This window comes from Caballeronia terrestris (assembly GCF_001544515.1).
GTDB classification, from domain to species: Bacteria; Pseudomonadota; Gammaproteobacteria; order Burkholderiales; family Burkholderiaceae; genus Caballeronia; species Caballeronia terrestris.
Genome location: NZ_FCOL02000013.1, coordinates 56,209 through 113,328 on the forward strand (window position 1 = coordinate 56,209; position 57,120 = coordinate 113,328).

Annotated in this window: 51 protein-coding genes, 2 pseudogenes and 1 riboswitch (2 of these 54 cut by a window edge); of the genes and pseudogenes, 27 read left to right on the forward strand and 26 right to left on the reverse strand. The window is 64.2% G+C overall.

The annotated features are described in order from the left end of the window. The 3 genes in view from ttcA to AWB67_RS13540 are tightly spaced (at most 50 nt apart) and all read right to left on the reverse strand, a layout consistent with a single transcriptional unit that may run on beyond the window. Positions 1–890 carry the 5' portion of a tRNA 2-thiocytidine(32) synthetase TtcA gene (ttcA, locus tag AWB67_RS13530; protein WP_087656762.1) on the reverse strand. Its footprint begins 79 nt before the window's first position, so only the first 890 of its 969 coding nucleotides appear in the window; it begins with the start codon at positions 888–890; its stop codon lies off the left edge, out of view. Next, positions 887–1,288, reverse strand: a complete 402-nt coding sequence (locus tag AWB67_RS13535) for a dihydroneopterin aldolase (RefSeq protein WP_087656763.1) — start codon at positions 1,286–1,288, stop codon at positions 887–889. The genes ttcA and AWB67_RS13535 overlap by 4 nt, the downstream gene beginning before the upstream one ends. A 50-nt stretch (positions 1,289–1,338) precedes the next feature. Continuing rightward, positions 1,339–2,154, reverse strand: coding sequence for an SDR family oxidoreductase (locus AWB67_RS13540; protein ID WP_087656764.1), 816 nt, complete (start codon positions 2,152–2,154; stop codon positions 1,339–1,341). Positions 2,155–2,167: 13 nt separating this feature from the next. Here AWB67_RS13540 and AWB67_RS13545 point away from each other — a divergent pair, with 13 nt between their 5' ends. Together AWB67_RS13545 and AWB67_RS13550 are read left to right on the forward strand one after the other, a co-directional pair. After that, positions 2,168–3,373, forward strand: coding sequence for a class I SAM-dependent methyltransferase (locus AWB67_RS13545; protein ID WP_087656765.1), 1,206 nt, complete (start codon positions 2,168–2,170; stop codon positions 3,371–3,373). A 25-nt stretch (positions 3,374–3,398) separates the two neighbouring features. Next, the gene (locus AWB67_RS13550) at positions 3,399–3,593 is read left to right on the forward strand and encodes a DUF2905 domain-containing protein (protein WP_087656766.1); all 195 of its coding nucleotides are present in this window, start codon (positions 3,399–3,401) and stop codon (positions 3,591–3,593) included. 21 nt (positions 3,594–3,614) lie between these two features. Here AWB67_RS13550 and AWB67_RS13555 read toward each other — a convergent pair whose 3' ends face one another. From AWB67_RS13555 to AWB67_RS13570, 4 genes are all read right to left on the reverse strand, one after another. Then, positions 3,615–4,862 (reverse strand): multifunctional CCA addition/repair protein, encoded by a 1,248-nt coding sequence (locus AWB67_RS13555; protein WP_087656767.1) that lies wholly within the window; start codon positions 4,860–4,862, stop codon positions 3,615–3,617. Continuing rightward, complete coding sequence (locus tag AWB67_RS13560; protein WP_087656768.1) at positions 4,859–5,476, reverse strand: glutathione S-transferase family protein; 618 nt, start codon at positions 5,474–5,476, stop codon at positions 4,859–4,861. The genes AWB67_RS13555 and AWB67_RS13560 overlap by 4 nt, the downstream gene beginning before the upstream one ends. Positions 5,477–5,496: 20 nt before the next feature. Then, positions 5,497–6,453, reverse strand: coding sequence for a complex I NDUFA9 subunit family protein (locus AWB67_RS13565; RefSeq protein ID WP_087656769.1), 957 nt, complete (start codon positions 6,451–6,453; stop codon positions 5,497–5,499). A 103-nt stretch (positions 6,454–6,556) separates the two neighbouring features. Next, complete coding sequence (locus AWB67_RS13570; RefSeq protein WP_087656770.1) at positions 6,557–8,524, reverse strand: lytic transglycosylase domain-containing protein; 1,968 nt, start codon at positions 8,522–8,524, stop codon at positions 6,557–6,559. A gap of 20 nt (positions 8,525–8,544) precedes the next feature. Between AWB67_RS13570 and AWB67_RS13575 the strand changes: the two genes are divergently transcribed. Beyond that, complete coding sequence (locus tag AWB67_RS13575) at positions 8,545–9,138, forward strand: 5-formyltetrahydrofolate cyclo-ligase (RefSeq protein ID WP_087656771.1); 594 nt, start codon at positions 8,545–8,547, stop codon at positions 9,136–9,138. A gap of 27 nt (positions 9,139–9,165) precedes the next feature. Here the strand turns inward: AWB67_RS13575 and AWB67_RS13580 are convergent, their stop codons facing one another. Continuing rightward, complete coding sequence (locus AWB67_RS13580) at positions 9,166–9,678, reverse strand: winged helix DNA-binding protein (RefSeq protein ID WP_087656772.1); 513 nt, start codon at positions 9,676–9,678, stop codon at positions 9,166–9,168. Positions 9,679–9,853: 175 nt separating this feature from the next. On the opposite strand from AWB67_RS13580, the gene pxpB reads away from it, so the two are divergent. The 5 genes from pxpB to AWB67_RS13605 all read left to right on the forward strand — a co-directional run bounded on the left by pxpB (position 9,854) and on the right by AWB67_RS13605 (position 14,121). Beyond that, positions 9,854–10,507, forward strand: coding sequence for a 5-oxoprolinase subunit PxpB (gene pxpB / locus AWB67_RS13585; protein ID WP_087656773.1), 654 nt, complete (start codon positions 9,854–9,856; stop codon positions 10,505–10,507). After that, positions 10,504–11,535, forward strand: coding sequence for a 5-oxoprolinase subunit C family protein (locus tag AWB67_RS13590; protein ID WP_087656774.1), 1,032 nt, complete (start codon positions 10,504–10,506; stop codon positions 11,533–11,535). Before pxpB ends, AWB67_RS13590 begins: the two co-directional genes overlap by 4 nt. 23 nt (positions 11,536–11,558) lie before the next feature. Then, the gene (gene pxpA, locus AWB67_RS13595) at positions 11,559–12,305 is read left to right on the forward strand and encodes a 5-oxoprolinase subunit PxpA (RefSeq protein WP_087656775.1); all 747 of its coding nucleotides are present in this window, start codon (positions 11,559–11,561) and stop codon (positions 12,303–12,305) included. 143 nt (positions 12,306–12,448) lie between these two features. Continuing rightward, positions 12,449–13,168 carry a DUF969 domain-containing protein gene (locus AWB67_RS13600; protein WP_087656776.1) on the forward strand — a complete coding sequence of 240 codons (720 nt, stop codon included), beginning with the start codon at positions 12,449–12,451 and terminating at the stop codon, positions 13,166–13,168. After that, positions 13,165–14,121 (forward strand): DUF979 domain-containing protein, encoded by a 957-nt coding sequence (locus AWB67_RS13605; RefSeq protein ID WP_087656777.1) that lies wholly within the window; start codon positions 13,165–13,167, stop codon positions 14,119–14,121. Before AWB67_RS13600 ends, AWB67_RS13605 begins: the two co-directional genes overlap by 4 nt. A 175-nt stretch (positions 14,122–14,296) precedes the next feature. Here the strand turns inward: AWB67_RS13605 and AWB67_RS13610 are convergent, their stop codons facing one another. From AWB67_RS13610 to AWB67_RS13660, 11 genes are all read right to left on the reverse strand, one after another. Next, positions 14,297–15,361 carry a TraB/GumN family protein gene (locus tag AWB67_RS13610; RefSeq protein WP_087656778.1) on the reverse strand — a complete coding sequence of 355 codons (1,065 nt, stop codon included), beginning with the start codon at positions 15,359–15,361 and terminating at the stop codon, positions 14,297–14,299. Continuing rightward, on the reverse strand, positions 15,354–16,358 hold the full coding sequence (locus AWB67_RS13615; protein WP_087656779.1) for a peptide ABC transporter ATP-binding protein: 1,005 nt from the start codon (positions 16,356–16,358) through the stop codon (positions 15,354–15,356). Before AWB67_RS13615 ends, AWB67_RS13610 begins: the two co-directional genes overlap by 8 nt. After that, entirely contained in the window at positions 16,355–17,350 is a 996-nt protein-coding gene (locus tag AWB67_RS13620; protein WP_087656780.1) for an ABC transporter ATP-binding protein, read from the reverse strand. The genes AWB67_RS13615 and AWB67_RS13620 overlap by 4 nt, the downstream gene beginning before the upstream one ends. 1 nt (position 17,351) lies before the next feature. Continuing rightward, positions 17,352–18,272: an ABC transporter permease subunit gene (locus tag AWB67_RS13625; RefSeq protein WP_087656781.1), complete on the reverse strand. Its 921-nt coding sequence runs from the start codon at positions 18,270–18,272 to the stop codon at positions 17,352–17,354. Between the two features lie 83 nt (positions 18,273–18,355). Next, positions 18,356–19,366 (reverse strand): ABC transporter permease subunit, encoded by a 1,011-nt coding sequence (locus AWB67_RS13630; protein ID WP_025527661.1) that lies wholly within the window; start codon positions 19,364–19,366, stop codon positions 18,356–18,358. 111 nt (positions 19,367–19,477) lie between these two features. Continuing rightward, positions 19,478–21,109, reverse strand: a complete 1,632-nt coding sequence (locus tag AWB67_RS13635) for an ABC transporter substrate-binding protein (protein WP_087656782.1) — start codon at positions 21,107–21,109, stop codon at positions 19,478–19,480. Between the two features lie 509 nt (positions 21,110–21,618). Beyond that, positions 21,619–22,458 (reverse strand): methylenetetrahydrofolate reductase [NAD(P)H], encoded by an 840-nt coding sequence (gene metF, locus AWB67_RS13640; RefSeq protein WP_087656848.1) that lies wholly within the window; start codon positions 22,456–22,458, stop codon positions 21,619–21,621. Positions 22,459–22,486: 28 nt separating this feature from the next. After that, positions 22,487–22,840, reverse strand: coding sequence for a phage holin family protein (locus AWB67_RS13645; protein WP_025527654.1), 354 nt, complete (start codon positions 22,838–22,840; stop codon positions 22,487–22,489). A gap of 102 nt (positions 22,841–22,942) precedes the next feature. Then, a complete protein-coding gene (gene ahcY / locus AWB67_RS13650; RefSeq protein ID WP_087656783.1) occupies positions 22,943–24,364 on the reverse strand; it encodes an adenosylhomocysteinase in 1,422 nt (473 codons plus the stop codon). A 28-nt stretch (positions 24,365–24,392) separates the two neighbouring features. Further along, positions 24,393–24,519: riboswitch (S-adenosyl-L-homocysteine riboswitch) on the reverse strand. Between the two features lie 73 nt (positions 24,520–24,592). Then, positions 24,593–25,315, reverse strand: a complete 723-nt coding sequence (locus tag AWB67_RS13655; protein WP_087656849.1) for an LrgB family protein — start codon at positions 25,313–25,315, stop codon at positions 24,593–24,595. Positions 25,316–25,340: 25 nt separating this feature from the next. After that, positions 25,341–25,799, reverse strand: a complete 459-nt coding sequence (locus AWB67_RS13660; protein ID WP_087656784.1) for a CidA/LrgA family protein — start codon at positions 25,797–25,799, stop codon at positions 25,341–25,343. Between the two features lie 136 nt (positions 25,800–25,935). Between AWB67_RS13660 and AWB67_RS13665 the strand changes: the two genes are divergently transcribed. Continuing rightward, positions 25,936–26,883 carry a LysR family transcriptional regulator gene (locus AWB67_RS13665; RefSeq protein WP_087656785.1) on the forward strand — a complete coding sequence of 316 codons (948 nt, stop codon included), beginning with the start codon at positions 25,936–25,938 and terminating at the stop codon, positions 26,881–26,883. A gap of 104 nt (positions 26,884–26,987) precedes the next feature. Here AWB67_RS13665 and AWB67_RS13670 read toward each other — a convergent pair whose 3' ends face one another. Next, entirely contained in the window at positions 26,988–28,634 is a 1,647-nt protein-coding gene (locus tag AWB67_RS13670; RefSeq protein WP_087656786.1) for an OmpA family protein, read from the reverse strand. Between the two features lie 328 nt (positions 28,635–28,962). Here AWB67_RS13670 and AWB67_RS13675 point away from each other — a divergent pair, with 328 nt between their 5' ends. Beyond that, complete coding sequence (locus AWB67_RS13675; protein ID WP_087656787.1) at positions 28,963–30,660, forward strand: isovaleryl-CoA dehydrogenase; 1,698 nt, start codon at positions 28,963–28,965, stop codon at positions 30,658–30,660. Positions 30,661–30,669: 9 nt separating this feature from the next. Here the strand turns inward: AWB67_RS13675 and AWB67_RS13680 are convergent, their stop codons facing one another. From AWB67_RS13680 to fliE, 5 genes are all read right to left on the reverse strand, one after another. Further along, positions 30,670–30,987: an EscU/YscU/HrcU family type III secretion system export apparatus switch protein gene (locus tag AWB67_RS13680; protein WP_087656788.1), complete on the reverse strand. Its 318-nt coding sequence runs from the start codon at positions 30,985–30,987 to the stop codon at positions 30,670–30,672. Next, positions 30,984–32,297 carry a flagellar hook-length control protein FliK gene (fliK, locus tag AWB67_RS13685; protein WP_087656789.1) on the reverse strand — a complete coding sequence of 438 codons (1,314 nt, stop codon included), beginning with the start codon at positions 32,295–32,297 and terminating at the stop codon, positions 30,984–30,986. The genes AWB67_RS13680 and fliK overlap by 4 nt, the downstream gene beginning before the upstream one ends. A 59-nt stretch (positions 32,298–32,356) precedes the next feature. Further along, positions 32,357–32,686: a flagellar protein FliT gene (locus tag AWB67_RS13690; RefSeq protein WP_087656790.1), complete on the reverse strand. Its 330-nt coding sequence runs from the start codon at positions 32,684–32,686 to the stop codon at positions 32,357–32,359. Between the two features lie 8 nt (positions 32,687–32,694). Then, complete coding sequence (fliS, locus tag AWB67_RS13695) at positions 32,695–33,171, reverse strand: flagellar export chaperone FliS (RefSeq protein WP_087656791.1); 477 nt, start codon at positions 33,169–33,171, stop codon at positions 32,695–32,697. A 272-nt stretch (positions 33,172–33,443) separates the two neighbouring features. Beyond that, positions 33,444–33,812: a flagellar hook-basal body complex protein FliE gene (gene fliE, locus AWB67_RS13700; RefSeq protein ID WP_087656792.1), complete on the reverse strand. Its 369-nt coding sequence runs from the start codon at positions 33,810–33,812 to the stop codon at positions 33,444–33,446. Between the two features lie 280 nt (positions 33,813–34,092). Between fliE and fliF the strand changes: the two genes are divergently transcribed. The 17 genes and pseudogenes from fliF to AWB67_RS13780 all read left to right on the forward strand — a co-directional run bounded on the left by fliF (position 34,093) and on the right by AWB67_RS13780 (position 56,704). Beyond that, a complete protein-coding gene (gene fliF / locus AWB67_RS13705) occupies positions 34,093–35,868 on the forward strand; it encodes a flagellar basal-body MS-ring/collar protein FliF (protein WP_087656793.1) in 1,776 nt (591 codons plus the stop codon). Beyond that, on the forward strand, positions 35,858–36,853 hold the full coding sequence (fliG, locus tag AWB67_RS13710) for a flagellar motor switch protein FliG (protein WP_087656794.1): 996 nt from the start codon (positions 35,858–35,860) through the stop codon (positions 36,851–36,853). Before fliF ends, fliG begins: the two co-directional genes overlap by 11 nt. Then, positions 36,846–37,517 carry a flagellar assembly protein FliH gene (gene fliH / locus AWB67_RS13715; protein WP_087656795.1) on the forward strand — a complete coding sequence of 224 codons (672 nt, stop codon included), beginning with the start codon at positions 36,846–36,848 and terminating at the stop codon, positions 37,515–37,517. The genes fliG and fliH overlap by 8 nt, the downstream gene beginning before the upstream one ends. Continuing rightward, positions 37,511–39,076, forward strand: a complete 1,566-nt coding sequence (fliI, locus tag AWB67_RS13720) for a flagellar protein export ATPase FliI (RefSeq protein WP_327365840.1) — start codon at positions 37,511–37,513, stop codon at positions 39,074–39,076. The genes fliH and fliI overlap by 7 nt, the downstream gene beginning before the upstream one ends. A 14-nt stretch (positions 39,077–39,090) precedes the next feature. Beyond that, a complete protein-coding gene (gene fliJ / locus AWB67_RS13725) occupies positions 39,091–39,540 on the forward strand; it encodes a flagellar export protein FliJ (RefSeq protein ID WP_087656796.1) in 450 nt (149 codons plus the stop codon). A gap of 50 nt (positions 39,541–39,590) precedes the next feature. Further along, positions 39,591–41,021 carry a flagellar hook-length control protein FliK gene (locus AWB67_RS13730; RefSeq protein ID WP_087656797.1) on the forward strand — a complete coding sequence of 477 codons (1,431 nt, stop codon included), beginning with the start codon at positions 39,591–39,593 and terminating at the stop codon, positions 41,019–41,021. Positions 41,022–41,264: 243 nt separating this feature from the next. Next, positions 41,265–41,759 carry a flagellar basal body-associated protein FliL gene (gene fliL, locus AWB67_RS13735; RefSeq protein WP_087656798.1) on the forward strand — a complete coding sequence of 165 codons (495 nt, stop codon included), beginning with the start codon at positions 41,265–41,267 and terminating at the stop codon, positions 41,757–41,759. A 30-nt stretch (positions 41,760–41,789) separates the two neighbouring features. Continuing rightward, entirely contained in the window at positions 41,790–42,788 is a 999-nt protein-coding gene (fliM, locus tag AWB67_RS13740; protein WP_087656799.1) for a flagellar motor switch protein FliM, read from the forward strand. 31 nt (positions 42,789–42,819) lie between these two features. Then, on the forward strand, positions 42,820–43,230 hold the full coding sequence (fliN, locus tag AWB67_RS13745) for a flagellar motor switch protein FliN (RefSeq protein ID WP_235025151.1): 411 nt from the start codon (positions 42,820–42,822) through the stop codon (positions 43,228–43,230). Continuing rightward, complete coding sequence (gene fliO, locus AWB67_RS13750) at positions 43,227–43,742, forward strand: flagellar biosynthetic protein FliO (protein WP_087656800.1); 516 nt, start codon at positions 43,227–43,229, stop codon at positions 43,740–43,742. The genes fliN and fliO overlap by 4 nt, the downstream gene beginning before the upstream one ends. Next, positions 43,743–44,510, forward strand: a complete 768-nt coding sequence (gene fliP / locus AWB67_RS13755) for a flagellar type III secretion system pore protein FliP (RefSeq protein WP_087656801.1) — start codon at positions 43,743–43,745, stop codon at positions 44,508–44,510. Between the two features lie 14 nt (positions 44,511–44,524). Continuing rightward, positions 44,525–44,794: a flagellar biosynthesis protein FliQ gene (fliQ, locus tag AWB67_RS13760; RefSeq protein ID WP_087656802.1), complete on the forward strand. Its 270-nt coding sequence runs from the start codon at positions 44,525–44,527 to the stop codon at positions 44,792–44,794. Between the two features lie 10 nt (positions 44,795–44,804). Further along, a complete protein-coding gene (fliR, locus tag AWB67_RS13765) occupies positions 44,805–45,602 on the forward strand; it encodes a flagellar biosynthetic protein FliR (RefSeq protein WP_087656803.1) in 798 nt (265 codons plus the stop codon). A 319-nt stretch (positions 45,603–45,921) separates the two neighbouring features. Beyond that, positions 45,922–48,297: a two-partner secretion domain-containing protein gene (locus AWB67_RS43750; protein WP_445344242.1), complete on the forward strand. Its 2,376-nt coding sequence runs from the start codon at positions 45,922–45,924 to the stop codon at positions 48,295–48,297. After that, positions 48,194–53,539: pseudogene (locus AWB67_RS43755) on the forward strand (hemagglutinin repeat-containing protein); the annotation flags it as partial. The gene AWB67_RS43750 and the pseudogene AWB67_RS43755, both read left to right, overlap by 104 nt. 1,061 nt (positions 53,540–54,600) lie before the next feature. Further along, complete coding sequence (locus AWB67_RS13775) at positions 54,601–54,861, forward strand: hypothetical protein (protein ID WP_087656804.1); 261 nt, start codon at positions 54,601–54,603, stop codon at positions 54,859–54,861. A gap of 91 nt (positions 54,862–54,952) precedes the next feature. Further along, positions 54,953–56,704: pseudogene (locus tag AWB67_RS13780) on the forward strand (ShlB/FhaC/HecB family hemolysin secretion/activation protein). Positions 56,705–56,717: 13 nt separating this feature from the next. Here AWB67_RS13780 and flgL read toward each other — a convergent pair. Then, a protein-coding gene (flgL, locus tag AWB67_RS13785; protein WP_087656805.1) for a flagellar hook-associated protein FlgL crosses the window boundary here: on the reverse strand, positions 56,718–57,120 show its final stretch. The gene runs 830 nt beyond the window's last position; 403 of the gene's 1,233 nt are visible here — the last part of the coding sequence; its start codon lies off the right edge, out of view — the gene reads right to left on this strand; its stop codon occupies positions 56,718–56,720.

Below are 57,120 nucleotides of genomic sequence, written 5' to 3' on the forward strand. Positions count from 1 at the left end.
GCAATATCGCCTTGGCTGTCGGCTTCGCCCGTCGCGCGTAGGCCAGCGAACGGAAAAAGCTGGTGATCCATCAAATGCGACGGCACGACGTTGCCAAGCGCGTTGAACATATTCTCCGCGCGGCCCGGAAAACGCTTGTCCCAGTCGCGGATCAGCGCCTTCATTTCCGCGCGCTTCAGATTCGGCTGACTGCCGCACAGGTTGCACGGAATGATCGGGAATTCGCGCAGCTCGGCGTACTTCTCCAGATCGGTTTCCTTCACGTATGCGAGCGGCCGGATCACGACGTTCTTGCCATCGTCGGACTGCAGTTTCGGCGGCATGCCCTTCAGCTTTCCGCCGTAGAACATGTTGAGCAGCAGCGTTTGCAGGATGTCGTCGCGATGATGGCCGAGCGCGATCTTCGTCGCGCCCAGTTCGCCCGCCACGCGATACAGAATCCCGCGACGCAGCCGCGAGCATAGCGAACAGGTGGTCTTGCCCTCGGGCACGAGCCGCTTGACGATGCTGTACGTGTCCTGATTTTCGATGTGAAACGGGATATCGAGCTTGGCCAGATAGTCGGGCAGAATGTGCTCCGGAAAACCCGGCTGTTTCTGGTCGAGATTGACCGCGACGATCTCGAAATCGATCGGCGCGCGTTCGCGCAGGCGCATCAGGATGTCGAGCATCGCGTAGCTGTCCTTGCCGCCGGACAGGCACACCATCACCTTGTCGCCGTGCTCGATCATGTTGAAGTCGCCGATCGCCTGGCCAACCTGGCGCGCAAGCCGCTTGAAGAGCTTGTTGTTCTCGTAGGCTTCCTTCTGCTCGCGGCGCGTGAGCGCGGCGCGCTCGGGCGCGGGTGTTTGAATGTCGGCCAGCGCTTCAGCCTGAGCGGGCGTGTTCATGCGCGTTCCTCTTTGATGCGAAAGACCTCGACGCCCACGGCATCGCAGTCGGGATAAACGTCCGGCTTTTCCGTCGATACGACGACCGCCCGCACCTGCGGATGCGCGAGCAGCGCGGCTGCGACGTCGTCGCAGAGCGTTTCCTGCAAATGGATGTGCCCGCGCTCGACGCGCTGCGCGATGGTCGAGCGCATGAAGTCATAATCGACCACTTCGCGCAGTTTGTCCTCGACAGGCGTCGACAACGCGAGCGGCACGAACAGCTCGACGTTGATCACGACGCGCTGCTCGCCCTGCTTCTCGAAATCATGCACGCCGATGTTGATGCGCACTTCGTAATTGCGCAGAAAGAGCCGCCGGCAGTCGGCGAGCCGGGGATGCGAAAGTGCGGCAAGCATGGTCTTTTCCAGTAGGTGTTGCGCGTTTTCGCTTGTTTCAGCGCTCGCGTTCAGCGCTTGTCGCGGATCATGAACATTACGTCGCGCGGGCTCGGCACCAGATGCTGGCCGCCATCGACGACGAGCGTCGTGCCCGTCACGCCGTGCGCGGTCGCCAGATAGCAGGCGGCCTCCGCGATGTCCTCGACACGCGATGCGCGGCCGAGCGGCGTCACGCGATGCGCCATCTCGAAATCCGCGGGCGTCTGGTTCGCGGACACCATCGTCAAGCCGGGCGCGAGGCCCACGACGCGCAGTTTCGGCGCAAGCGCCTGCGCGAGCGCGACGGTCGCGTTCTCGAGCGCCGCCTTCGTCAGCGTGTACGACAGGTAATCCGGATTCATGTTGTACAGCTTCTGGTCGAGCACGTTGATCACGACGCCGCGTTGCGTTTCATCGTCGATCGCGGCATCCGGCACCGTTTCGTGGAGCGCGCGAGCCAACGTCAGCGGCGCGGCCAGATTGATCGCGGTCATCTCCAATAATTTCGCATAGCGAAAATCCTGCGCGGTGTCCTCGTCGAAACGCGACGCGCAGTTCACCACGCAATTCAGGCCGCCGAACGCCTCGATGCACGCCGGCACGAGCCGCGCCACCTGCGTTTCGACGCCCAAATCCGCCCGCAGCGCCACGGCGCGGCACCCGAGCGCGGCGATCTCAGCGACGGTTTCGTGGGCTTCCCGCTCCGATTCGCCGTAATGCACGGCGACGTCCCAGCCGCGCGACGCGAAACCGAGCGCGACACCCCGCCCGATGCGCTTCGCCGCGCCGGTGACGAGCACGACGCGCGGTCGGCTGGAAGTGAAAACTGAAGGAGAAGCGCTCATTTACAATATCGGGATGAATCCGAATGCTCGACAATCCGACAGTTTACCTGCTCCCGGCGCCGACGCGCTGGCGCAGTCCGAGGCGCTCACGGCGCTGATTCGCGACAAAACCGCCGACGCGGGCGGCTGGCTGCCCTTCGACCGCTACATGGAACTGGCGCTTTACGCGCCTGGCCTCGGCTACTACAGCGGCGGCGCGATGAAATTCGGCCGCCGGGCGGAAGACGGCAGCGATTTCGTGACGGCGCCTGAACTCTCGCCGCTCTTTGCCGCGACGCTCGCGCGGCCCGTCGCGCAGGCGCTCGAGGCGAGCGGCACGCGCGACCTGATGGAATTCGGCGCGGGCACCGGCAAGCTCGCGGCGGGGTTGCTGAAGGCGCTGCGGGACCTGGACGTCCCGTTCGACAGCTATTCGATCGTCGATCTGTCCGGCGAACTGCGCGAGCGCCAGCGTGCGACGCTCGAAGCCGACGCGCCCGAGCTCGCCGCCAAGGTGAAATGGCTCGATGCGCTGCCGCCGGCGTTCGCGGGCGTGGTGATCGGCAACGAAGTGCTCGACGCGATGCCGGTGCGGCTCGTCGTGCGCAAGCTCGGCGCGTGGCACGAACGCGGCGTGGTGGAGCTGAACGGCCGCTTCGCCTTCGACGACCAGCCGCTTTCGGGCGATCCGCTCGTCGCCACGATCGACGCCGCCATCGACGCGGCCAACGACGAGCCGTTCGTCGAATACGTGACGGAGACGCACGAAGCGGCGCTCGCGTTCACGAAGACGGTCTGCACGATGCTCACGCGCGGCGCGGCGTTTTTCATCGATTACGGCTTTCCGCGCCACGAGTTCTATCACGCGCAACGCGCAACCGGCACGCTGATGTGCCACTACCGGCATCGGGCGCACGGCGATCCGTTTCTGTATCCCGGCTTGCAGGACATCACGGCGCACGTCGAATTCACGGGGATCGCGGAAGCGGGCGTCGAGACAGGCGCGGATTTGCTCGGGTACACGTCGCAGGCGCGGTTTCTGATGAACGCGGGCATCACCGATGTGCTGTCCGACATCGATCCCGTCGACGTCAAGCGCTTCCTGCCCGCGGCGAACGCGGTTCAGAAGTTGTTGTCGGAGGCTGAGATGGGCGAGTTGTTCAAGGTGATCGCGTTTTCGCGCGGCATCGACGATACGCTCGATGCGTTCGCGATCGGCGACCGCTCGCACACGCTGTGACGCTTTACGTTAGAGGCTCGCCGTCATGATCCGCTGGCTGCTCACCACGTTCGTCGCGCTGTCGATTCTGTCGGCTTGCTGGCCTTGGCTGCGCAAGCTCGGCATCGGGCGGCTGCCGGGGGATTTCACGCTGCGGCTGTTTGGACGCGAATACCCGTTTCCGTTCATGTCGACGCTGATTTTGTCGATATTGTTGTCGTTCATTGCGCGGGTGCTTTGATTCTCAACGCCGTGCGTTGAATCACACCGTGCCCGCCCCTTCCAACGCCGCCTTCACCGCCTCGACGCGCGCGTGATGTACCGCATCCTTGATCCTGGCCGGCTCCTTCGCGTACTGCTGCGCGACCGCGCCCGCATCCACCGCGCGCGCCGCCACCAGCGCCTCACGCAACCGCTCCGCCTGCGGATACGGCTGCTGAGACAACCCGAGCCGTCCGCGCGCATCCGCGACGCACGCCTGCAGCGCTTCCGCGAACCGCGCCGGCTTGCGCAGCGCGTCGCATCGTTCGAACAGGCGCACGAGCGCCGCCGGCCCCATCTCCATCACGCGATGAATATTCCCGTGCTCCCGCGCGACGAGCAGCGCCAGGTCGCGGCACTCGTTGGGCACGCGCAGCCGCTCGCACAGCGGCCTCAGCAAATCGACGCTGCGCCCCTCGTGGCCGATGTGGCGCGGCAGGATATCGTCGGGCGTGGTCGCCTTGCCAAGATCGTGCGTCAGCGCAGCGAAGCGCACCGTCAGCGCGAAGTTCTGCGACGCCGCGTAATCGAGCACCATCATCACATGCACGCCGGTATCGACTTCGGGGTGATAGTCGGCGCGCTGCGGCACGCCCCAGAGCGCTTCGACTTCCGGCAGGATGCGTTCCAGCGCGACACAGTCGCGCAGCACGGCGAACATCCGCGACGGCGTGCGCTCCATCAAGCCGCGCGACACTTCCTGCCACACGCGTTCGGGCACGAGCGCATCGACTTCGCCCGCTGCGACCATTTTTTTCATCAGCGCGCGCGTCTCGCCTGCGACAGTGAAATCCGTGAAACGCGCCGCAAAGCGCGCGACCCGCAGAATGCGCACCGGATCTTCGATGAACGCATCGCCGACGTGGCGGAACAGCTTCTTCTCCAGATCGGCGCGGCCGTCGAACGGATCGATCACCGGGCCGGTCAGCGTACCGTCGGGACTGACCTCGCGCGCCATCGCGTTGATGGTCAAATCGCGGCGCGCCAAGTCTTCTTCCAGCGTGACGTCGGGCGAATAATAGAACTGGAAGCCGTGATAGCCCGCCGCCGTCTTGCGCTCGGTGCGCGCAAGCGCGTATTCCTCTTGCGTCACCGGATGCAGAAACACCGGAAAGTCTTTGCCGACCGGCCGATACCCCTGCGCCACCATCTGCTCGGGCGTCGCGCCCACGACGACGTAATCGCGGTCCACGACGGGCACGCCGAGCAGTTCATCGCGGATCGCGCCGCCTACGGCGTAAATATTCATCGTTCGTCGCCCGCGTCCTTGATCCAGGCAGCGACCGCCGGCAGCTTCGTCACGCGCTCGACGTAGCCGCGCGACACGTCGCTGAGTTCGGGCGCGTAGGTATTGAAGCGCATCACGACGGGCGCGAACATCGCGTCCGCGATACCGAACTCGCCGAACAGGAACGGCCCGCCGTACGTGCTCAGGCAATCGCGCCAGATCGCCTCGATCCGCGCGATGTCCGCAAGCGCTCCCGGCGTGCGCCCGGTCCCCAGTGCGTGCGTTTGAATGTTCATCGTCATGTCGCGGCGCAAATCGGCGAAACCGGCGTGCATCTCCGCGCTGATGCTGCGCGCCCGCGCGCGGGCGGCGGTGTCACGCGGCCACATCGCGTGTTCCGGATGCTGCTCGGCGAGCGTCTCCATGATCGCGAGCGATTCCCAGATCGTATCGCCGGAATCGGTGATCAGGCACGGCACCTTGCCCGACGGCGCATGCTCGAGAATCTGCTCCTTCGACTCGGGACGCCCGAGCCGGATCAGCGTTTCGTCGAAGGGAATGCCGAAGTGCCTGAGCACGACCCACGGCCGCATCGACCAGGAAGAGACGTTCTTGTCACCGATAACGAGTTTCATAAACACGCGAAAAAAGTGGGCTAACGGTGCGCCGTCGCGCGAAATGCGTTGAAGCGCGAGCGCGGAGACTGGCCTGTGAGATACATTGGCGCGATCGCCTCGATGCTCGCCGGCTCGTCGATGCCGAGTTCCGGCGCAAGCGGTCCGCTCGCGACGCTCGGCGTCTTCATCGAATCGAGATTATCGCGCGACATCATCGGTTCGCCGGGCGCGAGTTCGAGCGTCATCGCCTGAAGGCGGCCGAGGCTCTCCGGCAGCTTGATGATCTTCGCGTGCTTGCCGATCGTGGCGCCGCTGAAACGCACGAGTTCCGCCAACGTATAGACCTGCGGCCCGGCGAGCTCGAACACGCGCCCGCTCGCAGCGTCCAGATCGAGCACGTTGACGATCGCCTTCGCGACGTCGCCGACGAACACAGGCTGGAACTGCGCATCCGCACAGGCGAGCGGGATCACCGGGAACACGCGCTCCAGAAACGCGAACTGGTTCAGCAGATTGTCCTCGGGACCGAAGACGACGGAACTCCGAAAAATCGTCGTGGCAAGCGCCGAATCGCGGATCACCTTCTCGCCGTCGCCGCGCGAGCGCAGATACATGCTCGGGCCGTTCGAATCGGCGCCGATCGCGCTCATGTGCAACAGGCGCCCTACACCCTTCGATTCGCACGCCGCGACGATCTTGCGCGGCAGCTCGACGTGCGCCTTCGCGAACTCGGGACCGTACGGATCGCCGCGCCGCCCCTGCAGGATGCCGACGAGGTTGATCACCGCATCGGCCTCGGCGACGAACGCGGCGAGTTGCGCCGGATCGTGGACGTCGGCTTCGATCACATCGATGGGGAGCAGGGTGAGATGCGCAGCGTTCGCGCGCCGCCGCGTGGCGACGCGCACGTCCTTACCGACTTCGACGAGCACGTTGACGAGATGACTGCCGATAAAACCCGAACCGCCGATCAGCGCTACTTTCTGATGTCGCATATTCGCCTCTGCTGGTGGCGACGGCTCGCGGGTTTTGCTGCGGGGCCGCGCGTGGTGTCGAACGCGCGGCCTTGCCTGAACGGCGTTTAGAAGGCATGAAGGCTTACGGCGCGATGTAGCCGAGGCGCGCCTTGAGCGATTGCGGACGGCCTTCGAACAGCGCCGCGTAATAGACGGTGTTCGACAACACGTTCTTCACGTAGTCGCGGGTCTCGGTGAACGGAATGGTCTCAGCAAAAACCGCGCCTTCCACCGGGCCGGTCAGGTCGCCGCGCCACTTGTTCGGGCGTCCCGGCCCGGCGTTGTAGCCCGCCGTCGCGAGCACCGGGGAATTGTCGAATTGATTGTAGATCATCGACAAATAGTTGGTTCCGAGCAGGATGTTCGTGTTGATGTCGTTCATCTGCGCGCGCGACACCGGCCCCATGCCGATCTTCTTCGCGACGAGTTGCGCCGTGCCCGGCATCAGCTGCATCAGCCCGCCCGCGCCGACTTCCGAGCGCGCGTTGATGATGAAACGCGATTCCTGGCGAATCAGGCCGTACGCCCATTCGACGTCGAGCCCGGTGTTCTGCGCATCGCGCTCGACGATCTCCCGGAACGGCGACAAATAGCGCAAGGAGAAGTCGTGCTCGGTCTTCGTCTTGTCGGCAGTGTTCACCGTGCGGTCGAACAGTTCGATGCGGCGCGCGTACTGCGCGGCGGCGAGCAATTGGCGATCGGTCATCGAACGCAACGGCCAGTTCCACTCGCGGTTGCCTTCGAGACGCAGGTTCAGCGCGTAGAAACGCTGCGACAGCGCGAAACCCGGCACCGATTGCATCTGCGCGATTTCAGCATCGCCGACGGTCGTGCGCGGCGGGATCGTGATCTTCTGGCCGAGTTCTTCCGAGGCGAGCTGTCCGTAAAAATCGAAGCGATCCGCGATCGACTGGAATTCCTGCGCGGCCGTGGCGCCGTCGCCCGCTTGCTTGAGCGCGCGCGCGTGCCAGTAGACCCACGCCGGCTGGCTGCGCAGCGACGGCGGCATCTGCTCGACCGACCAGCGCACCATGTTCCAGTCGCCCGCGAGCAATGCGGCGCGCGTGCGCCATTCGTAAGCGGGAACCGACAACGGCGCATTCACCGACAGCCGATACCAGTCCGCCGCGGCCGGCATGCGCTTCAACGCCGCCTGATAACCGATCGTGCCCCAGCCGATCGCGCGCTCGGGCGCCGTCAGGCTCGGCGCGACCGAACTGAACGTGGCGGCGGCCATCGCGGGATCGTTGCGCGCCATGCGCGTGATCGCGAGCAGCGTCAGTTGATGCGCCGGGGTGTTCGGCATCACGCCGCGCGCGAGGTAGAGCGGCGGCGTGCTGGTGGCGTTGTCGAAGAGCGTCGGGTCCGGACGTTCCTGTCCGAGCGCATCCACGATCTTCGCGCCCGTGCCCGTATAGTTCTGCTCGTAGGCAAGACGAATCTGCTGCCAGACGTCGTCGCTTGAGAATTGCTGCGTGCGAGCGAGCGCGCCGATCAGATCGACGCAACCGTCGCCGTACCATTTCGGATCGACGAGCAGCGCGCGCGCCGCATCCGCGACGTTCTCGCCGCGCGCCGCGCGCGCTTCGAGCGCGTAGCATTTCACCTGCGTGTCGTCATTGAGCACGAAGCGTGAATATTGCTGCTCGAAGTTGCGCCAGTCGTGACGGCCGCCGAGCACGACGAGATAGTCGTTGCGCATGCGATCGGCGATGGCCTGACCGTCGTAGCGCTGCAGGAACGAGAGCACGGGCTCGTCGGGTGCATCGACGCGCGCGTGGCCTTGCGAGTCGAAAAGCTGCGGCTTGATCGTGAAGTACTCGATGTAGCCAGGCGCCGGATAATCCGGGATCTGCGATGCGAGGAGCGCGGCTTTGCCTGCATCGTTCGTGCGCGCGGCTTCGCGCAGCTGCATGAAGATGCGGTCGTCGGATGAGGGGATGAAGTCGGCGTCGGGACGGACTGCGGAGGCCGTGCTGCAAGCGACGAGCGCCGCCGCCGCGAGTGCCGGAGCGACCGCGCGATATACTCGATTGAGGCGTTTTGACATCGTTATTTCAGGAGCGCGAATTGGTCGAAAGCATAGCACGCAACCCTTCTCCAGAACCGAAAAGCGCGCTCCGCGCGACGCTCCTTGCGACCCGCGAAGCACAACGCGAAGAAGGCGATCACGCCGCGCGAAACGAAGCGCTCGCGCGCCGTGTGATGGCCGCGATCGCGCCGCATCCGGCGACGTGCATCGGCTTCTATTGGCCGGTCGCCGGGGAGTTCGATGCGCGCAGTGCGCTCGCCGTGTGGCTCAAGCTCGATGCATCGCGCAGGGCGGCGTTGCCGGTGGTCGTGGAGCGTCACGCGCCGATGATCTTTCACGCGTGGCGCGAGCATGCGCCGATGAAGGCGGGCCGTTATCGCATTCCGGTGCCGCTCGAAGAAGAGACGGTCGTGCCGGACCTGCTATTGATACCGTGTGTCGGGTTCGACAAGGAGCGATACCGGCTGGGATACGGCGGCGGGTATTTCGATCGCACACTCGCCGCGTGGCCGTCGGAGAAAAGGCCGGTGACGATCGGCGTCGCGTATGAATCGGGCAAGTGCGAGGCGCTGCCGCACGAGGTTCACGACATGCCGCTCGATGCGATCGTCACGGAATCTGCTATTTATTGAAGCGTTCGGCACAGAAGGAGCTGCGCATCAAAGCGATGCCGCCGCGCGTGCCGCGGTGTCGTAGAGACCCGACGCATTGCGCATCAATTGCGCAGCTTCGCCGATCTGTTCGTTCGTCAGGCCGCTTTCACTCAGCGTCGTAATCAGACAGCTTTCGCGCACTTCGCGATACTTGCCACAGAGGTCCCGACCGGCGGGCGTCGCGGAGAAGAACACTTCCTTGCCCGTCTTTTCGCTCTTGACGTAGCCGCGCGCCACCAGTTTTTTCAGTGCATACGTAGCAACGTGCGTGTCCTCGATGTTCAGCACGAAGCAGATGTCGGCGAGCTTTTTCTTTCGGTCGCGATGGCTCACGTGATGCAGGAGCGACACTTCGACCGCCGTCATGTCCTTCGCGCCCGCCGCCGACATGCAGCGCACCATCCAGCGATTGAACGCGTTGCTGGCCATGATGAGCCCGTACTCGAGTTCGGAGAGTTCGGCGCTCGATTCGGAGACGAGATGCTCGGAAGAAACGATCTTGGTGGGATGTCGCGACATGGTTTTCGGCCGGTTATCTGTGCGTTCGAGTGTAGCTTATCGACCTTATCGCACGACGATTCGGGGCGATTCGAGCAAACTCTGATAGATAATTTGTTGATAAATTATTGATAATGTACTCTCTGCGACGACGACCGGCGGTTTTCCGGGCGTCGCGCTTAACCGAAAAGACGGCATGACCAGACCCCGAATCCATCCGCTAGGCGACACCGCTCTCGTGTGCGAAGCGTCGCCGCCCGCCACGCTCGACTGCCAGCGCCGCATGTGGGCGCTCGCCGACAGCGCGCGGCTGTGGCCGCACGTCGTCGAGGTGGTGCCGGGCATGAACAATCTGACGATCGTCTTCGATCCGCTCTCCGCTGACTACGAAAGCCTCGCGCAGCAACTCGACGACGGCTGGGACACCGTCGCCGATGCCGATACCGGATCGGCCGAAATCGAGATCCCCGTGCGCTACGGCGGCGCGGACGGCCCCGATCTCGCGACGCTCGCAAAGCACGTCGGTTTGTCCGTCGATGAAGTCGTGAAGCGGCATACGCAGGCCGAGTACGTGGTGTTTTTCCTCGGCTTCCAGCCGGGATTCGCGTACATGGGCGGCCTCGACACATCGCTCCACATGCCGCGCCGCGCCGAACCGCGCCTCGAAGTGCCGGCCGGATCGGTCGGGATCGGCGGGGCGCAGACCGGGATTTATCCGGCGGTGTCGCCGGGCGGCTGGCAGCTGCTCGGGCGCACCGAGCTTAAGCTCTTCGACCCCACCCGCAACCCGCCGACGCTCATGCAGCCCGGCGACCGCGTGCGCTTCACGGCGCTGGAGGTACGCGCATGATCGACGTGATTCGCGCGGGCGTGCTGACGTCCGTGCAGGACCTCGGGCGCCACGGGTATCGGCATCTCGGCGTGAGTTCGGGCGGCGCGCTCGATGCGCTGTCGCTCGAAATCGGCAACCGGATAGTCGGCAACAAGGCGGATGCGGCGGGCATCGAAGTGACGTTCGGACCGACCGTGCTGCGCTTCAAGCATGCGACGCGCGTCGCGATCACCGGCACCGATTTCGGCGCGACGCTCGACGACGAACCGGTTTATTCGTGGTGGAGTCTGCCCGTGCAGGCGGGACAGGAACTGACCTTGCGTGCGGCCAAACGCGGGATGCGCGGCTATGTGTGCGTGGCGGGTGGCATCGACGTGTTGCCGATGCTCGGCTCGCGCAGCACCGACCTCGGCGCCTGCTTCGGCGGGCTCGGCGGCCGAGCGCTGCGCGACGGAGACCGGCTGCCGGTCGGCGTGGCGCAGCCGCATCCGGGCATCGCGTTTTCGCCGGCCGAGCCAGCGTTCGGCGTGAAGGCCCCGGCGTGGTGCAAGTTCGTGCTCGTCGATGAACCGTTGCGGCGCGGACGGCACGCGCCGGGCGTCGCGTGGTCGATTCCGGTTCGCGTGCTGCGTGGTCCGGAATACGCCAGCTTCACCGACGAAGCGCTGTCGAATTTCTGGACCGAGGAATGGACGATCACGCCGAACAGCAACCGCATGGGCTTTCGCCTTGCCGGCACGCCGCTCGAGCGCAAGAGCCGGATCGACCTTTTGTCGCACGCGGTGCTGCCCGGCACGATTCAGGTGCCGCCGAACGGCCAGCCGATCGTCCTGATGGGCGACGCGCAGACGACCGGCGGCTATCCGAAGATCGGCGCCGTGATCAAGGCGGATCTGTGGAAGCTCGCGCAAGCGCGGTTGAATAGCGGCGTGCGCTTTATCGAGACATCGGTGGAAGAGGCGCGCCACGCGCTCGCCGATGAACGGATGTACGTGAAACAGGTGGAGACCGCCATCGCCATGCACGAGGAACGGTGCGCGAAGTGACCCACGATACTGGAACGACAGTCATGGAAATCGATCTCAACGCCGATCTCGGCGAAGGCTGCGGCTCGGACGAAGCCCTGCTCGACCTCGTCAGTTCGGCCAACATCGCGTGCGGCTGGCACGCGGGCGGTGCCACCGCGATGCGCGACTGCGTGCGTTGGGCCGTCGCGAAGGGCGTGTCGATCGGCGCGCATCCGAGCTTTAACGATCCCGAAAACTTCGGCCGCAAGGAAATGGACCTGCCGGCGTCCGAAATCTACGCGGGCGTGCTGTATCAACTCGGCGCGCTGTCGGCGATCGCGCAGGCGGAAGGCGGGCGCATTGCGCACGTCAAGCCGCACGGCGCGCTCTACAACCAGGCCGCGCGCAACCCCGAAATCGCCGATGCGATCGTCTCGGCGGTCCACGACTTCGACCCGTCGCTGATGATTTTCGGGCTCGCGAACAGCGGGCTCGTCGAGGCGGCGCGCAAGTCGGGGATCGTCGCGATCGAGGAAGTGTTCGCCGATCGCGGCTATCGCGCCGACGGCTCTCTGGTGCCGCGCAAGGAACCGGGCGCGCTGCTCGACGACGAAAACGTCGTGCTCGACCGCACGCTCGCGATGGTGCGCGAGCAGCGCGTGCAGGCCGTGAGCGGCGAGTGGGTACCGCTCAACGCGCAGACGATTTGCTTGCACGGCGACGGCGAACACGCGCTCGCGTTCGCGCGGCGCATCCGCTCGGCGCTGACGGCAGCGGGCATCGAAGTGCGCGCGGCGCACGGCAACTGATTCGGGTTTGAGAAAGCACTGAACGCCTCGCGCAACACGCGAGGCGTTTTGGCAAACAGCGGCCGATAGAGCCGTTTTCGCACACCGGTGCGGCGCGCTCGGCCGTACGCATCGGGAACATGACGTCGACGTTTGGAGATCTTATGGGAACCGCAGTCAATCTATGGCCGCTGATAGGCGTGGCCGTCATCATCGTGGGCTTCGTCCTGCGCTTCAATCCGATGCTGATCGTGGCGGCCGCCGCGATCGTCACCGGCTTCGCGGCGCATTTTCCGGTCGATCGCATTCTTGCCGCGATCGGTTCGGGCTTCATGAAGACCCGCAACATCCCGCTGATCATTCTGCTGCCGCTCGCGGTGATCGGCCTGCTCGAACGTCACGGCCTGCGCGAGCGCGCGCAGATCTGGATTTCGGGCATCAAGGCGGCGACCGCGGGTCGTCTGCTGATCGTGTATCTGCTGATTCGTGAGCTGACGGCGGCAGTCGGCCTGACGGGTCTCGGCGGACATCCGCAGATGGTCCGGCCGCTCCTCGCGCCGATGGCCGAAGGTGCCACAGAAGCGCGCTACGGCAAGTTCTCCGACAAGATCCGCTTCAAGCTGCGCGCGTATTCGGCGGCGACCGACAACGTCGGCCTCTTCTTCGGCGAGGACATTTTCGTCGCGTTCGGCGCGATCGTGCTGATGGTCACGTTCCTGAAAGAAGCGGGGATCGTCGTCGAGCCGCTGCACGTTGCGTTCTGGGGCATCCCGACCGCGATCTGCGCGTTCATCGTCCACGGCTTCCGGCTGTGGCTGCTCGACCGGCAACTCGCGAAGGAACTCGGCGCGCTCACTAAAAACGTCGCCGGAGAAAAGGCATGACGCTCACGATCAATTATCTGTTCTATCTCGTCGGCATCGTGCTGGTGGTCGTCGGCGGGATGATCATCACCGACAAGTCGCACCCGCGCCGTCTCACCACCGGCTCGTTCTGGCTCGTGTATGCGCTCATCTTCCTGATCGGCGATTTCCTGCCACCGGCGGTGGTCGGCGTTCTGGTCATCGCGATGGCGCTGATCGCCGGATTCGGCGGCGTGACCGGCGCGAAGCCGAAGATGCTGTCCGTCGAAACGCGCCGCCAGAGCGCGATGCGCCTCGGTAACAAGCTGTTCGTCCCCGCGCTGACGATTCCCGTCGTCACCGTGATCGTGACGCTCGGCGCGAAGTATCTGGTGTTCGGCGGGACGCCGCTGATCGAGCTGAAGAATGTGACGCTCATCGGCTTCGGCATCGGTTGCGTGATTGCGCTCGCGATCGCGTGCGTGATGACGCGCGATACCGTCGGGCAGTCGATGAAGGAAACGCGACGGCTGATCGATGCGCTTTCCTGGGCGGCGGTCCTGCCGCAGATGCTGGGGATGCTCGGGCTCGTGTTTTCCGATGCGGGCGTTGGGAAGGCGGTCGCGCATATCACGACGGCTTATGTGAATCTCGATTACCGGCTGGTGGCGGTGGCGGTGTATTGCATCGGGATGGCGCTTTTTACCATGGTGATGGGGAATGGCTTCGCCGCGTTTCCTGTGATGACGGGTGGAGTTGGCGTGCCGATTCTCGTCGGCGTATTTCACGGCAATCCGGCGACGATGGTGGCGATCGGGATGTTTTCAGGCTATTGCGGGACGCTCATGACGCCGATGGCCGCGAACTTCAACATGGTGCCAGCGGCGCTACTGGAATTGCCGGATAAGAATGCGGTGATCAAAGTGCAGGTGCCTACGGCTTTGACTCTCCTTGTCATTAATATCTTCTTGTTGAATTGGTTGATGTTTTTGTGATGCTGAAATAATGGCGGCTACCCTAGCGACTCTGCCGGCCAGCAGTGGCCGGCAACGGAAAGCAGGGGTCAGGGCTTGTTGGCCTGGACGTGTTCCGCAGCATTCTCCGCCCCGCCTACGTGACGGCCCGCTCAGTGAGCGGGCCGTTTTTTTGCCTGTTCGGAACCGGAGCCCCTCACGCCGCCTCCACCACAAACCCATTCTTCCGCAGCAACTCCAGCACGCCCCTTTCCCCGCCCAGATGCAGCGCGCCAATCGCCACAAAAACCGGCTTGTTCGGCGCCGCGAGCGCGAGCATCCGCGTAACGAACCGCCGATTGCGCTCGTACACGACGCGGTTATCCACCGCCGCCGCCACCGCCTTCGACCGGGCGAGCTTTTCACCTTTGGAGTCGTCCCAGGCCTTCAGCGCATCGGCATCGCCGACACGCCATAGCCGATGCAACTCCTTCACATCGGCGACGTTCTCCGCCGGCGTCTGCGCCAAATCCTGCGCGAGCATCTCCCGCTGCTGCGCCGACGTCAGCTTCGTGAACGTCGATATCTGCTCGTTGAGCGTCTCCAGCCCGACAATCCGCCCCTTCGCCCTCAAATACACGTTCTGCAACTGCGCCTCAGTCCCGTACTCGCTCTGAAATCCCGCCTTGAGCGTGTCATAAGTCTCGACCAGCATCGACGCGAGCCACGGCCGCGTATGCCGCAACTGCGCGAGCGCCGCCGGATTACTGCGCATCCGCGCTTCGACTTTCTTCCACATCCAGTCCGGCAGATAGTCGAGCAGACACTCGCTGCGGCACACGCCATAGCGCTGCACATCTTCCTGCGAGAAGAGCAAATCGTCGGGGGAAATTTCGAGCGCCAGAATCGGCGAGGCGTCGAGCGCCGCGAGAATCGGCGCGCGGAACGGGTGATCGGCGGGATAGTCGGACGCGTAGCCCACATGCAGCGTGCCGAGCACGTACAGCGTCGTCTTACCTTTGGTCGCGACGTAGAACGGCATGCGGGCCTCTTCCACTCGGACCGGACCGCTCGCCGTCGTGCCGTCGGAACGGTCGATGCGCGGCGTGGGCGCGGACGGCGGCGCCGGCCGTTTGGGATGCGGCTGCACGGCCGACGGCGGCGGCCCGCCCACGGCGAGCGCGGCCGGCGCGAACTGCACGCAGGCCATCGCCAGCACCGCTGCCACCACGCCAAACGCGAAGCGGCGCGTGATCGTGCGCGCCGCCCGCGAATCAGGCATCGGCGTCCCCCACCTCCTCCGCGCGGTGACACGCGACATGCCGTCCATCGACCACCCGCAGTTGCGGCTCTTCCTGTCGGCATCGATCGATCGCGTACGGGCAGCGCTGATGGAACGTGCAGCCCGACGGCGGATTCAACGGCGACGGCATTTCGCCCTGCAGCTTGATCTTGATCGTGCGGTCTTCCTCGAAAAGCGCGGGCGTCGCCGACATCAGCGCGCGCGTGTACGGATGCCGCGGATGCGCGTAGATCGTCTTCTTGTCGCCGAGTTCGGCCACGCCACCGAAGTACATCACCATCACGTCGTCGGCGATGTGCTCGACCACCGACAGATTGTGAGAGATGAAGACGTAACTCGTGCCGAACTGCGCCTGCAGGTCCATGAAGAGGTTCAGGATCTGCGCCTGGATCGACACGTCGAGCGCGGACACCGGTTCATCGGCGACGACGATCTGAGGATCGAGGATCATCGCCCGCGCGATCGCCACGCGCTGGCGCTGCCCGCCGGAGAACATGTGCGGATAGCGCGATACGTGCTCGGGCCGCAAGCCGACCGTGCGCATCATGTGCGCGATGCGCTCGCCGCGTTCGCGCGCGGAAAGCGTCGTGTTGATCGCGAGCGGCTCGCCGAGCGTCTGCTCGACCGTCTTGCGCGGATTGAGCGACGCGAACGGGTTCTGGAACACCATCTGCACGCGCTGACGCAGCTTGGCGACCTTCGCCTTGTCGGCGCCGGCCACGTCTTCGCCGTCGATCAGGAGACGCCCGGACGTGGGCGCTTCGATCATCGTGAGTTGGCGCGCGAGCGTCGACTTGCCGCAGCCCGACTCACCGACCACCGCCAGCGTCCTGCCACGCTGCAACGAGAACGACACGCCGTTGAGCGCCTTCACCGTGCCCTGCGTGAACATCGTGCGCTTGACGGAATAGTGCTTGGTGAGCTTGTCGGCGGCGAGAACGATGTCTGGGTTGCTTGTTTTCGGGACCGCGTTCATCGCGCGCCTCCATGTTCAGCGACGGCCTGCATGTTGAGCGGCTTGATGCATCGCGCCCGCACGGCCGGGTCGTTCGGATCAAGCTGGAAGAGCCCCGGACGGCCTTTCCAGCAATCTTCGACAGCATACTTGCAGCGCGGCGCGAAGAGGCATCCGCTCGGACGATCGTCGCGGCCAGGCACCATGCCCGGCAACGCCGCGAGACGCGCGGCGCCGCGGCTGTGCTCGGGAATCGCGGCGAGCAGCGCCTCCGTGTACGGATGATGCGGCTCGCTGAAGATCGTCGGCACGTGATTCGTTTCGATGATCTCCCCCGCGTACATCACGGCCACGCGCTGCGCGACTTCCGACACCACGGCGAGATCGTGCGAGATCAGCACGAGCGCCATGCCGCGCTCCTTCTGCAACTGCACGAGCAATTCCATGATCTGCGCCTGGATCGTGACGTCGAGCGCGGTGGTGGGCTCGTCGGCGATCAGCAGCTTCGGGTTGCACGCGACCGCCATCGCGATCATCACGCGCTGGTTCATCCCGCCCGACATCTGGTGCGGAAACGCGTCGATGCGGCTCTTCGCGGCGGGAATGCCGACCTGATCGAGCAGTTCCAGCGCGCGGCGATTCAGCGCATCGCCGCGCAAACCTTCGTGCAGCTTCAGCACTTCCTTGATCTGGTAGCCGACGGTGTAGCTCGGGTTCAGACTCGACAACGCGTCCTGGAACACCATCGCGATGTCCTTGCCGATGATCCTGCGACGCTCGCGCGCCGACGCCTTCAGCAGGTTCTTGCCGTCGAAGGTGACTTCGTCGGCGGTGACGACGCCGGGCGCGTCGATCAGGCCCATCAGCGCCATCATCGTGACGCTCTTGCCCGAACCCGATTCGCCGACCACGCCCACCACTTCGCCCGGTTTCACCGACAAGTCGATGCGGTCGACCGCCTGCGTGCCCGCGAAACTGACTTCGAGATTGCGGATAGTCAATAGATCGCTCATGTCATGCCATCCGTTTCAGTTTGGGATCGAGCGCATCGCGCAGCCCGTCGCCGAGCAGGTTGATGACGAGCACCGAAATCAGGATCGACAGACCCGGCATCGTGACGATCCACCACGCGCTTTCGATGTAGTCGCGCGCCGAGGCGAGCATCGCGCCCCACTCTGCCGCCGGCGGCTGAACGCCGAGGCCGAGGAAGCCGAGCGCGGCGGCATCGAGAATCGCGGAGGAGAAGCCGAGCGTCGCCTGCACGATCAGCGGCGCCGCGCAGTTCGGCAGCACTTGCGAGAACATCAGCCGCACGGTGCCCGCGCCCGCGACGCGTGAAGCCGTCACGTATTCCTTCTGCAGTTCGCCCAACGCGGACGCGCGCGTGAGACGCACGTAGCCCGGCAGCGCGACGATCGCGATCGCGAGCATCGTGTTGACGAGCCCCGGCCCGATGATCGCGACGACCGCCACCGCCAAGAGCAGCGACGGCAGCGCGAGCAGCACGTCCATCACGCGCATGATGGCCGTGTCGAGCCAGTGGAAGAACGCGGCGCAAAGCCCGAGCACGACGCCCGGAATCAGTGCGAGCACGACCGACACGAAGCCGATCCAGAATGACAGCCGCGCGCCGTACATCAGGCGCGAGAGGATGTCGCGGCCGGCTTCGTCGGTGCCGAGCAGGAACTGGCGATTGCCGCCTTCGAGCCACGCGGGCGGGATTTTGACGAAGTCGCGGTATTGCTCGATCGGGCTGTGCGGCGAGATCAGCGGCGCGAAAATCGCGATGAAGATCAGCACAAGCACGATCGCGCCAGCGACCACGGCGCCGCGATTGCGCGAAAAATTCGCCCAGAACTCGCGGCCCGCGACGAGCCGGCCGCTCGGCGGCGGCGTCACGGCTTGCGGGGGGAGATTGTTTTGTATGTCGGCCATCATGCCTCCAGCCGGGCCACCACAAGGGCGGCCTGCGCCCCCTTGGGAGGCAGCGAACGAATATGAGCTTGGGAGACCATGTCTTACCTCGTATGGCGAATGCGCGGATTCAACACGCCGTAGAGCAGATCGACGACGAGATTCACGAGAATCACGAGCGTCGCGATCATCAGGATGCCGCCCTGCACGACCGGATAGTCGCGCCGGGAGATCGCGTCGATGAGCCACTTGCCGACGCCCGGCCATGAGAACAGCGTTTCGGTCAGCACCGCGCCCGCGAGCAGCGTGCCGACCTGCAGGCCGATCACGGTCACCACCGGAATCAGCGCGTTGCGCAGCGCATGCACGACCACGACGCGACCCGGCGCGAGACCCTTCGCGCGCGCCGTGCGGATATAGTCCTCGCGCAGCACTTCGAGCATCGACGAACGCGTCATGCGCGCAATCACCGCCAGAGGAATCGTGCCGAGCACGATCGTCGGCAGGATCAGGTGGCTGACCGCGGACCTGAACGCGCCTTCGTCGGTGGAGAAGAGCGCGTCCCACAGCATGAAGCCCGTGACGTGCGGAATGTCGTATTCGACCGCGATGCGGCCCGACACCGGCGTCCACCCGAGCTTCGCCGAAAAGAACATGATGAGGATCAAGCCCCACCAGAAGATCGGCATCGAATAGCCGGTGAGCGCGGTGCCCATCACGCCGTGATCGACGACGGTGCCGCGCCTGAGCGCCGCGATGACGCCCGCCGGCAGGCCGACCACGAGCGCGAAGATCATCGCGCAGATCGACAGCTCGACGGTCGCCGGGAAGCGCGCCATGAACTCGCCCATCACGCTGGTATTCGTGATGATCGACATGCCGAGGTCGCCCTTCAGCGCATGGCCGACATAGTGGAAATATTGAAGCGGGAGCGGCTCGTCGAGACCGAGGCGCTTCATGGCTTCGGCGTGTGCCGCGGGGTCCACGCCGCGCTCGCCCATCATCACTTCGATGGGGTCGCCCGGGATCAGGTGGATGAGCGCGAACGCGAGAATCGTGATGCCGATGAACGTCGGAATCACCATCCCTATGCGCCGCAAAACGAATCGGAACATGGTCGTCTCTTTGGGGAGGAAAAATGCGACCGGCGACGCGGGCTCGTGACCCTTGTCGCCGGACCTTTTCGACTAGTTATGAGTTAGTGCAAAAACGTACCGCTTTCAAGCTTACTGCATGCCGACGCCGTCGAAGCGAACATAGCCGAGCGGCTCGATCTTCATGCCCGTCACCTTCTTGCTGACCGGCTGGTAGACGGTCGAGTGGGCGATCGGCGAGAACGGCAGTTGCTGCGCGAAAATCTGCTGCGCGTCGGTGTACGCCTTCGTGCGCTTCGCGACATCGTTCGTCACGCGGCCTTGCCCGACGAGATCGTCGAACGGCTTGTAGCACCACTTCGAGAAGTTGCTGCCCTTCACCGCATCGCAGCCGAGCAGCGTGCCGAGCCAGTTGTCGGGGTCGCCGTTGTCGCCCGTCCAGCCGATCAGCAACGCGTCGTGCTCGCCCGCGTGCGCGCGCTTCAGGTACTCGCCCCACTCATACGAGACGATATTCGCCTTCACGCCGATCTTCGCCCAGTCGGCCTGGATCATCTCGGCCATCAGACGCGCGTTCGGGTTGTAGGCGCGCTGCACCGGCATCGCCCACAGCGTGATTTCAAAGCCGTTCGGAAAGCCTGCCTTCGAGAGCATTTCCTTCGCCTTCGCGGTGTCGTACGCCTGACCTTTCAGGTTCTTGTCGTAGGACCATTGCGTGGGCGGCATCGGTGCGACGGCTTGCTGGCCCGCGCCCTGATAAACCGATTCCACGATCGCCTTCTTGTTGATCGCCATGTCGAGCGCGCGGCGCACGTCGGCGCTGCCGAGGCTCTTCTTCGTCACGTTATACGCGACGTAGCCTTCGTTGAAGCCCGCCTGCGACGGCGTATCCAGGTTCGATGCCGCTTTCAGCGTCGAGATGTCGCCCGGACGCGGATAGCTCATCACCTGACATTCGTTGTTCTTCATCTTCTGCACGCGCACGGCGGCGTCCGGCGTGATCGAGAAGATCAGCTTCGAGACCTTCACTTCGCTCGGCTTCCAGTAGTCGGGATTGCCGTCGAAGCGGATGGTCGCGTCCTTCGTGTAGCTGCGGAAGATGAACGGGCCCGTGCCGACCGGATACTGGTTGATATCGGCGGCCTTGCCGTCCTTCAGCAGCTTGTCCGTGTATTCAGCCGAAAGGACCGACGCGTATTCCATCGCCAGGTTCTGGATGAACGGCGCGTTGACTTCCTTCAGCGTGAACTTGACCGTGTACGGATCGACTTTTTCGACCTTCGTGATCAGCTTGTCGAGGCCCATGTCGGTGAAGTACGGGAACTGCGTCGGATACGCTTTGCGGAACGGATGGTTCGCATCGAGCATGCGGTTGAACGTGAAGAGCACGTCGTCCGCATTGAACTCGCGCGTCGGCTTGAAGAACGACGTCGTCTGGAACTTCACGCCGTGGCGCAGGTGGAACGTGTAGGTGAGGCCGTCAGACGAGACGTCCCACTTCTCGGCAAGACCCGGCTCGACCTTCGTGCCGCCGCGCTCGAATTCGACGAGGCGGTTATACACGGTGAACGTGTTCGCGGTGAAATCGACGCCCGTCGTGTATTGGGCGGGATCGAAGCCGGCGGGGCTGCCTTCCGAGCAATACACCAGCGTTTTGTTGGGAATCGCTGCGTTGGCGGCGGTCGCGGCGAATAGCGATGCCGTGACGGCGGCGCCTACGAGCATCGAAAGACGGGCAGCTCGCAACAGGCCATTTTTCTTCATGTTTCCTCCAGGTTCGGTGCCGGTCTTGCCGGCGTAGCGCGATATTACTGAGCTTTACCGCACCGAACAAGGCGACGGATTTCGCGGCGGAAATCCGTCGTTGCCAGTTCTGGCGCGGCGAAGCGTGATTAAAAAAGGCGATGTGCGGAACACACGCGATGAATGGCTGTTCGGCTCCGTTTTCAGCGTCTGGGGCATTTCCGCGCGACTCTGTAAGGAACGCTTTGTTATCCAGGAATGCCCGCGCCTTGGTAGACGGTTCGACGGGCGAAAGACGGGCTCGACGGCGAATCGGGCGCTACCGTAGCATGAACAAATTGAACGTGCGCGGTTGATTATGTAGGGGTTTTTAGCCAGTTACCGTAATTCGATACGGTTAGGTTATTGATGATGCGTGGAGGTGATAGGCGGGATCGCGAAATATCGATTTCACGGATCGATTAAAACGAATAGGGGAATAAGCAGAAAAACAGAACCGCGCGGCGAACGCCGCGCGGGTAAAACGAAACTCAAACGCTCTTCAGATTCAACCGCTCGCAAATCGTTTTCGTCGCGGCCGCGCCGTTCAGCGTATAAAAATGCAGTCCCGGCGCACCTTCATCGACCAAGCGGCGACACAGGTTCGTCACCACATCGAGTCCGAACGCGCGGATCGCCTCGCGATCGTCGCCGTAGCTTTCCAGACGCCGCGCGATCCACTTCGGCACTTCCGCGCCGCACATTTCCGAAAAGCGCATCAGTTGCGTGAAGTTCGTGATCGGCATGACGCCGGGCACGATCGGAACGTCGACGCCCAGCTTGCGCGCCTCGTCGAGGAAACGGAAATACGCGTCGCCGTTATAAAAGTACTGCGTGATCGCCGAATTCGCGCCCGCTTGAACCTTACGCACGAAGTTGTCGAGATCGCTCTTCGGCGAACGCGCTTGCGGGTGATATTCCGGATACGCGGCCACTTCGATGTTGAACCAATCGCCGTGTTCCGCGCGGATGAAGCTCACCAGCTCCGACGCATACCGCAACTCGCCGACTTCGCCCATGCCCGAAGGCAAATCGCCGCGCAATGCGACGATATGGCGAATGCCATGCTCGCGATACGCGCCGAGAATCGTGCGCAGGCTGTCCTTCGACGACCCGATGCACGACAGATGCGGCGCCGCCTCGAAGCCTTCCTTCTGCATTTCGAGGACGGTATCAAGCGTGCCTTGCTGCGTCGAGCCGCCCGCGCCGAACGTCACGGAGACGAACTTCGGCGAGAGTTGCGCGAGATGGGCGCGGCTGGCGCGCAGTTTGTCGACGCCTTCCTGCGTTTTCGGCGGGAAGAATTCGAATGAAAGTTCGATCGGTTTCATGATGATCAATGTGCGAGTGGCGCGAGCGTCACCCGAAGTTGCGCTGCCCGAAGATCAGCGCCGACAGCAGCCAGGACACGATGCTGTAAAGAATCGAGCCGAAGAACGCCGACCAGAAACCCGAGACCTCGAACCCCTTCAGCAGCGATGCACAGAGCCAGAAGCACAGCGCGTTCACAACGAGAATGAAGAGCCCGAGCGTCAGCACCGTCACCGGGAGCGTCAGCAGGATCAGCACCGGACGCAGCAGCGTGTTGATCAGCCCGAGCACGACCGCGACGATCAGCGCGGTGCCGAAACTGCGAATGTGAATCGACGGCACGAGGTAGGTGATGATCAGGAGCGCAAGCGCGTTGATCAGCCAGGTCAGCAGCACGGTCATCGATGGTTCTCCGGTGGATTTTTACGGCATTTGCAAACACGGGCGAAGGCTCGCCGCCATCGCCCGTGTGGTCATGCTGCTACGGCGCTCGCGAGCCGCCGATTAATAGCGGTAGTGGTTCGGCTTGAACGGACCGTTCTTGTCGACGCCGATATAACCCGCCTGATCGTCCGACAGCACCGTCAGTTCCACGCCGATCCGGCCCAGATGCAGGCGCGCGACCTTCTCGTCGAGATGCTTCGGCAGCACGTACACCTTGTTCTCGTACTCGCCGCCGCGCGTGAACAGTTCGATCTGCGCGAGCGTCTGGTTCGTGAACGAGTTCGACATCACGAAAGACGGATGGCCCGTCGCGCAGCCGAGGTTCACGAGACGCCCTTCAGCCAGCAGGATGATGCGCTTGCCGTCCGGGAAAATGATGTGATCGACTTGCGGCTTGATGTTGTCCCACGTGTACTGGCGCGTCGACGCGACGTCGATTTCTGAATCGAAGTGGCCGATGTTGCAGACGATCGCGTTGTTGCGCATCGCCTTCATGTGGTCGTGGGCGATGACGTGATAGTTGCCGGTCGCCGTCACGAAGATGTCGGCCTTGCTGGCGGCGTATTCCATCGTCACCACGCGGTAGCCTTCCATCGCCGCCTGCAGCGCGCAGATCGGGTCGATTTCCGTGACCCACACCGTTGCGCCCAGGCCGCGCAGCGATTGCGCGCAGCCCTTGCCCACGTCGCCGTAACCGGCCACGACCGCGATCTTGCCCGCGATCATCACGTCAGTCGCGCGCTTGATGCCGTCGACGAGCGATTCGCGGCAGCCGTACAGGTTGTCGAACTTCGACTTCGTCACCGAATCGTTCACGTTGATGGCGGGGAACGGCAGGCGGCCTTCCTTCTCCATCTGATACAGGCGATGCACGCCCGTCGTCGTTTCTTCCGTCACGCCCTGGATATGCGCGAGGCGCGTGGAGTACCACGTCGGATCGGCGTCGAGGTGCGAAGCGATCGACTTGTACAGCGCGACTTCTTCCTCGTTCGTCGGCTTGCTGATCACCGAACGGTCCTTCTCGGCCTTCGAGCCCAGGATCAGCAACAACGTGGCGTCGCCGCCATCGTCGAGGATCATGTTCGCGAATTCGCCGTTCGGCCATTCGAAGATTCGGTGCGAGAACTCCCAGTATTCGTCGAGCGACTCGCCCTTGAACGCAAATACCGGCGTGCCGCCCGCGGCGATCGCGGCGGCGGCGTGATCCTGCGTCGAGAAGATGTTGCACGATGCCCAGCGCACGTCGGCGCCGAGCGCCGTCAGCGTTTCGATCAGCACGCCGGTCTGGATCGTCATGTGCAGCGATCCGGCGACGCGCGCGCCCTTCAGCGGCTGTTGCGCCTTGTACTCTTCGCGCGTCTGGATGAGACCGGGCATTTCCGTTTCGGCGATGTCGAGTTCCTTGCGGCCCCAGGCGGCAAGCGACATATCGGCGACGACGTAATCGGTGGAATTCTTGGAATCGATAACTGCGGCGTTCATCACGCCCTCCTTTCTATAAATAGAAATGTTGACGTGAGCGCCGTTCGATGCGGCGGCTCAGAGTGCGCTGATCGCGCTTTCGAACCGTCCGGATTGAATGCTCCGAGCCTGGCGATTTCCTGCTGTGGAAAACCGTCGCAACGCTCCTCGGAAGCGAACGCAGATTGTAGCAAAGATGTGTGGCGAGTTTGCTGCCGCGCGCCGAAATGGACGATTAAGCGCGCGCGGCTAGAACGGCAGGATCGACAGCAGCGGCGCGATCAGCACCATGACGACGCCCGCGATCATCATCGTCAAACTGGCGACGACGCCTTCCTCGCTGCCCAGTTCGCGAGCCTTCGCCGTGCCGACGCCGTGCGCGGCCGCGCCGAACAACGCGCCGCGAGCGAGGCGGCTGCGCAGCGGCACGAACGCAAGCACGAGTTCACCGAACAGCATGCCGCAGACGCCCGTCGCGATGACGAACAGCGCGGTCAGGTCCTTGGGCGCGTGGATCTTGTCGGAGACGGCGAGCGCGAAGGGTGTCGAGACGGAGCGCGTCGCGAGACTACGCTGCAATTCCGGCGACAGATGCAGCAGTTTCGCAAGCGCGATCGACCCGCCGACCGCCACCAGAATCCCCACCGTCACGCCCACCGACAGCGAAATCCAGTGGCGTTTCAGCAGATGCCGGTATTCGTAGATGGGCACGGCGAACGCGACCGTCGCCGGGCCGAGCAGCCACATGAGCCAGCGCGTGTCGGCGAAGTACACCGGATACGGAATCTGTGCGATCACCACGAAAATCGTGAGAACGACCGGCACGGTGAGCATCGGCGTGAGCCACCCGCGCCTGAAGCGCGCGTACAGCCGCTTCGAAGCGAAGTACAGCACGACCGTGAGCACGAAACAGCCCGCGGCGATGAGACGCGCGGCGTCGTCGGCGAACAGGGAATCGTAGAAGTGGGTCATGGCCGTAAGCCCGTAAAAGATGTCCTCAGGCCCGCACCGCGTGGCGCGCAACCATCGCGCGGCGCACTTCGATGCGCCGTTCGAGGCGCGAGGCGCGATCGACGGCGAACGCCACCGCGAACATCACCATCAGCGTCCCGCCGACCACCACCAGCGCGAGGCGCCAGCCGTCTTCCATGAACAGCCCGCCGTACTGCACCGCCGCGACCGCCGCCGGGATGAAGAACAGCAGCATGTCGGCGAGCAGCCAGTCGGCGCCCGCTTTCACCCAGCGGGGCGCGACGCCGCCGCAAAACAACAGCGCAAGCAGCGCCAGCAGTCCGACGACGCCGCCCGGCACCGGCAGCGAGAACTTTCGCGCCACGACATCGGCGACGAACCAGATCGCGGCGAGCGCGGCGATCTGCAGCACGATCCGCACGAAGCGGCCGAACGGCCCATGAGAGCCGATGGCGTTCGACAGTAATGCGATGACATAGGACATGGCGGTGGACCTCGGAAACGTCTTAGGAAGCGATAGATTAGGGTTAACCTGTAGGCCGAGTATAGGGGGCACTTAAACATAATAAAAATGACTTAAACTAATCTGATACATTCCATTTCGGAATCTGGAGCGATCGATGGAATTGCGCGCGCTGAGGTATTTCGTCGAGGTCGTGAAGCAGAAGAGTTTCACGGTGGCGGCCGAGCAGATGTTCGTGACGCAGCCGACCATCAGCAAGATGGTCAAGGCGCTCGAAGACGAGATCGGTTCGCCGCTGTTGCTGCGCGAAGGCCGCCAGATGGTGCTCACCGACGCGGGCCAGATCGTGTATCAGCGCGGACTCGACGTGCTCGCCGCCCACGCGCGACTCGAAGCCGAGTTGAACGATCTCGGCACGTTCGGGCGCGGCACGCTGACGATCGGCATCCCGCCGATGGGCGGCACGCTCTTCACCCCCGCGATCGCCGCGTTCAAGCAGCGGTATCCGAAGGTCGAACTGAAGCTGTTCGAACGCGGATCGAAGGCGATCGAGGCCGCGCTCCTCGATGGCGAGATGGAACTCGGCGGGGTGCTGCAACCGGTCGATATGGCGCTTTTCGACGTGCTGCCCGTAAGCCGCCAGCTCCTGTGGCTCGTTGCGCAGAAAGGCTCGCGCTGGGATCAGGAGGCGGAAGTCGCGCTCGCCGATCTCGCCGCCGAGTCCTTCGTTTTCTACGGCGAAAGTCTCGCGCTGAACGACGTCGTGTTGAACGCATGCCGCGAGGCCGGCTTCGCGCCGACGATCGTCGGGCGCAGCGGACACTGGGATTTCATGGCGGCGCTGGTGCAGGCGGGCGTCGGCATCGCGCTGTTGCCCGCGCCGTACTGCCGCCGGCTCGATCCCGATGCGTTCACCTGTCGCCCGGTCGTCGATCCCGAGATTCACTGGGACATGGCGGTCGGCTGGCGGCGCAACGGCTATCTGTCGCACGCCGCGCGCGCGTGGCTCGATGTCGCGCGGCAGGCGTTGCCGGCGAATCTCGGGCAGGATTTTTTGTCGGGCGAACGGTTTCCGGCCCGAAATCGCGACGACAAACCGCGCTGAACCTGACGCGCAATAGAAAACGCCGCTCCGCCTGGTCGCGGGGCGGCGTCAACTTCGGAGCTTCAAGGACAGGCGTTTCCGCCCGTCCGTGACAGCTTAGTCAGTTATTCCTGACCCTTGAACTCGATACGGCGGTTGGCGAAACGGCCGCTCGCCGTTGCGTTGTCCGCGACCGGGTTTGCATCGCCGAAGCCTTGCGCCGTCAGCGAATCGGCCGGCACGCCGTGCTTCACGAGGTACGCGCGCACCGCTTCCGCACGCTTTTTCGAGAGCGCCAGGTTCGACGTATCCTTGCCGACGTTATCCGAATAGCCGCCGATTTCCATCTTGACCGTCTTGTCGGCGGTCGAGCAGTTCTTGAGCAGTTCAGCCGACTTCGCGAGCGCGAGTTGCGCGTCTTGCGGCGGCACGTCCGAGCCCGTCGCGAAGTTGATCACTTGCAGGTCCAGCACCTTGGCGACGTCGCCCGCGACGCAGTCATCCGACTTGAATGTGTTGAACGCATTCAGGAACGAATCCTTCGCGTTCGCGACCGCTTCCGTCACGTTGAACGTGCCGATCGTGAACGCCGCGCCGAACAGACCCTTCAGCTTCTCGATCCAGCCGAGCTTCGCGTCCGCAGCCGTGCCGCTCAGTTCGATCTTCTCGCCCGTGAGCTTCACTTCCGCGCCCGGCAGCGCCATCAGCGGCAGCAGGCCTTCGAGCTTGTCGAGCCACGAAGCGGCCTTCGTTTCCGGATCGACCGTGATCGACGCGTTGAACTTGCCTTCACCGAACTTCGCCGTCAGCGCGTCGACGAGCGTCTTCTGCTCGGCTTCGCTGCCGACCGTTGCGTTGATCGTGGGCGCGCCGGCCTTGTCGACCGAGAACGTCATCAGCGCGTCCTTCGTCGGGACCGGTGCGGGCGCGGGTTCCGAAACCGGAGCCGGCGCCGATGCGGCCATCGCCATCGATGCTTCCAATGCGGCCGGCTCGGCGACGACTTCCTTCTTCTCCGCGACACAGCCGCGGCCGAGCAGGGCTGCGAGCAGCGCCAGCGCGAGGGCGAGCGCGATCCACCACCACTTCTTGCTCTTCGCCTTTTCCTCGACGACCACTTTGTCGATCGAACCGTTCACGGCCGACATGCGTGCATTTTGCGTCGACGGATGTTCGAGATGCGACGACACCGCCTTCATTTGCGCGCCTACGCCGGCGAGGAAGCTGCCCGCGCTCCCGAGGCCGAGCGCGCTGGCGATCGAGTCGGTCATGTTCGCCTTGACGAACGGCAACTGATGACCGAGCAGCGTCGGCAGTGCGCCGGCGTTGCCGTTGTGCTGCATGAAATAGTGCTTCAGGACGCCGAGCAGCGTCGTGCCGACGACACCCGTCAGCGCGTGCGTGGCGCTTGCCGCGACGCCGGTCTGTTCAGCGACCTTGCCGCTCAGCGCTTCGAGGCGCTCGGCCGGCAGCACGGCGCCCGCGAGACGGGCGCCCATGCCGAGCAGCTTTTGAAGTCCGTCGCCCTGCACGAGGTTCGGCAGTTGCTCGACGATGTTCGCGTTCGTATCCGGTGACATGATCGAGGCGAACAGACCGCGCGCACCTTCCGGCGACGCCGCCTTGTTCATCAGCGAGCCGACGAGCGCCGGGCCCACCAGGCCGACCACGCGCTTTGCAGATTCCGGCGCGACGCCGATGCGCGTCGCGAGCTGCTGCAACACGCTTTCGGTCAATGCGCCTTGTACCAACTCAATAACGTTAATGCTCATAACTTGCTTTCCTCGAATGCGAAATTGCACAGCAGCCCCACTTGGGCAGCGCGGATTATAGGTTTGGGTTTCCTACGTTAAGGTTGTCTAAAGAAAAAATCGGATTTACCTCAATTGCGCGAATCCAAGCCCGATTCGGGCACAAACCAGGCTTATTCCTAAGGCGGCGCAAAAAGGTTGTCCGACGTTTTTGGGCGAGCGCTTCCTCTAGGCGTCTGAGGAATGCGCGTCCTATGATTCGTAAATCCGAGATGGATTCGATGCCGCCCGCGACGCGACGCGCTGAATGTTGCCGGCGATCGATTAGCCCCCGACGGAGAGACCGACGATGACCACGCCTTCACGACAGCCGCGCTTCGGCGAGACCCACGAGGTCGTCAACCAGACGCCGCCGCTCGCCGACTACGACATGCTCGCCGCCGATCCCGCGCTAAAGGCCGCGCTCGAGCGCGAGGGCGCGCTCTGGCACGCGGAGGCCCTCGCCCGACACGGGCGCGCGCTTACGCAGCCCGACGTCCTCGCCCTCGCCGATCTCGCCAATCGCCACGAGCCGGAACTGAGCACGCACAGCCCGCGCGGCGAGCGCATCGACGCGATCGAGTTTCATCCGGCCTGGCACGAGTTGCTCGCGCTTTTGAGACGCGAAGGGCTGCACGCGCTGCCGCTCGAAACGCCCCGGCCGGGCGCGATGCCCGCGCGCTGTGCCGGCTATTTTTTCCACGGACAGCTCGAATCCGGCTCGCTGTGTCCGATCACGATGACGTTCGCCAGCATTCCCGTGCTGCAAAAAGAACCGGCGCTCTACTCCACGTTGCGCCACGCGCTGCTCTCCCGCGAGCACGATCCGCGCGACATTCCGCTCAGCGCGGGCAAGCGCTCGATGATGGTCGGCATGGGCATGACGGAGAAGCAAGGCGGCTCGGACGTGCGCAGCAACCAGACGCGCGCTTATCCGATCGACACGCCCGGACGGGGCGCCGCGTATCGGCTGATCGGACACAAGTGGTTTTTCTCGGCGCCGCAATGCGACGCGCATCTCGTGCTCGCGCGCGCGGGCGAAAGCGACGCGATTTCCTGCTTCTATGTCCCACGCTTCGCCCCCGACGGCCGCAAGAACGCCGTCCAGGTGCAGCGCCTGAAGGAGAAGCTCGGCAACCGGTCGAATGCGAGCAGCGAAGTTGAATTCCTCGACGCGTACGGCGTGATGATCGGCGACGAGGGGCGCGGCGTGCCGACGATCATCGAAATGGCGAACTACACGCGGCTCGACTGCGTGATCGGCAGCGCCGCGCTGATGCGCGCGGCGCTCGTGCAGGCGGTCCACCACGCGCGGCATCGGAGCGTGTTCGGCGCGAAACTCGTCGACCAGCCGCTGATGCGCAACGTGCTCGCGGATCTGGCGCTGGAATCGGAGGCGGCGACGGTGCTGTTCATGCGTCTCGCGGGCGCGTTCGAAACCAGCGCCGCCGCCGATGGCGCGCCGGAAGAGCGCGCGTGGCGGCGGCTCGTGACGCCGGCCGCGAAGTTCTGGGTCTGCAAGCGGGCGCTCGAATTCACCGGCGAAGCGATGGAGGTCTGGGGAGGCAACGGCTATGTGGAGACCGGACCGATGGGGCGGTTCTATCGGGAGGCGCCGGTCAATTCGATCTGGGAAGGCTCGGGGAACGTGATGTGTCTCGACGTGTTGCGCGCGTTCGAGCGCGAGACGGATGCGGCGCATGCGCTTTTTACGTCGTGGCAGGAGACGGCGCGCGAGCATCCGGCGCTGGGGCCGGCGCTCGATGCGCTTTTGCGGACGCTGAAGGGTGATCCGGCGACGAGGGAGGCATCGGCGCGGCGGATCGCGCAGCAGTTGGTGCTCACGGCGCAGGCGGTGCTGCTTGCGAAGCATGCGCCGGAGGAAATCGCGGATGCGTTCATCGAGACGCGTCTCGGAGATGCGCGCGGTGAGACGGGGCGGGTTTATGGGACGCTGCCCGCGAGGTTTGATCACGCGGGAGTGGTGAGACGGGCGTTTGCGGTTTAGTCGCGGCCCTCACCGCACCGAATTCGGCAACTTCGGCACAACCGGAGCGGGAGCCGAAACCTCCCCATTCTCCAGTCGATACAACCAGGCCAGCATCTCCGCCACCGCCTGATAAAGCGCGGGCGGAATGCGCGAATCCAGGTCGACCTGCATCAGCAACGACACCATTTCCGGCGATTCGTGCACGTACAGCCCCGCTTCCTGCGCGCGCTGCACGATCATTTCCGCGACGATCCCGTATCCCTTCGCCACGACGCGCGGCGCGGCGTCGCGGTTCTGGTCGTCGTAGGCGAGCGCGGTCGCCTGCTTGCGCACGTCCGCGCTCATGCACCCTCCCCGCGAAACAAATGCGCCAGCGGCGACGGCACCGGCTTGGCTGCAGCGCGTATATCAGCATCGATATCCGCCGATTCACCGACCGCCCGTATCGACATCCCCGCGAGCCCGATGCCCGCTGCCGCAAGCTGTTGCCGGAAGCCCTCGCGATCGGCGGCGAGGCGCGCCGCGCCGTGCTCGCTCGCGTTGATCCGCGCGACGAGCTTTTCGCCGCTCAGGACGAGATCGGCATCGACGGTGCCGAGCGTCGGCAGCGAAAGCGTCACGCGCGTGCGCCACGGACGATCGGCGTCGTGGGTCGTGTCGGGCGTGCGCGCGTCGCGTTCCTGCGGCGCGATCTCCCATTCGAGTCGCGCGCCCGGCCACGCCTCGCCCGACCAGCGAAACTGGCCGGTCGCGAGCAGATCGAGTTGCTGGCGAACGAGCGGAATCGTCGATGGGTGAACGCCCGCCAGCAGCGCCGCCTGCGTCGCGGATTCCTGCGGCGCGGGCGCGGCGGCAGCGGCAGGGGTCGCGGATGCGGCGGAAGACAACGCCGAAGCAGGCGCATCACGCACCGATTCCGCGAGCGCCGCCGCCTGCTGCGGATTGCTCGGCGGCGTAAAAGTGCGGTTCGCGGGGTGCAAATCAGGCACTTCACGCAAGTCCGTTACGGTGCGCGCTGAATCTGAGGCCCTGCCATCAAGCCACACAACGGAGGAATCAGCGTGCTGCTCGGGAATATCGAGAGGAGGCATCGCGCTCAAATCGATGCGCGCCTGCGGCTCGGCCGCGAGCGATACCGCCGGGCGCTGCCCCGCGAGCCATTCGACAAGATGAGATTCGTAGAAAAGACCGCTCTCGCCGACGGTTCTAGCCAGCGCCGAAGCCAGCACCGAAGCCGGCAGCGGCGGCGCCGGCTGGCTGAGAGCACGCGCCGCAGCCGCCGACGCGATCGACGAAAAAGCGTGATCGAACAGTCCGCCGGAGAGATTCGCAAACGCGCTCGCGGGCCGCGGCGCGGTGGGCCACAGCGGCGCATCGCCGGTCAGCGGGGGCGTCGCGCCGCCGCCGAAGCGCGAAATCGCGTCGAGCGTGCGCGCGATCTTGCTGAGCGCCGTCTGCGCGGACGCGTTAGCCGTAGCCGACGCCCCGTCGCGCGTATCCGCGGCGCCCGGCTGGATATCGATGGAAAGGCGCGACGTGCCGGCCTGCGTCGTCGTCTGGCCGGCGGTGGCGCTGCCGGGCGCGCGGATCGCGGACATCAGCAATTCCGCCCGGCTGGCGAGGAGCGTTGCGATCGCGGTGTCCAGTGCCGTCATGCCCGTGTCCTTTGTTGTGCCAAGGCGTGGCGAACCAAACCCCGCCGCCAGCGTCCTGCCTAGCGCAGTCCCATCATCTTCTTGAGCACGCGCGCCGGCCGGTTCGCTGTGAACAGCGCCGAGAGTCGCGCGAGCGACGGCGAAGTCAGATCGCGGATCGCGGCGTCGTCGGCGAGAATGCGGCGCACGAGGTCGAGCTTGCGTGCCTTGTCGTCGTTGTCAAGCTCGGAGCCGCCGTCCACTTCCTTCAGTCCGTCAACCAGTTCGCGATACGCCGACTGCATCACCTTCAGTTCGCCCCACTCTCCGCTCCTTGCCGCGGCGAGCATCCTGCCGGACAGGGCCGCGATGGCTTCGTAGTGGTCGAAATATTCCTGACTTGTCTTCATTCTTGTTATCAGACATTCATTGCCGCACGCGCCGCCGCATGCGCAGACCCACTCCCCGACGCATCCGAATGATGCGCCGAAGCCGCTTGCGCCACTTCCGGTCCAATTGCTATCCATGCTTCCTCCAGCGTGGCGAGAAGTCCATCGACCTCCACCAGCATCTGCTCATCCTGCCGCGCGTTGGCTTCGAGCAGCCGCCGCGTCATATATGTGTAGAGCGCGTCGAGCCGCTCCGCGATCTCGCCGCCTGCCTGCTTGTTCAGCGCCTGCTGCAACCCGCTTTCGATGATGCTCATCGCCTTGCCGATCGCTGTGCCCCGCTCGACGATGTTGCCCTGCTGCAGATGCATCCGCGCCTGCGCGATCGCCTGCCGCGCGCCCTGATAGAGCATGACGACCAGCCGGTGCGGACTCGCTCCCGTCACTCCTGTCTGAACGCCGACGCGTGCGTAGGCGCTGGCTCCAGCGTGTCCTGGGGAATACATCTGTGGTTCTCCTTATACGTGCCTGGTCGGGCCGATTCGCGTCGTCAGGCGGCTGAGGGCACGAACGGACGTGCCTTCCGCCGTGCCAGCCCGGACGTTTCCCGAGTCGATCGATGCCGCTCGCCGCCCGCATCGCGTCTCATCGGCGCGTTGCTGCTGGCGAGCTGTTATCGGGGTTATCGGAAAACCGCGCAAAAGCTTTAGGGCACAAGGGAAAACCGGCGCGGCGCGCGGCCGCGGGAACAGAACGAACGGGGCAGCGGAACGAATCGTCAGACGGAAATCTGCATGATGTCGTTGTAGGCGCTGACGAGCTTGTTGCGCACCTGCAGCCCGAATTGCAGGCCGACGTTGGCCTTCTGCATGTCAACCATCACGTCGTTCAGCGAGACGTTCGGCGCGCCGACTTCGAACGCGTGCGCTTCGCCGAGCGCCTTGTTCTGGTTGTCGCTGATCTTGTCGATCGAGGATTTGAGCGCATCGGCGAAACTGCCCGCGCTTACGGCACCCGACGACGAGCCCGCCGAAGAGCCTTGCACATGGCCCGACGCGACGGCCGAACCGGCGCCGCCGGCGGCCTGCGAGGCCATCGATTGAATTGCGGAGAGCGCGGAACCCAGCGGGTTGATGGAAGAATTCATGTTTGCTCCGAATGAACAGGGAAACCGGTTCAGGCGTATCGGACCGCGCACAGGAGTTGGGCTTCCTGGCCGGGCGGTTCGTCGATGCGGTGTGACCGATTACGAAAAAGAATATCAGCGGGCCATTTCTCAAAGCCGTCAAAGAACGGGTAAAACCCGGCTCTATTCACCCAATCGACTCTCTTCCTTCTGCGGATAATTCATTCGTGAAAAGTCTTCCGTGGCGCCTGAAAGACGGCGGCGAACGGCGGACTCCCCAGATTCGGAGAGCTTCGACGCAATGGAAACGCCCAACAATTCCCTGATTACGCCAGACGCCAGAATGGGCCTGGCCGGCGCACAGCCCGGCGCCGTCGGTGCCGTGTCCGGCGGCAGCCTCGGCGGCGGCGCGGACTTTGGCGGCTTCGCCCAGCGCGTGCCGATGCTGTCGCAGATCCGCTCGAACCCGCGCATGCCGCTGATCGTCGCGGTCGCGATTCTCGCGATGGTCATCGCCGGCCTCGTGATGTGGTCGCGTCAGCCCGATTACCGCGTGCTCTTCTCCAATCTGTCCGATCGCGACGGCGGTGCCATCGTGGCCGCGCTCCAGCAAGGGAATATCCCCTACAAGATCGCCGATTCGGGCGGCGCGATCCTGGTGCCCGCCGAGCAGGTCCACGAAACACGTCTGCGGCTCGCGAGCCAGGGGCTGCCGAAGAACGGCTCGGTCGGCTTCGAACTGATGGACAACCAGAAGTTCGGCATCAGCCAGTTCGCGGAACAAGTCAACTACCAGCGCGCGCTGGAAGGCGAACTCGAAAAGACGATCGGCTCGATTTCATCGGTGAAGACGGCGCGCGTGCATCTCGCGATTCCGAAGCCGACCGTGTTCGTGCGCGAAAAGGAACTGCCGACGGCGTCGGTCATGATCAATTTGTATCCGGGACGCGTGCTCGATGAAGGCCAGGTGGTGGCGATCACGCACATGGTGGCGGCCGGCGTACCGGACATGCCGGTAAAAAACGTCAACATCGTCGATCAGGATGGCAACCTGCTCACGCAGAGCAGCGCCGCGAGCGGTCTTGACGCCTCGCAGCTCAAATACGTGCAGCAGATCGAGCACAACACCCAGAAGCGCATCGACGCGATCCTGTCGCCGCTCTTCGGCGCGGGCAATGCGCACTCGCAAGTCAGCGCCGACGTCGATTTCTCGAAACTCGAGCAGACCGCAGAAAGCTACGGCCCGAACGCGAACCCACAAAGCACGGCGATCCGCAGCCAGCAGTCGAGCGAATCGAACGAAAGCTCGGGCGGCGGCGCCTCCGGCGTGCCGGGCGCGCTGTCTAACCAGCCGCCGCAGCCGGCCTCCGCGCCGATCACCACGCCGGCCGCCGACCCCAACGGCGCGCCCGTCAAGACGACGCCGGTCAACCAGCGCAAGGACACCACGACGAATTTCGAAGTCGACCGCACCGTGCGCCATTTCGAGCAGGCGACGGGCGGCATCAAGCGCCTGTCGGTGGCGGTGGTAGTGAACTATCAGCGTCAGGTCGACGCGAAGGGCAACGTCACGATGACACCGCTCGCCGCCGACAAGCTCGCGCAGGTCCAGCAGCTCGTGAAGGACGCGATGGGCTACGACGAGAAGCGCGGCGACTCGGTGAACGTCGTCAACAGCACGTTCACGACCGACCAGAACGTCACGCCCGATGTGCCCTGGTGGCGCACGCCGGACATGATCGCGCGCGGCATCCAGCTCGCGAAGTACCTGGGCATCGGCGTGGTGGGACTGTTCCTCTACTTCAGCATGGTGAAGCCGGCGATGCGCCGCGCGTTCCCGCCGCCAGAGCCGCCCGCTGCGCTCACGCCGCAGGACGAACTCTCGCTGCTCGACGGCCCGTCGCTGCCGGACGCGAAGAAGGAAGACGAAGACAAGGACGCCGAGGTGAGTCTCCTCGGCCACGAAAGCAGCAAGGCAAAATTCGACCGCAACCTCGACTACGCGCGCATGGTCGCGCGCCAGGACCCGAGAATCGTTGCCACGGTCGTGAAAAACTGGGTGTCCGATGAACGCTGAAGGCCTGACCAAATCCGCTCTCCTCCTGATGTCGATCGGCGAGGAAGAAGCCGCCGAAGTCTTCAAGTACCTCGCCCCGCGCGAAGTCCAGAAGATCGGCGCGACGATGGCGGCGCTCAAGAACGTGACGCGCGAGCAACTCGACAACGTGATGACCGAGTTCGTGCACCAGGCCGAGCAGCACACGGCGCTCTCGCTCGATTCCAGCGAGTACATCCGCTCCGTGCTGACGAAGGCGCTCGGCGAGAACAAGGCCGGCGCGCTGATCGACCGCATTCTGCAAGGCAGCGATACGAGCGGTATCGAAGGACTGAAGTGGATGGATTCGGGCGCCGTCGCGGAACTGATCAAGAACGAGCACCCGCAGATCATCGCGACGATCCTCGTCCACCTCGACCGCGATCAGGCGTCGGAAATCGTCGCGCTCCTGACCGAGCGGCTGCGCAACGACGTGCTCCTGCGCATCGCGACGCTAGACGGCATCCAGCCGGCGGCGCTGCGCGAACTCGACGACGTGCTGACCACGCTCCTCTCAGGCAGCGACAACCTGAAGCGCGCGCCGATGGGCGGCATCCGCACGGCGGCGGAAATCCTCAACTTCATGTCGAGCAACCACGAAGAATCGGTGCTGTCGAACGTGAAGGATTACGACGCCGAACTCGCGCAGAAGATCATCGACCAGATGTTCGTGTTCGAAAACCTGCTCGACCTCGAAGACCGCGCGATCCAGTTGCTGCTGAAGGAAGTGGAATCGGAGACGCTGATCGTGTCGCTGAAGGGCGCGCAGCCGGGCCTGCGCCAGAAATTCCTGTCCAACATGTCGCAGCGCGCCGCCGAACTGCTTTCGGAAGACCTCGATTCGCGCGGTCCGGTGCGGGTATCGGAAGTCGAACAGCAGCAGCGCAAGATCCTCCAGATCGTGCGCAATCTCGCCGAAAACGGGCAGATCCAGTTAGGCGGCAAGGCCGAGGACGCATATGTCTGATACCGCGCGCGCGCAAAAACCGACGCTTTCGGCGTATCAGCGCTGGGAGATGGCGTCGTTCGACCCGGTGACGATCGATCACAGCGCCGCCGACCAGGCCGCGCTCGAAAAGCATCTGCGCCGCGTGAAGGACGAAGCGCACGCGCAAGGCCTGGCGCAGGGCCACGTCGCGGGCCAGGCGATGGGCTATCAGGCGGGCTACGATCAAGGCCTGGCGAAGGGTTTCGAGGACGGCCGCAAGCAGGCGCTGGCCGAAGCCGCGCGCCTCGCCGATCTCGCCGACGCGTTCAAGACCGCGCTGCAAGCGGCCGACGCGGCGGTCGCGGAATCGCTTACGGCGCTCGCGCTCGACATCGCGCAGCAGGTCGTGCAGCAGCACATCGCACTCGATCCCACGGCGCTGCTCAGCGTCGCGCGTGAGGTGATCGCCGCTGAACCGGCGCTGTTGGGCGCGCCGCATCTGACGGTGAATCCGGCCGACCTGCCGGTCGTCGAAGCGTATTTGCTCGAAGAATTGCAGGCCGCGGGCTGGAGCGTGCGCACCGATCCCGCGATCGAACGCGGCGGCTGCCGCGCGCAGGCCGCAACCGGCGAAATCGATGCGACCAACACGACGCGCTGGGAGCGCGTCGCGGCGGCGCTCGGGAGGACTCAACCGTGGTGAACTCGCATATCGCTTCGCATCCGCCTGCCGCCCGCCGCATCACGCAGGACGGCCTGAGCGAACTCGAACAGGAAATCGCGCGGGCATCGTTCGGACCGCTTTTGAGCGAAACCGATCTCGTCGAGCCGGACATCGAGCAACGCGCGGCGCAGACCATCGTCCAGCTCGCGAATCTTGCCGGCAATGCGCATATCGACGGCTGGCGCGCCCAGCTCGACGCGCTCAAGGCGCGCAGCGCGATCGCGCGGCCGCTGCGTCCGTGCGGCCGCCTCACGCGCGCCGCCGGGCTCGTGCTGGAAGCGGTCGGGCTGAAGCTCGGCGTCGGCTCCGAATGCATGATCGAACTGCCCGCCGGCAGTTCGATTCCGATGGCCGAGGCCGAAGTGGTCGGCTTCGCGGGCGACAAACTGTTCCTGATGCCGACCACGGAAACGTCGGGTCTGTTGCCCGGCGCGCGCGTCTATCCGCTGGAAAGCGCGCCGATCAACGATCCGATGGCCGGTGCGAAGCGCCTGCCGGTCGGCTGGGAAATGCTCGGGCGAGTGGTCGATGCGTCCGGCCGTCCGCTCGACGGGCTCGGCCCGCTCGGCTCGAAAACCGACGCGCCGCTCAACTCGGCGACCATCAATCCGCTCAACCGCGAGCCAATCCACAAAGTGCTCGACGTCGGCGTGCGGGCGATCAATTCGCTGCTCACCGTCGGACGCGGCCAGCGCATGGGGCTTTTCGCGGGCTCCGGCGTCGGTAAATCGGTGCTGCTCGGCACGATGGCGCGCTATACGAGCGCGGAAGTGATCGTGATCGGCCTGATCGGCGAGCGCGGCCGCGAAGTGAAGGAATTCATCGAACAGATTCTGGGCAAAGACGGCCTCGCGCGCTCGGTCGTCGTGGCGGCTCCGGCGGACGTTTCGCCGATCCTGCGGATGCAGGGCGCGACCTACGCGACCTCGCTCGCCGAATATTTCCGCGATCAGGGCAAGCACGTCCTCCTGCTGATGGATTCGCTCACCCGCTACGCGATGGCGCAGCGCGAGATCGCGCTCGCGATCGGCGAGCCGCCCGCGACGAAGGGTTATCCGCCGTCGGTATTCGCGAAGCTGCCGGCGCTCGTCGAACGCACGGGGAACGGGCCGGAGGGCGGCGGATCGATCACCGCGTTCTATACGGTATTGACCGAAGGCGACGATCAGCAGGACCCGATCGCCGACTCCGCGCGCGCGATTCTCGACGGCCACATCGTGCTGTCGCGGTCGCTCGCGGAAGCCGGCCACTATCCCGCGATCGACATCGAAGCGTCGATCAGCCGCGCGATGACCGCGCTGATCGACGACAAGCACCTCGACCGCGTGCGCATGTTCAAGCAAATGCTGTCGCGTTATCAACGCAACCGCGACCTGATCAACGTCGGCGCGTATTCGAGCGGCCGGGACCAACTGCTCGACCGCGCGATTGCACTTTACCCGCGTATGGAAGCCTTTTTGCAGCAGGGATTTCGCGAACAGGCGGAATTCGAACCAAGTCTCGCTCAACTCGACCAATTATTCGAACAAGGTAGCTGAGGAACCTGAAGCCCATGTCAAAACATCTTCCGATCAAGACGCTGATCAACCTCGCGGACGAAGAACTCGAAGCCGCCACCAAGAAACTCGGCAAGCTCCAGCAGGAGCGAAACGAGGTCGAGGCGCAACTGGATTCGCTTATCGCCTATCGCGACGAGTATCACGCGCGTTTCACGGCATCGGCGCAACAGGGCACGAACGCGCAGACGCTGCGCAACTTCCAGGCTTTCATCGATACGCTCGATTCCGCGATCGACCAGCAGCGCGAGCTTTTCCTGACGTTCGAGCAGCGGCTCGAGGCCGTCAAGAACGAATGGCGCCTGAAGAAGCAGAAGCTCGGCTCGTATGAAGTGCTCGCGGCGCGTGGCGAAGCCGTGCTCGCGAAAAAGACGGCGCGCGGCGAGCAGCGCGATTCCGACGAACATTCCGCAAAGATTCTGCGCATGCGGGCCGAAAAGGCCTGACGCGCGGGAAACGCATCACCATCAAATCATTCAGGATCAAGAGGTCAAGCATGTCGTCCGTTTCGTTTGGCAACGCGCTCATCGGCGCGACGTCCCCGGTAGCGAAGGGGAAAGCGGTATCGTCGTCGCGCGATGAAGGGGCTTTCGCGTCGTTCGGCGTAACGCTGCAAACCATGGCCGACAAGGCGAACGCCGAAGCGCAGGCGAAGGTGGCGGCGTCAGCGGCTAAGCTCGCGGCGCCGCACACGAGCGTGCACGACGCGCCTCAGCCTTCCGCGCCGGATGCAGCGGATGCATCGGACGACACGGATGAAACGACCGCTGCCGCCGACAAGAGCGATCAGTCCGGCAAGAGCGACGCGCCGAAGCCGTCCGCCGATGCCGATGCGGACGCGGGCAGCACGAAGGACGCAGCGCAGCCGACGACGCAGGCCGATGCGAAAGCGGCCGCCGCCAAGGCCGCCGCGGATGCGGCGGCAGCGGCGCTTGCAAAAGCGCGTGCCGGGGCGGCGGACGGCACGGACGCGGCGCTGGCCGATCTGGCGAGCGCGGCGCAATCGCTGACCGGCGCGGATGCTACAACCGATGCGAGCGCCACCGGTGAGACGGACGCAAAACCCGACGCGCGCAAGGCGACGGACTCCGCGCAGGCAGCGCAGACGCCGCAGGACGTGCTTCAGGCAGCGCTCGCGGCGATGAACAGCAAAACTCCCGTGCAAGCGCCGACGGGCTCCGGCTCTGGCTCCGCAGATGCCGGAACAGCGGCGAACACCGGCAACGCGGACGCAGGCAAGGCAAAGCGCACGATTGGCCTCGGCGATACGCTCGGCGACGGCAAGAACGCCAAATCCCAAGGCGCCGACGCCACCGCTCTCACGAACGCGCAGCCGATCCCCGTCTCGATGCAGCCCGACGACAGCACCACCGCCTACAAGCAAACCGCCGACGCCGCGCTGCACGCGAGCGCGCTGCAAGCGGCATCGGCAAATTCGGGGACTTCGGGCGCACAAGGCACGATGGCCGCAGCGACCAGCGCGGCGATCGCGCCGCACGTCGGCAGCTCCGCCTGGGACGATGCCTTCAGCCAGAAGGTCGTGTTCCTGTCGAACGCGAATCAGCAGAGCGCGGAACTGACGCTCAATCCAAAGGATCTCGGGCCGCTGCAGGTGACGCTCCAGGTCAACGACAACCACGCGCACGCGCTTTTCGTGTCGCAGCACGCGCAGGTGCGCGAGGCGGTCGAGGCGGCGCTGCCGAAGCTGCGCGAGGCGATGGAGGCGAACGGGATCAGTCTCGGCAGCACGAGCGTGAATGACGGATTCGCGCGGCAGTCGGGGCAATCGGGGCAGCAAGGCGGCCGCGAGTCGGGACGAGGCGGACGGGATGGCGGCGGGATCGCCGGGGTCGACGACGCCGGCGGCGCAACGACCGTGAACGTGCCGACGCGGCGGACCGTGGGACTCGTAGACACGTTCGCCTGACCGACTTCGGCTTTGGGCATGCAAGGCCGCTCGCACCCCGCGAGCGGCTTTTTTGCGTTAACTGCGTGCAACGTGCACTGATCAGTACGCATCCGCTGATTGCGCCCGCCTAGCCCGGTTTGGTCTGCGCGCGTCTCCTTAAAGCCACAAACGACGGATTAACCCCAAAACCCCCTTCTGTTCGACCCATCGCCTGGCTCCTCTTTCGCGAACAATGCAGGCTACAGAAAGAGGTAAGCATCCATGGCAACCACGACCGCAAACCAGCAACCCATCGTCAACGCGAAGAGCGGCAAGCTCAAGCGCACGCTCGTCATCGCGATCGGCGCGATCGTGCTTCTCGGCGCGGGCGCCGGCGGCTCCTACTACGCGATCAACAAGTTCGGCTCGCACGGCCCCGCGAAACCCGCGCCGGTCCCGCCGCCCGTGTTCTTCCCGCTCGAGTCGATCACCGTCAACCTGCAATCCGACGATGGCGCCATGCACTACCTGCGCACCGGCCTCACGCTGAAGCTGCGTGATGAGAAGTCCCAGCCGATGCTCACTGAACGCATGCCTGAAATCCGCAGCCGCGTGCTGATGCTGCTCTCGGCGAAGCGCCCCGACGACCTCGCGACGCTCGAAGGCAAGCGCACGCTCGCCGGCGATTTGCGCACGGCCATCGAAGTGACGGCGAGCACGGCAGAAAAGCCGGTGCGCGTCGACGAAGTGCTGTTCACCGAATTCGTCGTTCAGTAAGACCGACCGCTGACCACGAAAGGAACAGCAATGGGCCACGAAGAATTCATGTCGCAGGAGGAGGTCGATGCCCTCCTCAAGGGCGTCACCGGCGAAGTCGACCAGGTCTCGGACGAAAACAAGCCGGCCGGCGTGCGCCCGTACAACATCGCGACGCAGGAACGCATCGTCCGCGGCCGGATGCCCGGCCTCGAAATCATCAACGACCGTTTCGCGCGTTTGATGCGCGTCGGCATCTTCAACTTCATGCGGCGCTCGGCGGAAATCTCCGTCGGTCCGGTGAAGGTGCAGAAGTACAGCGAATTCACCCGCAACCTGCCGATCCCGACCAACCTGAACCTGGTCCACGTGAAGCCGCTGCGCGGCACGTCGCTCTTCGTCTTCGATCCGAACCTCGTGTTCTTCGTCGTCGACAACCTGTTCGGCGGCGACGGGCGGTTTCATACGCGAGTCGAAGGCCGCGAATTCACGCAGACCGAGCAGCGCATCATCAGCAAGCTGCTGAACCTCGTGTTCGAGCACTACACGGCGTCGTGGAAAAGCGTGCGGCCGTTGCAGTTCGAACACGTGCGCTCGGAGATGCACACGCAGTTCGCCAACGTCGCGACGCCCAACGAAATCGTGATCGTCACGCAGTTTTCGATCGAGTTCGGCACGACGGGCGGCACGCTCCACATCTGCATGCCGTACTCGATGATCGAGCCGATCCGCGACGTGCTCTCCTCGCCGATCCAGGGCGAAGCGCTCGAAATCGACCGTCGCTGGGTGCGCGTGCTGTCGCAGCAGGTGCAGACGGCGGAAGTCGAGCTGACCGTGGATCTCGCGGAGGTGCGCTCCTCGTTCGACCAGATTCTCAACATGCGCGTGGGCGACGTGCTGCCGATCAACGTGCCCGAGCAGGTCGTGGCGAAGGTGGATGGCGTGCCGGTGATGGAATGCGGCTACGGAATTTTTAATGGTCAATATGCGTTGCGCGTGCAGAAGATGATCAGCGCAACGGACACGATGAAGGAAGGTGGATATGAGTGACTTGATGCAAGAAGGCACGTTGCCCGGCTCGATGGGCATCGGCGACCCGCTGAAGAACGAAGAGCTTGCAATGGACGACTGGGCGAGCGCCCTCGCCGAGCAGAACGGCAACGACACCCCGGCGGCCACCACCGCCGGCGTGTTCCAGCCGCTCTCGAAGGCCGCCGCGCCCTCGACGCGCAACGACATCGACATGATCCTCGACATCCCCGTGCAGATGACGGTGGAGCTCGGGCGCACGAAGATCGCGATCCGCAACCTGCTGCAACTGGCGCAAGGCTCGGTCGTGGAACTCGACGGCCTCGCCGGCGAACCGATGGACGTGCTCGTGAACGGTTGCCTCATCGCACAGGGCGAAGTGGTCGTGGTAAACGACAAGTTCGGCATTCGCCTGACCGACATCATCACGCCGTCGGAACGCATCCGGAAGCTGAATCGATGAAACGCTTGATCGTCGCGCTCGCCGCTGGCGTGCCGCTCCTCGCACACGCCGCCGACATGAACGCCGTCAACCACGCCGCGCAGATTGCTTCGAGCGTCGGCGCGGGGTCGGCGGCGCCGTCGCTCGGGTTCGGCGCGGTGCTGCAGACGCTCTTCGGTCTCGTCATCGTGATCGGCTTCGTGTTCGGCTGCGCGTGGCTCGCCCGCAAGCTGGGCTACCAGGGTGGCAAGCGCACGGGGCTCGTGAAGGTGGTCGGCGGCGCGTCGCTCGGGAACAAGGAGCGTGTCGCGGTCGTCGAGATCGGCGATACGTGGCTCGTCGTCGGCGCGGGTCCGGGCAACGTGCGGCTTCTGCACACGATGCCCGCCGGATCGGCCGAGGCAGGCGGGATTGGCGCTGAAACGCCGGCGCCCGCGCAAACGTTGCAAGGCACCTTCGGTCAACGGTTTCGCGATGCACTCGCGGGCGAAGCCAACAAGCGTCTGCAGAAATTCGCGGGCGGGAGCAAGTAAATGCAGGTCAGTCGTTTTATCGCGCGTGGTGTGAAGCTGGGCTTGCCGGTCGTGATCGCCGCCCTCCCCTACGCGGCTCTCGCACAAAGCACGGCGGGCCTGCCCGCGTTCAACACGAGTCCCGGCCCCAACGGCGGCACGACGTATTCGCTCAGCGTCCAGACGATGCTGCTGCTCACGATGCTGTCGTTCCTGCCCGCGATGGTCCTGATGATGACGAGCTTCACGCGCATCATCATCGTGCTGTCGCTGTTGCGGCAGGCGCTCGGCGCGTCGAACACGCCGCCGAACCAGGTGGTCGTCGGGCTCGCGCTGTTTCTCTCGCTGTTCGTGATGTCGCCGGTTCTGGACCGCGCTTACACGGACGCCTACAAGCCCTTCTCCGAAGGCACGATCACGATGGACCAGGCGATGCAGCGCGGCATCGGACCGTTCAAGCAGTTCATGCTGCGCCAGACGCGCGAGACCGATCTCGCACTCTTCGCGAAGATCGCCAAGGCGCCGCCGATGAACGGGCCGGAAGACGTGCCGTTGTCGCTGCTGGTGCCTTCGTTTCTGACGAGCGAGTTGAAGACAGGGTTTCAGATCGGCTTCACGATCTTCATTCCGTTCCTCATCATCGACATGGTGGTGGCTAGCGTCTTGATGTCGATGGGGATGATGATGGTGTCGCCTACGACGATCGCGCTGCCGTTCAAGCTGATGCTGTTCGTGCTCGTCGATGGCTGGCAGTTGCTGATCGGCTCGTTGGCGCAGAGCTTCGTTTAAAGATAGAGACGCAGATGACACCCGAATCCGTCATGTCGATGTCGCACCAGGCGATGTATGTCGCGCTGATGCTGGCGTCGCCGCTGTTGCTGGTCGCGCTGGTCGTGGGGTTGGTGGTGAGTCTCTTTCAGGCCGCTACGCAAATCAACGAATCGACGCTTTCGTTCATTCCGAAGCTGATCGCGGTGGCGGTGACGCTCGTGATAGCCGGACCGTGGATGCTCTCGACACTGCTCGACTACATGCGCCACATGTTCACGATCACGCCGGCGATTACCGGCTGATTCCACGCAGATGTTCTCCGTCACCTACGCGCAGCTCAATGTCTGGCTCACGTCGTTTCTGTGGCCGTTCGTGCGCATTCTTGCTTTGATCGCGACTGCGCCGGTTCTCAGTCACATGGGGGTTCCGGTGCGGGTGAAAGTCGGCCTGGCTGGCTTCATCACGCTGATCGTCGCGCCGACGCTCGGCGCTGTGCCGCAGGTCACCGTCTTCTCCGCCGATGGCGTGTGGATCATGGTCAACCAGTTCCTGATCGGCGCGGCGCTCGGAGTGACGATGCAGGTCGCGTTCGCCGCGATCGATGCGGCGGGGGAGTTTATTGGGCAGCAAATGGGTCTCGGCTTTGCGATGCTCTACGATCCGCGCGCGGGGGGGAATGCTGTCGTGATTTCGCGGTATCTGAACACCATCGCGATGCTCGCGTTCCTCGTTTTTGACGGGCATCTGCAGATGATTGCAGCTTTGGTGACTACGTTTCAGTCTGTGCCGATCGGGGTGAATGTGGTCGGGGCTGCGGCGCATGCGCAAGGGTGGAAGGTTTTGGCTTCTTACGGCGCGAGTATGTTTTCTACCGGGCTTTTGTTGGCGTTGCCGGTTGTGGCTGCGCTACTCATCTCCAACCTCGCGCTCGGGATTCTGAATCGCGCCGCGCCGCAGATCGGCATCTTTCAGGTCGGGTTTCCCGTGACCATGCTCGTTGGATTGCTTCTGTTGCAGCTCATGGTGCCCAATCTTCTGCCGTTCTTTCAACGGGTTTTTGAGAATGGGATCGGGCAGATGGGGCGGGTGGCGGCGGGGTTTGGTAGTTGATTCAACTGGTGCCTGGGTTTACGGGTCAACAGCGTTCGATGTGCTCATGCTGCGACAGGATCGTGGAAATTTGTGCATGGAACGGTTGGCCGTGCGAATTAGGTTGCACTAACGTCTCTTCTGATCGGCGCTGCAAGTCAGTGCGCTGTCAGCGTGCATTATGTCGCGACGCTTTATCTCCCACCGACGTTCCATACGAAAACTCTTATTTGACGTGATTCGTTGTTTCAAACTCACGATTGTCGATCGCTTTAACCGGCGCAAGGTATCAAGCGCTAACTTAGCGGCCGTCAAATAAGTTAGCGTGTCGAACGGGTAGATGAATAAAAACAACTACCGGCTGGTGTACAGCCGGCTGAGAGGAATGCTGGTCGCGGTTGCGGAAACCGCTACGGCAAGTGGCAAGGAAGCGGGACAGGCAACGCTGGGAAACCCAAAATCACAGGGTGTGATTTTGTCTTCTGCGGATCGCGCGCCGTCTTCTTTTCTGCGGCAGATCGTCTTCGCCGCGCTCGTGTTACTCGGTGCGCTCCCTTCGTGGTCAGTCGCGCAGATCGTCCCTGGTGGGGCACACGCGCCTTCGGTGGATCAAACGCACAACGGCATCCCGCAGGTCAACATCAACCGGCCCTCGAACGCTGGCGTGTCGATGAACACCTACGGCCGGTTCGACGTACAGAAGAACGGCGCGATCCTGAACAACTCGCCGGTCTTCGTGCAGACGCAACAGGCGGGGATGGTCAACGGCAACCGGAATCTCGCTCCGGGCCAGACTGCGCGCATCATCGTCAATCAGGTCAACAGCAGCGCGGCGAGCCAGATCAACGGGCATCTTGAAATTGCCGGACAGCGGGCCGAAGTCGTGATCGCGAACGGCTCGGGCATTTCGGTGAACGGTGGCGGCTTCATCAACACGTCGCGCGCGATCCTCACGACCGGCACGCCGAACTTTGCACCCGACGGTTCGCTCGCCGGCTTCACGGTCACACGAGGCAATATCAGCATTCAGGGCGCGGGGCTGGATGCACGCGATACCGATCAGGTCGATCTGCTCGCGCGCGCCGTGCGGGCGAACGCGGCGATCCATGCGCAGAACCTGAATGTGGTGAGCGGTGCAAACAGCGTCGAGCACGCCACGCTCAACGCGAGGCCGGTTGCGGGTGAAGGCCCCGCACCCGGAGTCTCGATCGACGTGAGCCACCTCGGCGGCATGTACGCGAACCGTATCGTGCTGGCGGGCACGGAACACGGGGTAGGGGTTTCGACCCAAGGCGTGCTCGCCGCCCAGGCGGGCGACCTCACGCTCACCACGCAGGGCAAGCTCGTCCTCGCCGGACAGACCAATGCGAGCGGCAACCTTGCTCTCTCAGCACTTGAGGGCATCGACAACAGCGGCACGACCTACGCGCAGCAGAACCTCACCGCCCGCACGTCGGGCGCGCTTGCGAACAGCAGCGTGCTTGCGGCACAGCAAAGCACGACGGTTAATGCGGCGAGCGTCGTCTCGACCGGCACCCTTGCCTCGGGGGTGGATAGCAACGGCCACGTCACGCAGGCGGGCGACCTGAACGTGGCCGCATCGGGTGCGCTCAGCGAAACCGGCGAGAACGTGGCGGGCGGCAATGCAACCCTCACAGGCAGCAGCGTGAATCTCGCGGGCAGTAAAACAGCGGCCAACGGCCGCGTGGCGCTCACGGCGAACGCGGGCGACCTGAACCTTGCAGGCGCGACGACGAGCGCCGGGAGCGTGGTCACGGCGAACGCAGCGGGTACGCTCAATAACGATCACGGTTCGATGACGGGCGGCAGCGGCGTGACGCTCGGTGTGGGGGCCATTTCGAACCAGGCCGGCCAGATATCGGCACAGGGTCCGCTCGTCGTGCAAGCCTCGGGGCAGATCGCCAACCAGGGCGGCACGTTCGTTTCGCAAGGCGCGATGCAGGTGCGCGGCGGCGCCATCGCGAACAATCAGGGGACGATGCAGAGCGCCGTGGGTCTCGGGATTTCCGGGTCATCGCTCGACAATACGGCAGGCCATATCCTTTCGCTGAACGGCGACGGCCTGAGCCTCGGCATCACCGGCACGTTGCTCAACGGCATTAGCGGCGTGATCGGGGGCAATGGTCGCGCCGAGGTGAGCGCGCATGCCCTCACGAACGCGGGACGGATTGCCGCGCTCACCGATGCCGTGTTGCAGGCGTGGAATCTCGGCAACAGCGGGCAGATGACGGCAGGCGGCGTGCTGACGGCCACGGCCACGGGCGCGCTGTCCAATGCCGGGGGAACATTCTCGGGGGGCACCGTGACCGTTTCTGGCGCGTCCATCGACAACAGCCGGGGCGACATCAACGGCGACACAGTCTCGGTCACGGCGGCTGGCAACCTGACAAATCGGCGCGGGCGCGAACGCCACGCTCCAGAACGAATCGATGACCAGCAGCGGCGGGTCGATCGTCGCGCCGAACCTGTCGGTGCGCACGAGCGGCACGCTGGACAACAGCAACGGCCGGATCGAGGCCAACCAGCTCGCGCTTCGCGCGACAGACCTCATCAACCACAACGGCTCGATCACGCAGTACGGCACGTCGTCGGTGGGCTTCGATGTCAGCGGCACATTCGACAACTCGGCGGGCGGCACCTTCCAGTCCAACAGCACGAGCCTGACGATTGCGCCTGGCGCACTGATCAACGATGACGGCAAAATCCTTGCTGCCGGAACGGGCAAGCTAACGATTGCAGCGGGCAACGGTGCGGGGGCGTTCTCGAACGTCAACGGGCAGATCATCGCTGCCGGCGAGATCGCCGCGCACGCCGGGAACCTGAACAACCAGCACGGCGTATTGGCCGCGCGGGGGGATATCGCGGCGGAGATCGCCGGCGACGTGAACAACGAGGACGGGTCCGTGCGCTCGCTCTCGTCCCTGTCGCTCGCGAGCGGTGGAGCGCTTGACAATACGCGCGGCCAGCTCCAGTCGGGCTCGGGTGCGGCGGGCGACGCGAGCACGCTCGAAGTTCAGGCTTCGTCGATCGACAACACGAACGGGCTGGTCAGTAACCTCGGCACCGGCGACACGACCGTGCAAAGTGGCAGCCAGACCGTCAACCGGGGCGGCGTGATGACGGGCAACGGCCGGGTGAGCGTCGATACATCGGCGTTCGTCAATACGCAAAACGGTCAACTCAGCGGCGCGAGCGTCGCGCTGCGGGGCGATAGGGTGGACAACAGCGATGGAAAAATCGGCAACCTGACAGACTCGATCGGCGATGTCTCCATCACGGTCGCCGGCGCGATCGCGAACACGAACGGCCAGATTGGCGCGACGCATGACCTGTCAGTCACTGCTGCGGCGCTGACGGGCGGAGGCGCGTACAGTGCAGCAAATGATGTTGCGGTAAGCGTTGAGGGTGACTTCGCGTCCACCTCGGATCGGCAGTTCAACGCGGGTCGTAACCTCACCTTTAGCCTGCCAGGCACGTTCGACAACGGCGCGACCCTGGCGGCAGTGAACCATCTCGGTATCGACGCGGGCGATATCGTCAACCGCGGCGTGTTGATGGCGGGCGGCACGCTCACGACGCACTCGAACACGCCCGCGAACACGGGTGCGATAGTGGGCGGCAGCGTGTCACTCAACGCGAACGGCACGATCACCAATGTCGGGCCGAGCGCGCTCATTGGCGCGTCGGACAGCGACGGCACGCTTGAACTGCTCGCGCAGGACATCGAAAACCGTGACGACACGACGACGACCGACACGCAGGCGACGACCGCGATCTACGGTCTCGGCAAGGTCATACTGGCGGGTGAAAAAAATGTGGACGGCCGCTACACGAACGCGCGACTGATCCGCAACCAGTCGGGGCTGATCGAATCGGCCGGCGACATGGAACTGCACGCCAGCCAAGTGACCAACACCCGCACGACGATGAGGACGACCGGGCTGAACCAGCCGGTCGATCCGGCGCTGCTGGAGGCGCTTGGCATCAGCCTGTCGGGCCAGACGGGCCAGGTCGGCGTAGCCGATGCGAACAGCATCGGCGGCGTCTATACCGATCCACCGCACGGCGGCCAGTGGAATTCGACCTACCAGTACACGACCTATACGGGCGTCGCGGTGGCGAACCTGATTGCCTCGATCAGCCCGCAAGCGCAGATCGTGGCAGGGGGCAAGCTGGATGCGGCCAATGTGGGCCTGTTTCAGAACTACTGGAGCGCGGTCGCGGCGGTTGGCGACATCGCCGCGCCCGTCGCGCTCGATCAGAACAGCTGGCGAGGCCAGGCAGCGCCACAAGTCCAGATCACGTATTCGGGCCAGTATCACTACAACAACTACGACAACACCGAACACAACTGGCAGCTACCGTTCGGCGATGCACCCTTCGTCGGTTCGCGGCCGGGCGGCTACACGCAGGCGGCGCCGGCCGATATCCGCCACTACGCGCTGCCGGGCTACGAATCGAGCTTTGTCGCGGGCGGCTCGCTGTCGGGCTCGGGCATCAGCCTCGACAACACGGCGGGTAACGCCGGCATTCCATCGATGGGTCTCGCGCCCGGTCAGGCGCTCTCCGGCGTGAACATCGGCGGCCTGAGCGGCCAAGCGAGTGGCGCGAAGCCGGGGGGCGTGTCGTCGGTTCAGGGCACCGGGGGCACGATGAGCGGACCGGCGACGGTCGGCGGCAGCTCGGGCATGATCGATCCGGTCATCGCCAGCGCGAGCGCGCAGGCCGTGCTGCAAAACCTCGAGATTCCTCAAGGGGGCCTGTTCAGTCCGGCCACCGCGCCAGGGGCCACGTATCTGATCGAGATGAATCCGGCTTTTACGAACCAGAAGACGTTCATCTCCAGCGACTACTACCTGCAACAGCTTGGCCTGAATTCGCAGACGACCGCCAAGCGCCTCGGCGACGGCTTCTACGAGCAGCAGCTCGTGCGCAACCAGATCACGTCGCTCACCGGCCGTGCCGTGCTGGGCCCCTACAGCGACCTTCAGTCGATGTACTGGTCGCTGCTGGCAGCGGGCTCATCGTTCACGCAGTTGCTGAATCTGCCGCTTGGCATACGCCTCACGCCCGGGCAGGTGGCGGCGCTCACGGGCAACGTCATCATCATGATGACCGAAGTGGTCGATGGGCATTCCGTGCTGGTGCCGGTCGTCTATCTCGCGAAGGCGAGCCAGCGGAACATGAACGGTCCGCTGATTGCGGCGAGCGACATCAATCTCCAGAACGTGCAGACCTTTACCAACAGCGGCACGGTGCAGGCAGACAACACGTTGTCGATTCAGGGCGACCAGATTAACAACGCATTCGGCGCACTGCAAAGCGGCGGCCTCATGTCGCTGACGACGGAGGGCAACATCGACCTCACCTCGGCGAGTGTGAGCGCGGGCAGCCTTGCGTTGATCGCTGGCGGTGATCTGCTGCTGAATACGGCGGTGAGAACCGTCGACCAGGTGAGCGCGACCGGCGCGGCGCGCGCGACGACCACGCTCGGCCCCATCGCGAACCTGAACGTGGCCGGCGACGCCCTCATCGTGACGGGTGGCAACGTCGAGCAGAACGCGGGCAACCTGAGCGTGGGCGGCAATCTCGGCATGGCCGTGGGCGGCAACTATGAACTCGGGTCGGTCACGACCGGCGAGCACAAGGTGGTCGAGCGCGCGAACGGCGTGTCGAACACGAACTTCAATCAGACGACCGGCAGTTCGGTGAATGTCGGCGGCGTGTCGCAGATCGGTGTGGGCGGCGACCTGACGGCCACGGGCGCGAGCCTGAACCTTGCCGGTGGCGGCACGCTTGCTGCGAATGGCAACGTGACGCTTCAGGCGGCGAAGGCGACCTCGAGCACCGACAGCAACAGTTCAGGCAGCGACAGCCACGGCAGCTACTCGGAGTCGCTGCACCGGTCAGACGATACGCTCAGCGCGACGACGCTCCATGCAGGCGATTCGCTCGCCGTGATATCGGCCAAGGATATCCACGTCACTGGAAGCGCGATCAGTCTCGACCAGGGCACGGCGATGCTGGCGGCGGCGGGTAACGTCAACATCGGCGCGGCGAGCGAAACGCATGTCGAGAACACGCAGGAGCAGCACCGCCACAGCAATGTTGCGAGCAGCACGAAAGTAGCTAGTTCGAGCGACGTTACGACGACGCTCTCGCAGGGAAGCCTCGTCTCCGCCGATGCTGTGACGATCGCCAGCGGCAAGGATATCAAGGTCGTGGGCAGCACCATCGTTGGCACGAACGACGTGACTCTGGCCGCAGCGGGCAACCTGGATATCACGACTTCGCAGGACACGCAGAGCACGTCGAGCTATTACCGCAAGCGCGAGTCCGGGATCGGCACGGGCGGAGGAATCGGCGTCTCCGTCGGCAGCAAGGCGCAGACCGACACGGCCGATAGCGCGCAGGTCTCGAACACGGGCAGCACGGTCGGGTCGCTGAACGGGAATCTGAACATCACCGCAAGCCAGGACCTGCACGTGACGGGCAGTGATCTGATTGCGGCGCGCAATGTCACTGGCACGGGGGCGAACGTGACGATCGACTCGGCGCTCGACACGGCGCGTCGCAACGAGACGCACGAGCTCAAGCAGAGCGGCTTTTCGCTCGCGCTCAAGGCCCCGCTGATCGATGCGGCATCGAACACGGTGGATCAGTCGCACGCGGCGGGCCGCAGTCAGGACGATCGCGCGGCGGCGCTGCACGGCATGGCGGCGGCGAGCGGCGCGCTCGATGCGGCCGGCACCTTGGAGGCGCTCGCGAACGGCGCGAAACCGGAGGTCAAGGTCGAACTCAGTTATGGCAGCAGTCACAGCAAGAGCGCTTACGCCGGGGACAGCACGACGAACCGGGCGTCGAACGTGACGGCAGGCGGCACGGCTGCGTTCGTCGCGAGCCAGGGCGATGTGAGCATCGTCGGTTCGAACGTGAACGCGAACGACGTGATCCTGGCGGCACGCGACCAGGTGAATCTCGTCAACACGACCGATACCGATTCGACGCGCAGTTCGAACAGTTCCAGCAGTTCGAGTGTCGGTGTCTCGGTTGGGACGCAGGGCGTGGGTGTCTCGGCGTCGATGGCGAAGGCGCATGGAGACGGCAATAGCGATGCGGTGATGCAGAACAACACGCATGTGACCGCGGCCAACACTGCGACGATCATTTCTGGCGGCGACGCCAACATCATCGGCGCCAACGTTAAGGGTCGTCAGGTGAATGCCGATGTGGGTGGTAATTTGAACATCGCGAGCGTGCAGGACACGACCACGAGCGCGGCGCATCAGGAGAGCAAGGGCGGCGGGTTCAGCATCAGTCAGGGCGGCGGATCGGCGAGTTTCAGCACGAGTCACGGCAACGCGAACGGCGATTACCACGGAGTAAGCGAGCAAGCGGGCATCCACGCGGGTGACGGCGGGTTCAACCTGAACGTGAAGGGCAACACAAGTCTGACCGGTGCGGTCATCGCGAGTACGGCCGATGCGTCGAAGAACAACCTGACGACGGGAACGCTCACGTTCGGCAATATCCAGAATCAGTCGAGTTACGACGCGCACTCGGGCGGCTTCAGCGCGGGTGCCACGACTGGTGACGGTGGCGCAAACACCAGCACCCATGGCAATACGTCAGGGATAAATGCGGGCGGCGGAGCGCCGATGTTGAGCCAGAACGACAGTGGCAGCGACAGCGCGATCACGAAGAGCGGCATCAGCGCGAGCACCATCAGTGTGACGGATACAGCGAACCAGACGCAGGACCTCACGAGCCTGAATCGGGACACATCGAACACCAACGGCACGGTGGCGAAACTGCCGGACGTGAACAACCTACTCGACCGACAGGCCGACATGATGGCAGCGGCTGGCGCGGCCGGTGAAGCCGTCTCACGGCGCATCGGTGACTATGCCGATGAACAGGCGCGAGCAACCGGCGATCCGGGATGGCGTGAAGGGGGCGCCTACCGAGCCGAGATGCAGGCCGCGGGCGCGGCGCTCGTGACGGGCCTCGCGGGTGGGAATGCGCTGGGTGGCGCGGCAGGTGCGGGCATCGCGTCGATCGCGGGAGGCAAGTTGAACGAGTTGAGCGGTACGATTGCTGGCTCGAACCCGACCGGTAACGCTGGCGTGAACGCGGCGCTCGGCAATATCGTGGCGAACGTTATCGTGACGGGTGCGGGCGCGGTGGTGGCGGGTGATGCAGGCGCGTTCTCGGCATATAACGTGGACCGATACAATCGACAGTTGCATCCTGAGGAAAAGACGCTCGCCAATCAGATCGCGGACAAGAGCGGCGGCAAGTACACGCAGGCGCAGATCGAAGATCAGATGCGGATCATGGGCGTGACCATTAACGGCACGACTGAGAGTGGCGCGCCTGATACGTTGATCGGCAAGACACCGACCGATGCGGGTGCAAACTGGCAGTACGCGGGTAAGACGGCGGACGGCAAGCCGATCCTTACGCAAACGAACGCGGCGGTTGATTCGGACTTGCAGAACTACATTCGGAATAGCTACGCCTCGGTTGGCGGAGGTGTGCCGAGCATCGTGACGGGTTATGTGCCGACGCCCACGCAGCCGAAGCTAGGGCAGACAACAGCTACGAGTTCGACGGCTGGCACGATTTGCCCGCGCGGCGATTGCGGGATTGCGGTTTATGGTCCGTCCAAGAATCAAGTGGCCGATGCAGCTTCTTCAATCTCGACGGCAGCGGGACGAACTGGGGCCGCAATGGGGGCCGCGGCGCAACTTCCTACTCCTTACGCAGGGGCGTTTGCAAGCGCAGCTTACGCGTCTACTGTCGTCGGTTGGGTTGCCGGTGGCGTGGAACAGCTAACTCGGCCGAATGCGCGACCCTTTATATCGGGCGGATTAGTCGATATTGGCAATTACTTTGCGTCGGATCGTTACCCAATGGCAGGACCGGCAATTAACGAGGTGGGGGAAGCGATCAAGGGCTCATCGTGGATGGACCAATTTAACAAGGGAACCAAGAAATGAGGGAATACTTCATTCGCGACGGCAACTTCACACCGGTTGTAAGGGGCGTTCTATGTGTGGTCGGAATCGCAATTGGGTTTATTGGACTCAAATACGATGACTCTCTCGTTGTTGCCCTAGTAGGCTTAGTAATAGCCGCGATTGGCGGATTTGCCAGCCGCGCCCACATGCTTAAAATCAAGCCGTTTGACAACAGCTACAAGAAGGCTCGAAAAAGCTACGAAGTGAAGGACGACGAGCAGGACAAGTCGCGATAACAACGAACCATCCGTCAACGGCGGGCTTGGTGCAGTTCTGCAGTTTGCCAAGCCCGAACTGTAGTCCTTATCTCCTGATTCAAGCCACACGATGAAAATCAGCACAAGGCTGGCGGCATTGCCGCTCACAGCCCTGGTATCGCTTGCTTTCGCACAGCGCGCACCGACGCCGGCCGATACCGCCGCAGCCGCACGAGCCAACGCCGAGCAAAACCAGCAAATTCAGCAGCAGCGCTACGCACAGCAGCGCGACGCCGCCGTGCAGACCCCAGTGGTGCGTTCGACCCTGCCAACGGTCGAAGGCTTCCCGGTGCTGCCAGTCGAGACGCCATGCTTTCGCATCGACAGATTCACGCTCGATGTGCCCGAGACACTCCCCGATGCCGTTCGCCGCAAGGGCGCTTCGGCGCTATCGCTTGACCCGTTTGCCTTCGCCCGCGAATGGCTTGGCCACTACAGCGGCCAGTGCATCGGCAAGACGGGTATCGATGCGTTGATGAAAGAACTGCAACAGGCGATCCTGAGCCGTGGTTACGTGACGACCCGCGTCCTGCTGCCCGAGCAGGACCTGTCGAGCGGCACGCTCGCGTTCGCCCTTGTGCCCGGCGTCGTGCATCAACTCAGCTTGGCTGATCCGACCACACGCGGCACATTGAAATCCGCCTTCCCGATCCGCGACGGCGACCTGCTGGACCTGCGCGAACTCGAACAGGGGCTGGAGCAGATGAAGCGCGTGGCGTCGCAGGACGTGGACATGAAGATCGAGCCGACCGACACACCAGGCGAAAGCGATATCGTCGTCACCTTGAAGCGCTCGAAGCCGTGGAGCCTGGTCGCCTCCGTCGATAACTCGGGCACCGAGGCGACCGGCAAGTAGCAGGGCAACGTGAACCTCGGCCTCGACAACCCGCTGGGACTCAACGACGTACTCGCGCTCGGCGCGAACCAGGACCTGGCATTCGGCAACAAGTCGCTCGGCTCGCGCGGGTTCAACGGTTCGTACTCGGTGCCGTGGGGGTATTGGACAGCGACGTTGTCCGGCTACACCAGCAGCTATTACCAGCAGATTGCAGGCTCGAACCAGACGTTCGTATCGGCCGGCAACTCGCAGACGGCTGCACTGAAACTCGCACGCGTCCTGAGCCGCAGCCAGAACGACGTGTTCGGCGTCGAGTTTCAGCTATCGAAGCGCTGTGGCAAAAGTTTCATCGATGACACCGACATCCCGCAGCAGCGGCGCAACAACACGTTTATCGAAGCAGGTCTGACCGACCGTCATTACTTCGGTGCGGCGCAGTTCGATGGCACGCTCGCGTATCGTCAGGGCATCGGCGGACTCGGCGCGACGCCCGATCCGTACCCGGACGGCCCGACGTACCGCTACCGCATGGCCGTGCTGGACGCCAACCTGTCGGTGCCGTTCGCCGTCGCGCAACAGCGCTTCCGCTACGTGACGACGTTTCACGGCCAGTTCACCAACGACACGCTGTTCTATCTGGACGACCTGGCGATCGGCAGCCGTTACACGGTCCGCGGCTTCGACGGCGAGACGATGCTGGCGGCGGAGAAGGGTTTCTACTGGCGCAACGAGCTGCAAATGCCGATTGGCCAGAAGGGACAGTCGCTCTATGCCGGGATCGACTGCGGGCGTGTGTTTGGCCCGAACACAACGTTTCTGGCCGGAACGCAACTCGCGGGTGCGGTGATCGGCATCCGCGGCGTGTTGCCTGTACGCCTTGCTGCTTTCTCGTATGACCTGTTCGTCGGGATGCCGATCTACAAACCGGACGGTTTCCCGAGCGCGCGCGCGACAGTCGGGGTGCAGGCTACCGCGCAGTTCTAACGTCTTTAAACGCTCACCCGCCCCCAATATAATCAAACAACGACATCTTCTGAATCTGCGAAAACGCCATCTGCGCGCCTTGGAGCGCATTCTGCGTCAACTCATACTGACTGATGGCGCTAACCAGATCGATGCTGGTCAGGTTCTCGAGATCGCTTGAAGCCTGCGTAGAAGCATTGGCCATCGAGCTTTGCGTAGCCGCGACTTCCTGCTCGCGTCCACCGACCGTAGCCTGCGTCGAAAGCACATTCGTGAACGTGTTATTGATCTTGGTCGTCGCCGTAGTCATGGCGTTGACAAGCGCGGCTTTTTGCTCAGCCGTGTCAGTAGGCTGCTTGAGCGCATTCACGAGATTATCGAGCGTCGCGAAGATATCCGTCCCGGAAGAAGCCGCCGGCCCTGCCGTGAACGTATCG

Excerpts from the sequence above, each read along its gene's own strand:
- AWB67_RS13535 (WP_087656763.1), bottom strand. The coding sequence starts at position 1,288 with ATGCTTGCCGCACTTTCGCATCCCCGGCTCGCCGACTGCCGGCGGCTC.
- AWB67_RS13540 (WP_087656764.1), bottom strand. The coding sequence starts at position 2,154 with ATGAGCGCTTCTCCTTCAGTTTTCACTTCCAGCCGACCGCGCGTCGTG.
- AWB67_RS13545 (WP_087656765.1), top strand. The coding sequence starts at position 2,168 with ATGAATCCGAATGCTCGACAATCCGACAGTTTACCTGCTCCCGGCGCC.
- AWB67_RS13550 (WP_087656766.1), top strand. The coding sequence starts at position 3,399 with ATGATCCGCTGGCTGCTCACCACGTTCGTCGCGCTGTCGATTCTGTCG.
- AWB67_RS13555 (WP_087656767.1), bottom strand. The coding sequence starts at position 4,862 with ATGAATATTTACGCCGTAGGCGGCGCGATCCGCGATGAACTGCTCGGC.
- AWB67_RS13560 (WP_087656768.1), bottom strand. The coding sequence starts at position 5,476 with ATGAAACTCGTTATCGGTGACAAGAACGTCTCTTCCTGGTCGATGCGG.
- AWB67_RS13565 (WP_087656769.1), bottom strand. The coding sequence starts at position 6,453 with ATGCGACATCAGAAAGTAGCGCTGATCGGCGGTTCGGGTTTTATCGGC.
- AWB67_RS13570 (WP_087656770.1), bottom strand. The coding sequence starts at position 8,524 with ATGTCAAAACGCCTCAATCGAGTATATCGCGCGGTCGCTCCGGCACTC.
- AWB67_RS13580 (WP_087656772.1), bottom strand. The coding sequence starts at position 9,678 with ATGTCGCGACATCCCACCAAGATCGTTTCTTCCGAGCATCTCGTCTCC.
- pxpB (WP_087656773.1), top strand. The coding sequence starts at position 9,854 with ATGACCAGACCCCGAATCCATCCGCTAGGCGACACCGCTCTCGTGTGC.
- AWB67_RS13590 (WP_087656774.1), top strand. The coding sequence starts at position 10,504 with ATGATCGACGTGATTCGCGCGGGCGTGCTGACGTCCGTGCAGGACCTC.
- pxpA (WP_087656775.1), top strand. The coding sequence starts at position 11,559 with ATGGAAATCGATCTCAACGCCGATCTCGGCGAAGGCTGCGGCTCGGAC.
- AWB67_RS13600 (WP_087656776.1), top strand. The coding sequence starts at position 12,449 with ATGGGAACCGCAGTCAATCTATGGCCGCTGATAGGCGTGGCCGTCATC.
- AWB67_RS13605 (WP_087656777.1), top strand. The coding sequence starts at position 13,165 with ATGACGCTCACGATCAATTATCTGTTCTATCTCGTCGGCATCGTGCTG.
- AWB67_RS13610 (WP_087656778.1), bottom strand. The coding sequence starts at position 15,361 with ATGCCTGATTCGCGGGCGGCGCGCACGATCACGCGCCGCTTCGCGTTT.
- AWB67_RS13615 (WP_087656779.1), bottom strand. The coding sequence starts at position 16,358 with ATGAACGCGGTCCCGAAAACAAGCAACCCAGACATCGTTCTCGCCGCC.
- AWB67_RS13620 (WP_087656780.1), bottom strand. The coding sequence starts at position 17,350 with ATGAGCGATCTATTGACTATCCGCAATCTCGAAGTCAGTTTCGCGGGC.
- AWB67_RS13625 (WP_087656781.1), bottom strand. The coding sequence starts at position 18,272 with ATGGCCGACATACAAAACAATCTCCCCCCGCAAGCCGTGACGCCGCCG.
- AWB67_RS13630 (WP_025527661.1), bottom strand. The coding sequence starts at position 19,366 with ATGTTCCGATTCGTTTTGCGGCGCATAGGGATGGTGATTCCGACGTTC.
- AWB67_RS13635 (WP_087656782.1), bottom strand. The coding sequence starts at position 21,109 with ATGAAGAAAAATGGCCTGTTGCGAGCTGCCCGTCTTTCGATGCTCGTA.
- metF (WP_087656848.1), bottom strand. The coding sequence starts at position 22,458 with ATGAAACCGATCGAACTTTCATTCGAATTCTTCCCGCCGAAAACGCAG.
- AWB67_RS13645 (WP_025527654.1), bottom strand. The coding sequence starts at position 22,840 with ATGACCGTGCTGCTGACCTGGCTGATCAACGCGCTTGCGCTCCTGATC.
- ahcY (WP_087656783.1), bottom strand. The coding sequence starts at position 24,364 with ATGAACGCCGCAGTTATCGATTCCAAGAATTCCACCGATTACGTCGTC.
- AWB67_RS13655 (WP_087656849.1), bottom strand. The coding sequence starts at position 25,315 with ATGACCCACTTCTACGATTCCCTGTTCGCCGACGACGCCGCGCGTCTC.
- AWB67_RS13660 (WP_087656784.1), bottom strand. The coding sequence starts at position 25,799 with ATGTCCTATGTCATCGCATTACTGTCGAACGCCATCGGCTCTCATGGG.
- AWB67_RS13665 (WP_087656785.1), top strand. The coding sequence starts at position 25,936 with ATGGAATTGCGCGCGCTGAGGTATTTCGTCGAGGTCGTGAAGCAGAAG.
- AWB67_RS13670 (WP_087656786.1), bottom strand. The coding sequence starts at position 28,634 with ATGAGCATTAACGTTATTGAGTTGGTACAAGGCGCATTGACCGAAAGC.
- AWB67_RS13675 (WP_087656787.1), top strand. The coding sequence starts at position 28,963 with ATGACCACGCCTTCACGACAGCCGCGCTTCGGCGAGACCCACGAGGTC.
- AWB67_RS13680 (WP_087656788.1), bottom strand. The coding sequence starts at position 30,987 with ATGAGCGCGGACGTGCGCAAGCAGGCGACCGCGCTCGCCTACGACGAC.
- fliK (WP_087656789.1), bottom strand. The coding sequence starts at position 32,297 with ATGACGGCACTGGACACCGCGATCGCAACGCTCCTCGCCAGCCGGGCG.
- AWB67_RS13690 (WP_087656790.1), bottom strand. The coding sequence starts at position 32,686 with ATGAAGACAAGTCAGGAATATTTCGACCACTACGAAGCCATCGCGGCC.
- fliS (WP_087656791.1), bottom strand. The coding sequence starts at position 33,171 with ATGTATTCCCCAGGACACGCTGGAGCCAGCGCCTACGCACGCGTCGGC.
- fliE (WP_087656792.1), bottom strand. The coding sequence starts at position 33,812 with ATGAATTCTTCCATCAACCCGCTGGGTTCCGCGCTCTCCGCAATTCAA.
- fliF (WP_087656793.1), top strand. The coding sequence starts at position 34,093 with ATGGAAACGCCCAACAATTCCCTGATTACGCCAGACGCCAGAATGGGC.
- fliG (WP_087656794.1), top strand. The coding sequence starts at position 35,858 with ATGAACGCTGAAGGCCTGACCAAATCCGCTCTCCTCCTGATGTCGATC.
- fliH (WP_087656795.1), top strand. The coding sequence starts at position 36,846 with ATGTCTGATACCGCGCGCGCGCAAAAACCGACGCTTTCGGCGTATCAG.
- fliJ (WP_087656796.1), top strand. The coding sequence starts at position 39,091 with ATGTCAAAACATCTTCCGATCAAGACGCTGATCAACCTCGCGGACGAA.
- AWB67_RS13730 (WP_087656797.1), top strand. The coding sequence starts at position 39,591 with ATGTCGTCCGTTTCGTTTGGCAACGCGCTCATCGGCGCGACGTCCCCG.
- fliL (WP_087656798.1), top strand. The coding sequence starts at position 41,265 with ATGGCAACCACGACCGCAAACCAGCAACCCATCGTCAACGCGAAGAGC.
- fliM (WP_087656799.1), top strand. The coding sequence starts at position 41,790 with ATGGGCCACGAAGAATTCATGTCGCAGGAGGAGGTCGATGCCCTCCTC.
- fliN (WP_235025151.1), top strand. The coding sequence starts at position 42,820 with ATGGGCATCGGCGACCCGCTGAAGAACGAAGAGCTTGCAATGGACGAC.
- fliO (WP_087656800.1), top strand. The coding sequence starts at position 43,227 with ATGAAACGCTTGATCGTCGCGCTCGCCGCTGGCGTGCCGCTCCTCGCA.
- fliP (WP_087656801.1), top strand. The coding sequence starts at position 43,743 with ATGCAGGTCAGTCGTTTTATCGCGCGTGGTGTGAAGCTGGGCTTGCCG.
- fliQ (WP_087656802.1), top strand. The coding sequence starts at position 44,525 with ATGACACCCGAATCCGTCATGTCGATGTCGCACCAGGCGATGTATGTC.
- fliR (WP_087656803.1), top strand. The coding sequence starts at position 44,805 with ATGTTCTCCGTCACCTACGCGCAGCTCAATGTCTGGCTCACGTCGTTT.
- AWB67_RS43750 (WP_445344242.1), top strand. The coding sequence starts at position 45,922 with ATGAATAAAAACAACTACCGGCTGGTGTACAGCCGGCTGAGAGGAATG.
- AWB67_RS13775 (WP_087656804.1), top strand. The coding sequence starts at position 54,601 with ATGAGGGAATACTTCATTCGCGACGGCAACTTCACACCGGTTGTAAGG.